Origin of the sequence: Alcaligenes sp. SJTW-7, from assembly GCF_047716895.1 — a bacterium.
GTDB classification, from domain to species: Bacteria; Pseudomonadota; Gammaproteobacteria; order Burkholderiales; family Burkholderiaceae_B; genus Alcaligenes; species Alcaligenes ammonioxydans.
Map to the genome: position 1 here is coordinate 1,372,754 of NZ_CP136682.1, position 56,435 is coordinate 1,429,188.

A 56,435-nucleotide genomic window follows, 5' to 3' on the forward strand; every position below is an offset into this window, starting at 1 on the left:
GCCAACCGCGAAGTCTCGTCCCTGTGTGTTCAGGTTGAAGCGGCGTAGGCGTAATGTGTCGTGCATTGTTTGTCGTCGGTGGGAACGTAACAGGGCAACTTTCCTAGACGGTGTGTGCCGTGTCAAGGGCGGGCACGGAAGCCGCAGCCCGGCCTGCCGGGACCGGGTGAGTACCCGGCGTAGCGAATCCTTGACACATTGCTGACCACACACGCTATTGGTCGGGTTGCAGGGCGCTTTTAACCCTGCAACCCTGCCTAGCGGCGAGCGCGTAGTTTGAGGTAAGATGAAGCAAACACTAAATACAAAATGATTTAACAAGATACATTTAATCTATAAAAAATGTATCTATTTGACCGCACTAGGTTCTCAGAAACTGGAGGCTGCTTATGAGGTTTCGACTTTTACCTGCACTTCTTGTTTTTTTGGGATCCTATTTCCCATTGGCGTTAATTCTTGCCTTGCAAGATATAAGTCATGAGTCATGGACGGCAGGTATCTGCACTAACTGGGAAGACTGTACATTTCCGCGCTTCAATCACCCTTGGCTCTCACTGTTTGGAGTGCTTTTTTCAGGATTGTGCTTATTATTAACCTGCAAGGTGATTGCAAAGCTTAGGTATAAGTATCCGGTAAAAGTGATAGACTCAAAGCCAGTTCCAAGTGAACTCATTAGCTACAGTTTTCCGTATATAGTTTCCTTTATGGGGGTTGATTATTCGTCATTGGGGAAAGTTGCGGGATTAGTGGCTTTTTTGACCTGGCTTTTTTTGATTACATATAAAGCTGGTCAAGTAATTATGAATCCTATGCTTTTGATGTTTGGTTGGAATTTATACGAAGCAAGAGTTAGTATCAACAACCATAACAAATCAAATAAATCACATGAAAGAACTGTTAAGATTTTAAGCAAAAAATCACTGTTTCCAGGAAATTATTTATGCGAAACAGTCCACGAAAACTATATTACTGACGGAGACCCTAAAGATGACTGATTTTTCAAACTGGAGAAGGTTTGATTATGCTAACTCGTCGGTTCAGCTTTGGGTTTTCAAGAAAAGCACAACGGAGTCAAAATTCCGTGCATGGCATGTAAGAACTGATGAAGATATTGAGAGATTATTTCGCGACACTATAATAGAGCAAGTCCGCTCGATTACAGAGGAGCGTGACTACAGCCCGATATCACAAACAAATGAGAGTAGCTGTTTAAAGCATTCACTTGAGGATAGTGAGGGACTTATTGCATTACTCAATGTTGTCGATGCTCCAGAAGCCGAGAACACCGACGTCCTTCTTAAGCATTTAAAGGGAGCTGCTGGTTATTTGGTTAAGTTCCAGCATTCTAATCGAGTAGTCTATGCGGTAAGAAAAACAGCTCCCACATGGAAAGCAACCGTTAGAAATAGCATGATAAATGCAATTTTTAATAATGGAGAGCTTTCGGCTACGCCAAACGAAACCTTCTCTTTTGATTCGTTTTTTGATTTCTACTGTTTTAATGATACAGTTTTTGTTAAAACAAAAAGAGCCTATGAAAGCATTTTGTCGGAAAAGAAAATATATCAAAAAAACTTTGACGACTTGTTGGTGGACCAAAATTTCACAACGATCTTTACCAACATGCAGCCACTTAGGGATTATGTCGGAAGCAATGCAATGCAGCTAAGAAGAATCTCTGTAATTCAACAAAGAGCACTATATCTTAGGCCTGGGTTTTCCCAACGGGTCCAACAAGTTAATAGCAGAAGAAATTTCGGATTGAATTTTGATCAAAATGGGAAAATAATCCCTTGCGATATTACCGCAAAAACAATAATGCAGATACTTTTGGATCACCGTCTGTTTAGCGAGATAACTGATACGACATATGATGTTCCAGATGCTGAAGCAGTTTAATTGGGGACAATTATTACTCAGCAGCCTCACATTATGAGAATATGATTTATTGCTCACAAGTTTGATGATACGGTGTCAACGAAGCGTCAACCCCGTAGCAAAACATAGCGTATCCATAGCAACTGATGGCTGCCCTAACCAATTGATTGCAAAGACAAAGCACCATCATTGCTTTGCTGTCAAACTGAATCATAATCCGCAGGTCCCCTGTTCGAATCAGGGATGCGCCACCAAAATTTAAGCGGCTCACAGCAATGTGAGCCGCTTTTTCTTTGTTCCGCCGTTTTGGTCGTGCTGCGCGCAATCTATTTGGTAGGGCTTATCTTGCCGCCGCCACGGTTTTGGGCCTAGTGCGCCATTCTGCTTGCCGACTAGTGCCCAGGCTGATGCTGTGTCTGGTGGATGTGGCCGATACTCTTTGCCTGGACTGTGTCCGCTTTGGCGGGTAGCTCACGGTGTTGCAATTTGCTGTTCGGGGCGCTGGCAGCGTCGCATGCTCTGACAAATCTAACGCTTAAGCTCCCGTCCCTAATGGATGACCATTCGCGTCAGCGATGAGCGGGAGACTCGTGGCCCTGGGGTTGTCCGTATTGCTCATTCGATTACATGTGCAGATGCGATGCGGCTGGGCTGCACTGCGTATTTCATCGCTGTAGTTATGTCTCTTTCTGGGTCAAAGAATGAGCAGGGAAGGCTGCCCCCTTTGAGAAACGGCTCTCGCCGTGTGGGACGTATGGTTTTAGTGGCCCGCCCAGCAGTGGCCTTGTTGTGGGGTAGGCATGGGTGCTTGCCTGGGTGTCTGCTCGGGGCCTATTCGAGCCGGTTTGCTCAATCCCTGCTATGCTCAACTTGGCTGAGGGCTTGTTCGTGATGATTTGACCCATCAGTTGTGCCTTTATACCTTAAGGCACTGCCGAATATCCTCTTGTCTGTTTCCTGTTGCCACGCATAAACCGGGCACATGGGAAACAAGTGCGAATTTAATCAAACTGGAGAGAGAGACATGGGTACTAAAATTGTGACTGAAGCTGATCGTAAGCGTACTCCGGCCCCCGCCGCTCCCAAGGGTGTCACCCTTAGCACAAAGTGCCGGGGTCAACGTGTTAGTCAGGAGCGTGGTGCGCATACTCGCAACAAGAAAAATCCTGGCAAGCGCGCACATTCGGGGTAATGTCCTGGGGGGCGTCACTGGTGTTCTTATGCCTTCTTGGTGATGCCATTGGCCCCTGTTTTTTACGCTTGTCCGCCCGCCGTTCCAGACGACGCTATAGTGCGGCAAGGTGAATCAGTAATGCGGCATTCAGATAAAGAAAACGGCCACCCAGCAAGGGTGGCCGTTTTTTTTTTGGTGTTCAAACCGTCGGTGATGGACTCTGGGCTCATAGAGTTTGGGTGGTGCGGAGAGAGGGCGATTAGCTCTGTTTTTTGCCGCACAGTGTCTGGCCCCTAATCCCTCAATGCCAATGCGCATGGCCTTTCCTGCTGCGCATGAGCGCCTTTCTTGTCAGGATAAGCCCTCTATAAGACGGGTCCAGTGGGCTGCACGGCTTGCGGTTTACACCGAACGTGTCAGCCCTCCATCCACTTTGATGTTCTGACCCGTAATGTAAGCGGCGCCGTCTGACAGCAGGAACGAAATGGTCGCCGCAATTTCCTCGGCCTTGCCATAGCGCCCCATCGGTACGCTGTCGCGCCGCTCGTCGGTCGCTGGCAGGCTGTCAATCCAGCCAGGCAGCACGTTGTTCATGCGCACATTTTGGGCTGCATAGCTATCCGCAAAAATCTTGGTGAAGCTTGCCAATCCGGCGCGGAATACCGCCGAAGTGGGGAACATTTCCGCAGGCTCAAACGCCCAGGCGGTCGAGATGTTCACGATAGCGCCGCCGCCTTGCGCTGCCATGATGGGGGCCACCAGTCGGGCGGGGCGCACAGCATTCAAGAAGTAGATGTCCATGCCTGTGTGCCAGTCTTCGTCGCTGATGTCCAGGATGGGGCCGCGTGGGCCGTGCCCGGCCGAGCTGACCAGTGCGTCAATGCGTCCCCATCGGTGCATGGCCATGTCGACCAGTCGTTTCAAGTCCTCGTTGCACTGGTTGGATCCCGTCAGTCCGATGCCGCCTAGTTCCTTGGCCAGTGCCTCCCCTTTGCCGGATGAGGACAGGATGGCGACCTGATAGCCATCTTGAGCCAGTCGACGTGCGGCCGCGGCCCCCATGCCGGATCCCCCAGCGCTGATAAGAGCAACTTTTTCTATAGTCATATAAGGCTCCTTGTTAAGTGATTAACGTTATTATTTCAGTCTGATGGGAAAAAATCAGGCGTTAAATAAACGTCTTAGACTGTAGAAAAACTATTGCCTATACCATGAGCTCCTCACGTCGTTCCCTGCCTTCCTTAAATGCCTTGCGCGCCTTCGAAGTGTCGGGGCGCAGGCTCAGTTTCCGAGCAGCGGCTCAGGAGCTGGGGGTGACGCAGGGGGCGGTGGCGCAGCAAGTCAGGGCCTTGGAAGAGCATTTAGGTGTGGTGTTGTTTCAACGTCGGCCGCGTGGACTGCACTTGACGGGGCGGGGGGCGGCGTATCTGGCCGATGTCACCCGTGCTTTTGATACGCTAAGCGAGGCGACAGGGCGTTTACTAACGCGCCCGGATACCGTCACCATCAGTGTCACGCCCACCGTTGCGGCCAAGCTATTGATTCCACGGCTGGGAGATTTGCAAACTCTGCTGCCGGATGTGGAGTTGCGCACCGTGGCAACGGAAGCCTTGTCGGATTTTGAACGCGACCAGGTCGATATTGCGGTGCGTCTGACTCGTCCTCCCTTTGCGGCGGATCTAGAGGCACAGTTGTTGTTTCGTCAAGATGTGGTCGCGGTAGCCAGCCCTGGACTGGTAGGGAATGCCGCACTGCCTTTGTCCATGGAGCAGTTGCATGCCTTGCCGCTGTTGCATGATGCGCAGAATCATTGGGCTGCTTTCTTGAAAACCCCTAGAAAACTGCCCGGTGCGGTGTTCAATCAGACCACTCTGGCACTGGATGCCGCATTAGCCGGCCAAGGGGTGGCATTGGCTTGCAAGGCGTTTGTAGCCAGGGATCTGGCGGCCGGCCGTTTGGTGCAGGTGGCGCATGCGGGGACCGTGGGCGCGGACTTTTATTTGCTGCGCAAGCGTTCGACCCCCGCCCGAAAGTCGGTCGAGGCGGTATGGGACTGGTGTTTGCATAGGCTATTAATTGACTTGCCTGACGCGCCGCTCATTTGACCGGTTCTTGGCCGGACTGTGCCTTGGCGACGAGGCTGGCGCAGTATCGCGCTGGTCTTGCGTGGGGTGTTTTTGGTGTTCCTGATGCGAGGGGCTACACTGGCCGCACTTCTGGTGCGGTAGCACCCAGCTTTTTACAGGAAAAAAATATGAGCACACCGCTTCCCTGTCCTCAGTGCACCTTGGAAAATACTTACCATGACACCGAGCAATGGGTCTGTGCCGATTGTGGCTATGAATGGCAAGATAATCATCAAACGACGGATGTCGAAATGGACGAGGACGAGCTGATTGTCAAAGACAGCAACGGCAATGTGCTGCTTGCGGGCGACGATGTGATTCTGATCCGGGATTTGAAGGTCAAAGGTTCCAATACCCTGAAAAAGGGTGCCAAGGCCAAAGGCATTCGTCTGGTTCGAGGTGACCATGAGGTCGATTGCAAAATTGATGGCATCAGCTACTTGCTGAAAGCCATGTATTTGAAGAAAGCCTGAGCATTCAGGCTGGGTTTCGCCAGGCGCCGCATTGTAATGCGGCGCTTTTTTTTATGCCTGATCGCCAAGGGAGTGACAGCGATCAGCACATTCAAGGAGTTCTGACAGCGGTAAATCAGATGCCTGGCGCGTATATAATAATGAGAATGATTATTGATTATATAAATTGATCGCCTTTTCATGTCCAAGCTGACGGCGGCCTTTCTGGCCCATTATCCGGATCTGATCCGCTATTTGCGCAGGCGCACGCATTGTCCTGAACTGGCACAGGACTGCGCGCATGACACCTGGTTGCGCTTGCTGGAAAAGGGCAAGCAGGTGCAGGCCGATAACCATCGCGCGTATGTATTCAAAGTGGCGGCCAATATCGCTGCAGACTGGTATCGACGCCATACGCGTGAGCAGCGTGCTGTCGACGGGTACGCTTTGAGCATCGCCCATCACCATGCCCCTGATACCTATGAGGAAGTGCTGGCCAAAGAGATCTTGCAGCGTTTAGAGCACGCTTTGATGGCCCAATCCCCCCGCAGCGTGCGTATCTTCATGATGCATCGTTGCGAGGAGCTGAGTTATGCCCAGATTGCCCAAAAGCTGGGTGTCTCCGAAAGTACGATTGAGAAGCATATGATGCGCATCTTGCTGGTGGCCCATCATGTTCTGATGACGACGGCATGAGCGCGCTGCCTGATCCGACCTGGAGCCCAGTCGATGAGGACGCGGCCCGTTGGGTATTGCGCAACGCCCAGGGCAGGCTGCCGCCAGGGGGCAGGGCCGAGTTTGAGGCCTGGTACGCGGCCGATCCCTTGCACGCGCGAACCTACGATGCCCTGGCGGCAAGTTGGCGACGACTGGGGCAGTTGAGGGTGTTGCCGGTCGCGCGCAAGAGAGGCAAGCCTGGTTTCAAGGCCTTGTTGGGGGCCTGTGCAATGGTGGCTGCGTCTTTGCTTGCCTGGCAAACCTGGCAGCAACACGGAACGATCAGCAGCGGGATAGCGTTGACCCGGCTGACTTTGCCAGATGGTTCCTTAGCGATTCTGGACGCGCACACGCGTGTACGTTTGCACTTTGAAAAGGGGCAGCGACACGTTCAGCTGGAGGCGGGCCGGGCCTTTTTCCAGGTAGTGCCGAGCAATGACAAGACAGGTCCCTTTACGGTGGTGGCGGGCCCGGCGCAGGCGACGGCCTTGGGTACACAGTATGAGGTCAGTCTGAACGGCCAGCTCAGCCGCGTTGCGGTTTACGAACACACGGTACGTGTGCAGTGCCACGTTTGCGACACCGCCCAAGCTGTGATCCTGCAGCCCGGTGAGCGTGCCACCGTGACCGGCAGACGGCTGCAGACGCTGAGTTCACCGCCGGGAGAGGCGGACACAGCCCCGGCCTGGACACGCGGCTTGCTCAGTGTTGATGATATGAGTGTGCATGAGTTGGCCCGTCAGTTGGGCCAGTACACGAAGCGCCTTATCTGGGTGGTGAATGAGCGGGCAGGTTCCACCCGTGTGTCCGGGGTGGTGCGAGCTGCTCAACCTGCCGCCGCCTTGAGTCTGTTGCTTGCCGGCAGTGACGTGAGTATCAGGGAATTGCCGGGAGTCATAGTTATTTACTAATGATAGTTATTATCAATTAAAAAATACGATGGCAACCCGGGGTGAGGGGAGACGGATAGCACAGCGTCCTGATAGTAGTTGTTTAAATAGGATGCTCAATCATGAAGTGCGCTTTGCAGTACACGCCGTCTGTTCTTGCCCTGCGCAGGCAAACGCTTGCTGAGATGGCGGCCGACCTCGGTCCCTCGCATCGGCCAGGACGTCTGAAACCGGGACCATTGGTGTTATGGATTGCCAGCATGCTGCTGGTTTTTCCACCTGCACAGGTGCGGGCTGACGACGCTTTGGTGTTGAACATGAGCCCTCAAGCGCTGGCAGACGCGCTTTTGCAGATAGGGCGTCAGGCTCAGGTGGAAATCGCATTCTCACCTGGGCAGGTTCGGGAGAAACAGGCCGTGGCCCTGCAGGGTGAGCTGACGGTCGAGCAGGCACTGGACAATTTGCTGGCCCCCTGGGGGCTGGCCGCGCGTCAGCAGGGGGCGCGTCGTTATACGGTAGTGACGGCGACGGTGCCCAAGGGCTTGTCGGTGCTGGAACCTGTGCGTGTTCAGGGCCAGCGCATCGGCGAACGTGTTTACTCCCGAGGGGATATGGATCAGCGGCCCGCCGGCAATCGGGACGTGTCCAGTTTGCTGGCCGATCACCCCGCGGTGCGTCAGGATGATGCCGCGCAAAGCGGTGTGAATCGAGGTTCCCTGGCGCTGCAAGATATCAGTTTCTACGGGGCCAGCCCTTTTCAGAACCAGTTCCAGATTGACGGCATTAGCGCCACCAACCAGATCGACCCTGCCAGCCGCAATTTGAATCTGCAGGTGGGCAATGTACCGGCCTATGCCCAGGCTTACAACCTGGATACGCACCTGCTGGAAAGCGTGACGGTACTCGATAGTAGTATCCCTGTGGACTATGGTCGTTTCACGGGGGGTGTGGTCGATGCCAGGGTACGTAATCCCCAAGGCGACAACAGTGTCCGGTTTGATTTCAGCTACAACTCCTCGGGGCTGACTGCGCAGAAGATTGCGCCCGAACAAAAGAAGAATTTTGAGGCGGGCAAACCCGGTTTTTCTCCGGTCTGGACCAAACGGTTCACCTCGGCAATGCTTGACGTGGGATGGACACAGGATACGGCAGCCCTGATCCACCTCTCCCGACGTCAGTCCACGATTGATCGGTCCATGCGTGTGCGCCACGATACGGTCTTCACGGATTTGAAGACGCGCTCCATAGACCGGGTCGATAATGGGTTTGTCAAAATTCATACTCGCTGGAGTGCCGACACCGACTCCGCCTTGACCCTCAAGTATGCGGATCGTCGTGAGGATCTGGTGGACTCGGGCAGTTTGGCCGACCAGATTCAGTGGCAGCACCAGCAACAATCCTACGGTCTGGGGTTTGATCTGAACCATGATCTGCGCTGGGGGCAGGCGCGTGTGCAACTGGGTTATGACCAGATGAACAGTTACCGCCATTCTGACGGTACCGACTATATGGTCCACATGATGTATCAGCCCACGGGTCGCCTGGATTACACCTATATCACCGGTGGCTTTGGACAGGAATCGACCGAACAGCGCAATCTGACCTTGAAGTCCCGACTGGAGTTCAAGCCGGTTCAGACCGGGGCAATTGAACATGCCACGTATGCCGGTGTTGAGCTGGCCCATACCCAGGGCGAATTCGTGCGTCAGAAGGATGCTTACGGCGGTAATACTCGCCATTTCAGCAATGGTCAGCCCGATAAGCTGTAGACCTTGAACTACTACCAGGCCGGCAATGTGGGGGTCAGCTATACCGCTGCGTCGGTTTACCTGTCTGATCGTTTGTCATGGCAGCGGCTGGCCCTGACCGGCGGTTTGCGTGTGGACAGGGACAATTATTTCGGCAACACCAATGTGGCGCCACGTACCTTGTTGGAGTGGGATGTGCTCGGGACAGGGGAAACGCGTTTGTCGGGCGGCTGGTCCCGTTATTACGGCATGGACATTCTTGGGACCGCCATGCGTGAGCGCAAGAGCCAATTGCACACCTTGTTAATCACCGGAGGTAATCGGGTAGATCGACCTTCCCATACCGCCTATACGCTTGACGGCTTGCGCACGCCCTATGACGACGAGTGGGCTCTGCGTGTGCAGCAACAGTTGTCAAGCACGGTGGTCGCCGAGTTGGGCTATGTGCGTCGTTATGGCCGCCAACAGGTCTCTATCGAAGGCACGAGCAAAACTGGCTACCTCTACACCAATAAGGGACACGCCAAAACCGATGCCTTCACCTTGAGTGTAAAGAGCATTGCACCCTGGGCGGTGGGGCCGAGTCGATGGACGGCGCATCTGGATATCACCCATCAGCGCAGCAAGCGCAATACCAAACTGGCCGATGGTTATGAGGGCGCCGCCGAGGAGATGGACGACGACATTTACTACAATGGCGACCTGATCCGTCGAGGTGACCGTCCCGTAGGAGATTACAACCTGCCGTGGCGTGTCAGTGCGGGTCTTACAGGAAGGTGGGCATCGTATGGTCTGCAACTTAGTAACCGCATTCATTGGAATGGCGCCCGTAAGGATGTGCATTATCTGGGCCTGAATCGGAGTGACGGGCGGGAAAAATACGAGTCTGGCCGGGTAGGTTCTTACTGGACCTGGGATATGCGTCTGGACTGGGAGCCGACGATGTTCAAAGGCTTGGGCGTGGGGCTGGATGTGCTGAATGTGCTGGACAAGCAAGCGCCTTTGGTGATCAGCACGCCGAACTCGGCAAGCAGCCAGAACCTTTATCGGACAGGAAGAGAGCTGTGGTTGCGCGCTTCGTACCGTTATTGAAGATCAAACGGCGCGGCGTCGTCTGGCTGAGGGTGGCGCTGGGAACCCTGTTGTCCGGTGCGGCCTGCGCGGCCTCTGTGACGACTACGTCCAATGCAGGGGGCGATGATCCCGAGGTGGAGCTTGCCCGCTGGTCGCCCGGTCTGGAAGCGACGTCCCCATCTTGCTGGCAGGAGGGCGAACTTGATGCCGCTTGCCTGCGCACACGCTATGAGCATGTTCCGCGTCAATGGCCGGCCCCTGATATGGATGAGGCAGAGCGGTGGCTGGAGTGGGGGCCGATACCAGGCCCAGGCTCGGACGCACAGCATGAGGCAGCCCAGGATGCCAGTAACAAGCAGATTGTGGCCTTGGGCGCGCGCCTGTTTTTTGATAAGCGGCTCTCGCGTCGGCAACAGATCTCCTGCGCATCCTGTCATCAGCCCGACAAATCATTTAGCGATGGCAAGGCATTGGCGATTGGGGAGGACGGTCTGATGGGCAAGCGTCGTACGCCACCCTTATTCGCTGCGCCATTTGCCAAAGACTTGTTCTGGGATGGTCGGGTGCAGACTTTGCAGGATCAGGTGCTCGGTCCGATTGAAAACCCGGTGGAAATGAATCATGCCTTGCGCGATCTGATTGTGCGCCTGCGCACCTTGGACGATTATCCCCAGGCGTTTCAACAGGCCTTTGGACCGGCCTGGAACGCTGGGGTGGATGCCCAAGGACTGGCACGGGCGCTGGCCGCCTATGTGGTCACCCTTCGACCGGCCGCAACGCGTTTTGACGATTTTCTCGCGGGTAATGTGGCTGCCTTGAATGATCAGGAGCTCACTGGCCTGCACTTGTTTCGCACCAAGGCGCGCTGCATGAACTGCCATAACGGCCCCTTGCTGACGGATAACCGCTTTCACAATATAGGCCTGTCTTTCTATGGACGTCGCTTGCAGGACCTGGGCCGGTTTGAGTGGTCTCGCGACCCGGCCGACCTGGGGCTGTTTCGTACCCCCAGCTTGCGCAACGTCGCGCGGGCGGGGCCCTGGATGCACAATGGCTTGTTCCCGAGTCTGGAGGGTGTCGTACGCATGTACGATGCGGGCATGATCCCTGACGCTGGGCAAGCCGGTCCGTTGATACCACGTAAGTCACCACGCATACGAAAGCTGAATTTGAGTGAGGCGGAAATCCAGGCTTTGTTGGCGTTTTTACAGGTGCTGTGACACGTGTGGCTCAAGAAGCGAGCCGTGGGCCCATAAAAAAACGATAGTGGCAGACCACTATCGTTTGGAGGTAGTTGCCGCGGCGAGGGGTTCCGATTGATCTCAGGACCGGGTTCCTCTGCCACGGCAAGGACGTCGGCTTTATTTCAGGCAGGCTTTGATTTTGTCCAGATCGGGCCCCTCGATGGGACGGCCAAGATTGAACGGCATAGAGGTTTCGCGCCAGTCTTTGTAGTCGTGCAGGTACTCCATCTGGCTGGCATACACCTTGGCGGCATCCGGGTTGCTGCAAGCCATGGCAATCATGACTTCATTGGTGACTTGCTGAATGGTTTTCAGGCTCTCATCGTCCATGCGGTGGATTTCCACCCCGGCTTTCTGAAAGGTGCGCAAGCCTTCGGTCGCTTTCTTTTCAGTAAAAGCGATGGACCACATCATGGTGGCATCGGCTGCGATTTTCAGTTTTTCCTTGGCCGAGTCGCTCAGGGCATCCCAGGCGGCTTTGTTGATCATGACGCCAAAGACGGATGCAGACTGGTGCCAGCCGGGCGTTGTCCAGTGCTTGGTGACTTGATGAAGGCCGGCAGACACATCCACGTTAGGAGTGGAGAATTCGGCGCCTTCGATCACCCCCCGCTCCAGTGACTGATACAGCTCTTGCCCAGCCATGGAAACCTGAGTGCCGCCAATTTTTTCCAGTACCTTGCCTTGCTCCAGTCCGGACAGACGCAGGCGCTTACCCTTGATTTCCTCCAGGTTGCGAATCGGAACGTTGGTATGGAAACCGGATTCATTATTGGTGATGGCGTAGGGGAGGTAGACCATGCCATATTTGCCATAAATCTCGTTATAAAGCTCGGCGCCTCCCCATTCCTTGATCCAGTTGGCGTAGTCCACCGCATTGAATAGACTGGAGTGAGTCCCCAAGGGGGAGAAGGCCGGGTTGCGGCCTGCCCAGTACCCTGGCCAATCAGCCCCTGCCTGAATGGTGCCGGACTCAACGGCACTAAAGACCTCGCCGGTAGGGACAAGGGCGCCGCCTTCGTAGAACTCGATTTTCAGTTCATCTCCAACCAGTTTATTGGCTAGATCGACCCATTTTTTGTCCAGTTCCACCAATTCGATCGAGGCTGGCCAGGTGCTGGTCATGGTCCATTTCTGGGCGGCCTGGCTCAGGCCCGTCATGCCTAGCAAAGCCAGACCGGTCAAGGCGCCAAGTGCCTTTTTTGTCAGTTTCATTATGTCTCCTTGTTGTATTAGGTTCCGTACAGCACGGTGGGTAACCAAGTGGCCAGACCAGGGAAAATGGCCAGCAAGATGCACATCAAAATAATCAGGCCGATAAAGGGGATGACGCCGGTAATGATCTCCATGGTCTTGACCGATTTGGGTGTGATGGCCCGCAAATAGAACAGGGCATAACCGAAAGGCGGGGTCAAAAAGGACGTTTGCAGGACAACCGAAACCAGAATCACAAACCAGAGCAGGCTGATGCCCATCTCCTGCACAATCGGCAGCAGGATGGGGAAAGACAGCAGGACGATGCCGGTCCAGTCCAGAAAGCAGCCCAGAATAAAGATGATCAGCAGCATGACGACGATCAGCAGCCAGGGTTCCATGTCTAAACCGCGCATGATGTCCTGGGCAGCGCCCAAACCGCCGGTGATGTTAAAGACCCCGGTAAAGGCCGTGGCACCGACCACAATGAACAGAATCATGGAGGAGGTGCGACCGGTTTCATACAGGGCATTGAGAAAAATGGACCATTTGAACTTGCCCCGGAAAATCACGATCAGCAAGGACAGCAGCACCCCGATAGCGGAGGCTTCGGTGGCCGTGGCAATGCCGGCCAGCATGGAACCTAAAATGCCCAGAATCAGAAAGATGGGTGGCACGGCTTCCACCAGCAGCATGCGGATCAAGGCGGGCCTGGAGATCTTTTCATCGGGCTCCACGGAAGGGGCGCGTTCAGGATGACGCCAGGCAACAAACACGACCCACAGGGCATAGAGCAGGCCCAGCAGCACGCCAGGAATCAGCGCGCCGGCAAACAGCTCGCCAATCGACAGTGGGGAGTAGCTGGCCATCAGGATCAGCATGATGGACGGCGGGATCAGGATGCCCAGGCAGCCCGAAGCGGCAATCACACCGGTGGTCAACTTGGGGCAATAGCCATAGCGCAGCATGGGGCGCAGTGCCATCATGCCGGTAACCGTAATCGAGGCGCCGATAATGCCGGTGGTGGCTGCCAGCAAGATGGAGATAAATACCACAGCCAGCGCCAGCCCACCCCGAACGCGAGACATCAGCAGGCGCAAGGCCTCAAACATCTTGTCGGTGACTTCTGAGTCGGACAGAAAACGTGCCATCAGAATAAACAGCGGGATGGCAATCAGCGTGTAGTTGTCCAGGACATCGCCGTAAATGCGGTTAACCACAATGCCCAGAACCATGGGTTTGCCCGCCACCAGCGCGCCGATGACAGCCGTGCTGCCCAGAACAAAGGCCAAGGGGTGTCCCATGAACAGCCCCAGCAACAGCAGGCCACCCATGACAAGTGCAATCAATTCAGGCGTCATGGCGGGGGGCGTCCTTCTGACTGAGCAAACGGATAACTTCAGCAATTCCCTGGAGCAGCAGCAAGGCGGCCGCCAGAACCATGGAGAGTTTGAGTGGATAAACAGGTAATTGGACCGCGCCGTAGGTGGTCTCGCCTTGAGCCCAGGAGCGCATGGCAAAGTCATAGCTGCGGGTCAGGAAAACCCAGGCGAAGGGGAAAAAGAAAATCAGGTAACCTGCAATTTCCGTCCATTTGCGGACGGCAGGAGAAAAGCGCTGGATGAGCAGATCGACGCGGACGTGGGCCTGGTGCTTGAGTGCGTAGGCGCCCAACATCAGAAAGTAAAACCCATATAGCTGCTTGGTGACGTCAAAAGTCCAGCGTGTGGGCTGGTTCATCACGTAGCGCATGAAGACTTCGTAAATAATGATGGTGGAAAAAATGATGGCGATAAAGGAAATAAGCTTCCCTATCCATTCATTGAGCGAGTCGATTAGACGTAAAACCATGCTTGTCCCTTTTGTACATTCTTATTGGCTACACATCGGGTTTAGTCTATGAGTAAGCTTTGCCGTGTCACAACTTGGGTTTACCCTTACGTCAACCTGAGAGAAGGCATTAAGGGTAATAAGGTGTAAATGAGGGCGTGTAAAAGGTTTTTCCGTCTGAATCTGTGTTATTGGCGTGAAATATCGGGGGCCTAAAGGGTTGGGGGCTCTCGGCTACCGCTTGTCTGCACATAGAAAAAGCCACCCCAAAGGGTGGCTTTCGAGTGCCGGGCTTCAGCCCTTGCTCCAGGTCTACTCTCCCACGATTGCAGGATGAGAGGTCGTCTGTGGGTGCGGACCTACGCCTGTGGAGCCAGCCCCTGGCTGCGGCAACACGGCCCCTGGCAGGGCCGTGTTGGGCGCAGGGGATCTTAACGGACGCTTTGCGCCGCCAGGCCCAGGGCCAGATGCTGTTTCATGCGTTTCTTGTAGAAAGGCAGGCAGATGAACAGCGCCAGGAACCAGAACGGCGTGGCAATCAGGCCGATCAGGGTTTCTTCTTCCTGGCTGAACAGATAGAGCGCGAAGGCAAAGAAAGCCAGGGTCAGGTAACACATGGGAATCGCAAAGGGCATTTTGTAGCTCGATGCGGCATGGGCTTCGGGGCGAACCCGGCGGTACTTCAGGTAGGTGATCAGGATCACGGCCCAGACAAAGATAAAGCAGATGCTGGCCACGGTGGTCACGATGGTGAACACACGCATGACATCGCCTTCTGCATACAGCAGGAACAGGCTGGACAGCAACAGGGCGCAAGAATAGATCAGGCCATTGCGGGGGGTACCATTGCGCGACAGCTGGCTGAATGCTTCAGGAGCCAGCTTGTTCTTGGACAGACCGTACAACATGCGGCCTGTCGAGAACATGCCGCTGTTGGCCGAGGACAGGGCCGAGGTCAACACCACGAAGTTGATGATGGCAGCGGCTGCACCTACGCCGATCAGCAAGAACATGTTCACAAAGGGGCTCTTGTTGGGGGCCACAATATCCCAGGGAGTGACGGTCATGATGGCGGTCAGGGCCAGCACGTAAAACACAATCACGCGAACGGGAATCTTGTTGATGGCTTTGGGCAGGTTCTTGGCAGGGTCCGCTGTTTCAGCCGAGGCCGTACCCACCAGCTCAATACCCACGAATGCGAAGATGGCGATCTGGAAGGCAGCAAAAAAGCCACCCAGGCCATTGGGGAACATCCCGCCCCGATCCCACAAGTGGGTCAGGCTGGCTTTTTCACCGGTTGGGCCCACAAAGCCGGTAAACAGCAGATACGCACCCACGCCAATCAGGGCCACAATGGCAATAATCTTGACCAGTGCAAACCAGAACTCCAGCTCACCAAATAATTTGGCCGACAGCAGATTAAAGACCAGCAAAAAAGCAATGCAGGCCAGTCCTGGTAACCACAATGGAATATCCGGCCACCAGAATTGGGTATAGCCGGTAATGGCCACAATATCTGCAATCCCAATGACTACCCAGCAAAACCAATAACTCCAGCCCAGAAAATAGCCCATGGTCGGGCCTAGAATATCGGCGGCGAAATCGACAAAAGATTTGTATTCCAGATTATGCAGAAGCAATTCTCCCATTGCCCGCATAACAAAAAACAAAAAGAACCCGATGATCATGTACGTAAACAAGACCGAGGGGCCGGCCAGGCTGATCGTGCGGCCTGATCCCATAAATAGCCCTGTGCCGATAGCGCCTCCAATTGCTATCAGTTGCAGGTGCCGGTTTTTCAACGAGCGCTGCAGTCCAGATGAATGTTGCTGAGACACACTGTTCTCCTGATTTTTATTCGTTCAAATGCGTAATTATGACTGTGCTGCGAGAAAACAAAGGGTACAACCCGTCCTCAAGGACGGTTTTCTTGATACCGATCTAAATATGATGGGGAGCGCACAACAGTCCTCCTTGTTCTGATGACATGAAATGTCAGAACAGACCTGTGTGCGATTAAAAATAGAAATAAAGTAGTGGTGGGTCAGGCGTCCAGAAAAGGCACCTGACTATCTGCTCATAGATAGACTCCGGACAAATAGGTGAACAAAGACCATATGGTCTCTGTACCCCCTCTGTCCGTTTACCTGAGAGCTTATCCATCGGTTCGCGATGGTCCCCTTCGGTGGGCACGGGTGTGCCTCTCTCCAGATGGTCAAAGGTTCAGGATTCTTTTGCCTGAGAGATTCCGGGGTCGTTGCTCCGTCGGCGCTTCATCAATGTGAAGACTCTCACCTGAACCGTTATTGACGCCGCTATTGTATAGACAGGCAAAAAGCGATGACTACTAGCGTTAACCTGTAGTGTTTTCAGACGGGTAATTCTTGTTTCTTGGCCGGTTTTGTGGCTATGTGCGACCGCAGACATGAGGCGCAGAACGCTTGGCAGCTGGGCACTGAAGCGGGCCGATGCGATGCATCAGAGGGTCGACAGGCTTAAGAGCGTTTAGCAAGCGGGTGTCAATGACAAGCAAGGCGTAACGCAAGGGGAGTGACTAAGGTTATGGCGGGTCCTGCTCAAGCCGCAGCTCGCGGCTATGAATCGTGCGACCGAAGTGATGTTTCCACAGCTTGATGCCCATCGCGCCGGATCGATCCAGCGATGAACCCACGGTTAGATCGGTAATCAGGGTGGGATGCAGCCCAGCATCAAACAAGGCAAAACCCGCAGCCAGCACGCAGGTATCTGTCTGAATACCGCAGACCAGGATGCGATCGGCCTGATACTGCCGCAGATACTCCATTGCAGCAGGGCTGGGTGTGTAACCATGCTTGATGAAGATGGCGTCGGCATCGATCAGGCAGCAATCATCGCGCGGCGGACACCAGCCGAGCTGACTGATGAAAGGGGTTTGGGACTCGTCATGCTGCTCGATCAGCGCCACACAGGGCAGGCGGCGGCTGAGCCTATTAATCCCTTCGATCAGCCACAAGGGAGGAGCAAAACAGCTTTGCACATCGACAACAAGCAGGATCTGTCGCATTGCACGAGCCTCAATAAGCGCCTGCAGCAATGCTAGCCTCAGGAGCGTCGGGCAGCCTGCAGGGTGGTCCATCAAACCCCTATTGAAACACGGACTCAGGAGTTGGGGCGTGCCCAGACCAGGCGCGAGCCAATCACGATCCCCAGCACCGCCAGCAAGGAGGTGGCGGACAAGGTAGACAGGCCACTCAAGCCCTGGCCGATGGTGCAGCCCAGGGCCAGCACACCGCCTACGCCCATCAGGGTGCCGCCGGTCATGGCACGCAGCATGTGGCGCGGTGATTCAAAGCCTTCCAGTTTCCAGCGTCGGCGCAGCAGAGCACTCAGGCAGGAACCGGCCAGCACACCCGCCACCATCAGGATGGTAAAGCGTGGACTCATGCCGGTGGAGATCATGGCGTATTGAATACTTTCCCCAATCGGGGCCACAAAGCTCAGCGAGCTGACGGGCACAGGCTCGAAGGGGTCATCGCCCAGCCAACCGGTGGTCAGCCAGCCTGCTACGATCAGCAGCCCGATAAAGGCGCCTGCCAGCAGATCATTCAGCCGCTGGCCGTCCAGACGGGGGCGCAGGGAAAAGGCGATTAAAGCGGCAACGAGCAGGGCAATGACGATGGATCGTACGGGGCCTGCGGGCAGGGTGACGGCAGGCAGGGTGATGCTGCTGACTTGGGCGAGGTTCATGCGTAGCGGGGCCAGCAGTCCGGTCAAGGTCATGTAAGCGGCGATACCCAGGCATAACAGCACTACAAAAGAGCGCAAATTACCTTGCCCCAACAGAATCAGAGCGCGGGCACCGCAGCCATTGGCCAAGGTCATTCCCATACCAAACAGCACGCCACCGACCGGCACCAGCAGCCAGGAAAAAGTCGGATTCAGGTACAAGACCTTGTCCAGGCTGATCAGCCCACTGCCTGCAGCCAGTTGTGTACCGGCCAGGGCCACGGCCAGCGCCAGGGCAAAGCCCTGGAGCTTGTAGCCGCTGCGCCCGGACCAGCGCTCGGTTAAACCACGATAAAAGCAAAAACCACTGAGCTGGCCACTCATGCCAAAGAGCAGACCAATGGCCAAGCTGACCCACAGTACAAGTTCTGTATTCATCATGTGCGCTGGAGAGGGAACGGGATTGAAACCACTTAGCCTTGGGTGCCCCAGATGTCGCGACTGATTGCGGCATACCAAGCCTCGCCATACTGGGCTTCCTGCTTGCGAAAGGCCGGGCTGGCTTCTTTGGGGCTGACCCCGCCGGAGGCTTCGGCCAGCTTGTCATCGGCAAAGGCGTACAAATGCCCCACGGAAATGCCATAGTCAGGAGCGATCAAACTGTAGCAGGTATTGCTCAGGGTCGCCTGTGGCACGGGCTTGCCGTTCAAGGCATTGATGATGGCAGCCGCTGCCAGCTTGGCTTGTGTGTTGGCCGAGAAGCCGGACTTGGGCATGGGCGAGGCAATGGTGGCATCGCCCACCACATAGATGTCTTTGACCTGCTCGGATTCGAAGGTATGCGGGTCAATGGGCACCCAGCCGCTGGCGTTGGTGACCCCGGCCTGTTCGGCAATGGCTCCCGCTTTTTGAGGCGGAATCACGTTGAGCACATCGGCCTTGTGGATTTCGCCAAACTCGGTTTCCACGCTGAGCTTGGCGGCATCCACGCGGGTGACTTTGCCGTCCTTGGAGAAGGGCACCCATTCGATCATGTCGCCATAGACGTGTTTCCAACCGTCCTGAAACAGGCCTTGTTTGGAGAAGCTGTCTTTGGCATCCAGAATCAGAATCTTGGACTTGGGTTTGTTCTGCTTGAAGTAGTGAGCCACCATGCTGGCGCGCTCGTAGGGGCCAGGCGGGCAGCGGAATGGGTTTTCGGGGGCCACCATAATAAAAGTGCCGCCGTTGGGCATGGCATCGAGCTGGCGTTTGAGCAGCCGGGTTTGCTCACCGGCTTTCCAGGCATGCGGCGCCAACAAGGCGGCGGCCTCGTCATACCCTTCCAGGGTGTTCCAGCGAAAATCAATGCCAGGCGAGAGCAGCAGCTTGTCGTAGGACAGCGTCTGGCCTTTGGACAGGCTCAGGGTTTTGGCCTGGGAGTCCACTGCCGTTGCCCGATCGTGGATCACCTCAATACCCGCTGCACGCAGGTCCTCAAAGCCGTGGCCCTGCTGTTCAAAGCGGCGCAGACCGGCCAGATACAGATTGCTGAATGGGCAGGTGTAGAAGGTGGTGGCCGGTTCGATCAAGGTTACTTTCAGGGATGGATCGCCGCGCTTGAGGTAGCGGGCCGCAGTGGCACCGCCAAAGCCGCCACCGACCACAATCACATGGGCGGAACGGCTGCGTGCATACACCGGCAAGGCACTCAGAGCCAGGCCAGCGGCACTGGTCTTGCCGACACGGCTCAGCCATTGGCGACGGGAGGAGTTTACGGGTGTGCTCATGCTTAACGTCCTTGCGCCATGCTGACAGGGGTGGAGGGAAGTGTCGAGAAGTACTGGGCCAGAGCTTGCAGATCCGCATCCTGGTAGCCTTTGACCAGACGGTTCATGATGGTGGTGCCAGCCGGGGGATTGTCAGAGGCAAAGGCACGCAACTGTTCCAGCAAGGCGGCCTGGGGACGGCCTGCCAGCGAGGGAATGATGGTGGTGGAACGTCCATCCGAGCCGTGACAGTTCGCACAGGAGCTGGCTACGGTCTTGATATCCAGCGTGGAACTGGCCCAGGCCGGTGCCGCGGCACTGCTGGCCGCCAGCAAGGCGGGGGCGAAAAGGAGACGACCTACCAGAGAGAGGGACATGGGCATTCTTCTTGTCAATGTGCTTCGTTGCAGGAAAAGACGCTCAGCGTAGCATTCTCCTTACGCCCACTTTGTATGACTATATAGAACGCTGTTATGAGTTCAGCGCCCAATAGGGGCGCTGAGATGGGGGTAGGGAGTCTGACGGGAACCGAGCAATAATCAGTCGCTGATGCTCAGCTCGGTCTGGCCGGTGATGACAGCGCCCTGGTCGTCCGTCCAGCTCATCTCCAGAACCCCCGAGCGTCGTGCGACAAAAGTAAATTCAAGGTAGGGGTTTTGGGAAATGGCGGTTTCCGGTTGCCAATTGAACAAGAGTTCACCGTTAAAGGTGGCCTTGAAGTCGTGGATGATGTTGCGTGGCACAACCTGACCTTCTTTGTTCAGGCGCAGGCCGCTTTCCATGCGGTGTTCTACCAGCGCACGCACGCGCACGATCTCGCCTGTCTTGGGCGTGGCGTTGCTGATCCAGATACGGGGTTTACTCATGAGGGGCTCTTGTTTACATGCCGCAGCCGCCAGCGGTCACGGTGATGTGATGCTGGGCGCTCAGAACGCGGCCATCGCTCAACCGTGCCAGGGCACGGATGGTTTGGGTTTCAATCAGACGCAGGCGCACGGCGACTTCCGTTGTACCTGCCAGGGCGGTAAAGCGAAAGCGGCAGGCCAGGGGGTGTGGGTTGCCCTGGGCCAGAATGATCAGTTCCTGGCAATACAGCTCGTCATTGACGGGTAGGTCCAGCACGACCTTGACGGGCACTGCGGCGGGGTTGTCTCCCAGGGCGGGCATGTCCAGTTTCAAGCCTTTTTCCTCAGGGGTCGCGCCGTCCAGGAACTCGTTCACCACCGCCTGGACCTGGGCGGCGGTGGCCGGCTTGAGCAATTGATCAAAAGCGACTTGTGCATGCAGATTGACGGGCAGCCAGGCGGCGCCTAGTCCGGCCGCACTGCCCAGCAACAGCTGGCGACGACGCACGAAACGGGAGGGAAGTTTAGAGGAAGTCATTGAAACGGCTCTGGATCCACTGAAAATCTTCTTGAACAAGGTCGGGGGTGCGAACATCCATATCAATCTGTGTTTGCAGCACCTTGCCGCTGGCATCCAGCTCGTACTCAAACTTGACCGAAATTTCTTCTTGCGGGTCCCCATTCACCATCATGTAGCACAGGTTGTCGGGGAGTACCGGCACGACTTCCTTGCCTGCAATCCGTTCGGCCAGGTTCTGGGAAACGATTTTCGCCACGGCATGCGCAACGTGCGCGCTCTTGGGATAGTGGCCGAACTGATCGGAAATAAAGCCCATCGAGTCACCCACCACATAGACATTGTCGTCGTCGCGTGCGGTGAACAGGCGCGGATCAATATTGGCCCAGCCGGTGGGTTTGCCGTCAGGGCCTGTGCCCACCAGACCCGCGTTCCAGACCATGTCGGCCGCCTGATGCGGAGGCATGAGCACGGCATCGTCGAAATCAAAGTCGCCTGCAGTGGTCTTGATGTGTTTTTTGAAGGGGTCGACTTCACGCACCCGTGCATTGGGGACATGGGTGATGATGTCCGGGTACAGCTCCTGGAACGCGGCGCGGTAGCCCTCGCCAATCGGGGCGATATTGGGCTTGGGGTCCAGAATGATGATCTTGCCTGGAATCTTGTTGGTCTTGATGTGCCAGGCCATCAAACAGGCGCGTTCGTAGGGCGAGGGCGGACAGCGGTGGGGCGGCGGGGGCAGCGTCATGACAATGGTGCCGCCCTTGAAGGCCTTGAGCTTGTTCTTCAAAGCAAACATCTCGGCGTTCGGGATGTAGGCATTGGGAAAGTGCTGGCGTGTGTATTCCGCGGCGTAGGTGTCATTGCCAAACCAGGCGTCATAGGCATTGCGTATGCCGCCCGACAGGATCAGGTAGTCGTATTCCAGCGCGCCCTGGGTGGTACGTACGGTTTTCTTGTCGCGTTCGATGGCTGTGACTTCGGCATGCACCAAGCTGTACCCATACTTGATCGAAGGAGCCAGCATGTCATGGTTCAGGAAATCAGTGTTGACGATATCAATCAGCCACTTGTTGCTCATGGGCCCCGACCAGAAGGTGGGGTTGCGCTCGATCAGCACAACCTGAGCTTGGGGAACCAGCTTGGACAGATACTTGGCAGCGGTCATCCCGCCCCAACCGCCGCCACAAATCACAATGCGCGGGCCTTTGGTGTGGCGCGGCAGGATCTGACTGGTGTTGGTGATGATGGCGGGGGCTGAAAGGCTGGTGGAAGGAAGAACAATTGTTCCGAGTGCGGCGGCTGGGGTGGCCAGCAGAAAATTTCTACGATTCATTGTTATGTTCCTCGTGATCATGACATGACACACGTCAATCCTGGTAAGTAGACCGCTTGGTGCGAGCCAGTATAGCCAAGACTGTCGGGGCTGCGTGGGGTTTTTTGCCGGGCCAAGGCGTTGAAACCAAGGTTAGAGGCCGCTCAGGCACGGTGCAGCAGCGCAGTTCAGTGCGGGTGGGGGAAGAACGAAGTGGGGGGGAGGGCTGGTCGTGCGGTGGAAACGTCGGACTGCGGGTAAGGGTTAACACTCGGAAATGCTCAGGAAACAACAGAAAAACCGGATTTTTTGGATTAAAACGTAACGGCGCTATCTTTGTGCACAAAATCGGAGGATAGTGCAGGGAGAGAAATTTTTTCTCTGTTCGTTTTTACATTTAGGACTTATTTTGAAGACAGAAATTGGTATTGTGAAGTGGTTCAACAGCGAAAAAGGCTTCGGATTCATCGTGCCGGAGAACGGCGGCAAGGATCTCTTCGCACACCACAGTGAAATTCAGGGAACCGGGTTCAAAACATTGGAAGAGAACCAACGCGTTTCCTTCATCGAAGGTGCAGGCCAAAAAGGCCCATGCGCAACTAAAATCCAAATTCTTTGATGATGGGCTTGCCTGAACCGGCAAGCACCGCGTCAAACTGAAAAGGCCGGAACCCGCCAAGGTTCCGGCCTTTTTTAATGCTTGGCAAGCTGCCACCTGCAATCCAGAGATGGGCGCTGCGTGCTCTACCAGCAGTAGGTCCGATGTCGGGCAGCTGGAGCGACACGTCGCTTTAGAGCGGCGTTGACGCGCTTAGCGGTACGGTCAGCCGAGCCTCCAGACCGCCACCTTGCCGGTTCAGCAGCTCCAGCGTTCCTCCATGCTGGGTGGCGATGGCGTTCACGATGGACAAGCCCAGCCCGTAACCGGCCTGTTGCTGTGAGCCACGCCAGAAGCGGTTCATAGCCAGATCGCGTTCGCTCTCGCTCAAGCCAGGGCCATTATCCAATACGCTGATACGCAGGTAACCCGGTTCTCCCGCCTCAATTCGCAGGCTGATGGCTGCCAAGGCCTTGGCATAGCGCAGGGCATTATCGATCAGGTTCTGTATGGCCACTGTCAGCAAGGACTTTTCAATTTGCACCGGTCCGGGTTGAGTGTGTGTGTCCAGCGTGATGGCGTCGATGGTGTCACCATGGATGGCCTTGAGCGCATGTAAAGCTGCATAGACGGCTTCATCGGCCTGACTGCTTTCCTGACTCGCGCCCTGGCCGTCCAGCCGAGCCAGCTCCAGCAGCCTTTGCAGGATATTTTGCAGTTGCTGCACACCCTGATCGGCCTGACTTAAGGCGGCATCCAGCGTGTCACGCTCGCCAGGACGTTGGGCCGCCAGATGAGCCACTTGAAGGTGGGTTTTGATGCCTGTCAGCGGGGTGCGCAATTCGTGGGCTGCGCTATCGGTAAAGCGGCGTTCACGCATGATGGCGGCCTGTTGCCGCTCCAGCAGCGCCTCAATCGTACGCAGCAGCGGCTGCAGCTCCACCGGGGCTTTGACCTGGGGAAGCGGGCTGTCGTCACCGGGACGGCGGCGGGCCAGCAAATCCCGAATCCGCTCCAGAGGGGCCAGCCCGTGACCAATCCCTATCCACAACAGGAGCAGACTGCCAAACAGGGCCACCACGAAAGGCAGCCCTGCCGAGAGCATGATTTCCCGTACCAGGGATTCGCGTATCTCGATGCTGTCAGCGGCGGCAATCTGGATATGCCCCTCGCGCAGGACAAAGGTACGCCAGCGCTTGCCGCCATGGATATGGGTGCCAAAGCCCAAGGCCACTTGCGACATGTCCGGACTGCCGGCGGTACGGCTGACTGCCTGAATCTCCACTTCACTGCGCACCACGCTGATCTCGCAGGCAACCCCGTCGCGGGCAATGATGTCCAAGGGGCGTTCGGCTGACTGGGCCAACTCCTGTAGATTCGGAAATTGGGCCACCAGCCCGGCCACCATTCGCGCCGAGGCCGCCAGACGGCTGTCCAGCGCCTCACGCAGGGAATGGCGCGCATCCATCAGCATCCAGGCCGCCACGGCACTCCATAGCACGGTCAGGGAAATGCCGATCACCAGCAGCAACCTCAGGCGCAAACTCATGTTGTTTCTTTCCTAGCCCGCCGGCCCCAGTCGGTAGCCCAGACCGCGAACGGTCTCAACGATATGGCTGCCCAGCTTGCGCCGCAAATGGTAGATATGGACATTGATGGCATTGCTTTCCAGATCCTGGTCGTACCCGTAGACGCTGTCACACAGCTGTTCGGCACTCAGAATGGCATGGGGTTTGTTGAGCAGGGCGCGCAACAGGGACAGTTCGCGCCGGGCCAGGCTGACTGGCTTGCCATCCAGAGTGACATGGCCGGTCGACGCACAGAAGCTTAATCGTCCATATTCAATGCAGTCGGTTTCGTGACCGGCCAAGCGTCGTGTCAGCACATGCAGACGCGCCAGCAGCTCGTCCAGGTCAAAAGGCTTGATGACGTAGTCATCGCCTCCGCCCAACAAGCCCTCGACCCGGTGATGCAGCGCATCGCGGGCGGTCAGGATCAGAATGGGCAGTTTGCGGCCCTGATCGCGCCAGCGGCGCAGCAGCGTCAGTCCGTCCTGATCGGGCAAGCCCAGATCCAGAATACAGACATCAAAGTGCGAGGACAGCAAGGCCGTATCGGCCAGACTGGCGGTGCCTACGTGGTCCACCGTCAAGCCGTGCAATCGCAGGCCGGCCACAATTCCGCTGGCGACCAGCGCGTCATCTTCAACCAGTAAGACGTGCATTCTCCCCCCTTGTCGCGAATGCGGCGTGTTCAGGCAAAGCCTGATGTTCATTACGTTTCGGCGTTCATGTTAGCAGTCTTGAGGCGGGCGGCAAAAGGCGCCTCTCTCTTAATTTGGCCTTAATCCTGATCCTCTACTGTGAGCTAGATTGCATTGCATTTGCATCTCGGTACTTACTTTTTTAATAAAACCGGCTGGGGCAATGACGTTTCTCCAGGCTTAGCCGCATGATCGATCTCGGGCATTTATTCACATGACTCCTATATTGGGAATATTACTGGCGACCAGTTTTGTCGCCTCTTTGGTGGCACTGGGCATTCTTGTCTGGGCCGTTGCAAACAAACTGATTTTCGTCGGCAAGAACGAGGCTGAAACCATCTTCATGAAAGGGGAGTTGGGCCAGCCTGACGATAGCGCTTCCTTTGGGGAGAAGAGCGAGGCGCAGGCGCATCGTTTTGACGTGTTGCGTGCCGGCATTGATCGCAGTGGCCGAGGGCCGGTTTTGCTGTTGGTGACGGTCGGAATTACCTGGCTGCTGATAGGCTCGGTGTTTGGCGTGATGGCATCGCTCAAACTGCACTGGCCCGACTGGCTGGCCGATGTGGCCCAGGTGACGTTTGGACGGGCGCGCACCTTGCACCTGAATATTGTGGCCTATGGCTGGTTGTCGGTGACCGGAATCGGTGTGGCCTTGTGGCTGTTGCCACGCATTTTTCATACGCCCTTGCGACGGCCCAATATGGTGTACTTCGGTGCGGCCTTGTGGACCCTGGGGGTCTTGGGCGGCACGCTGGCCGTTGCCAATGGCTGGTCCGATGGCATTGAGTGGCTGGAGTTCCCCTGGCAGATCGATATTTTGCTGGCGGTAGGCGGTTTTTTCCTGGCCTGGCCGGCTATTGAAACTGCGGCCAAGCGCAAGTCGCGCCATATCTATGTGTCAGGCTGGTACTTTCTGGCTGGCATGGTGTGGTTTCCCTTCCTTTTCCTGGTATCGAATATCCCGGGCCTGCACATCGGTGCTCAGCAAGCTACCGTGAACTGGTGGTTTGCTCACAATGTGCTGGGTCTGTGGTTGACGCCGATGGGCGTGGGGGCGGCGTACTACATCATCCCTAAAATCATTGGCAAGCCCGTGTATTCCTACAACGTGTCTTTGCTGGGTTTCTGGAGCCTGGCGCTGTTCTACAGTCAGGTGGGCATGCATCACTTGATGGGGGGGCCGGTGCCGACCTGGGCCGTCACCCTTTCCGTGGTGCATAGCATCATGATGTTTGTGCCTGTGATTGCGGTAGCCATCAACCAGCACGTCACGGTGGCGCAGAACTTGTGGGCCTTCAAGCAATCCATGGCCTTGCGTTTTGTCTGGATTGGCGCACTGATGTACACCCTGTCCTCTTTCCAGGGGTCGCTGGAGGCCATCCGTTCGGTGAACTCGGTGACGCACTTTACGCATTACACCGTCGGTCACGCCCATCTGGGCGCCTACGGCTTTGTGTCCATGGTGATGTTTGGCACCCTGTATTACATGATGCCCCACATTCTGGGACGTCGCTGGCCCTTTTCGGCGCTGATCAAGACCCATTTCTGGCTGGTGACGGCAGGCTTCACGATTTATGTGCTGGCCTTGAGCATTGCCGGGGTCGTGCAGGGCATGGGTCTGATGGACCCGGGCGCCAGTTTCGGCGAGATCACTCGCAAGATGGTTCCGTATCTGGAGGCCCGCTCGATCGGCGGCACCATGATGACCTTGGGTCATTTCATTTTTGCGGCTCACTTTGCCTTGCTGTTGTTGCGCAAAGACACCGCTGTTAATGCGACTCCTCCACTTGCTCGGGCAGATGCATCATGAACCGACTCTTACCGTTACTCATCGGAGCCATTGGCGTTTTGCTGCTGGCCACTCTCATGCTGGTGATTCTGCCGGCTTGGCAATTGCGCACCTCGGAGCCTCCTGCACCATTGAAGCCCTATACCGTCCAGCAGTTGCAGGGCCGTGATCAGTACGTGGCGAACGGCTGCTTGTACTGTCACAGCCAGCAGCCCCGCTCGAGCGGTCAGACTCTGTTTGACACCGCCCGTGGCTGGGGGCGTGCTTCTACGCCCGGTGACTATTTTTACGACTCGCCCCACTTGCTGGGAACGATGCGTACCGGTCCGGACCTGTTCAACGTCGCAGCGCGCATGAAAAGTCGGGATTGGCACTTGACTCACCTGTACCAGCCGCGTGCGATTTTCGACTGGAGCCTAATGCCATCCTACCCTTATATGTTCGAACTGAAAGCTCAGCTCGAACCGGGCGATGTGCTTGTGCGTCTTCCCGAATCCTTGCAGCCAGAGGGCAAGCATGTGGTTGCCCGCCAGGAAGCCCTGGATCTGGTCGAGTATTTGCTGGCCTTGGATCGCACCTACGCGACTACAAGCCAGGAGTTGGATAAACGCGACCGCGGCTACGACCGCCGCCCTGGCGAGACCTTGATGGACTTGGGCGCTCAATAGGACATGTCATGACAAAGAAAAAAGATTCGAGTTCGCCTCTGGTCGAGAATATTGACCCTAGTTTTGAGCCATGGGAGCCACCGCGTCCCATTCCGATTTTTCTGCTGGCCGTGCTGGTGGCGCTGGCCTTGGCGGGCGTGGGCCTTTATCTGCATGATCTGGCCCCGCATGCCGCGCCAGATGAGTCCACTGTCATCGGCTCTCACGGCGGTGGTACGCCAGTCGTGCCGGCAATGGCTGCTTCAAGGGATGCACCGGTGCTGGTGCATTCGGGGCAGGGCAGTGTGTGGAGCTGCGCCTCCTGTCACGGTGAGGCGGGTGAAGGCGCGGGTATCACCCCTCGTCTGGCCGGTATTTCAGAGGCATATCTGCTCAAGCAGCTCGAGGATTTTGCCAGTGGCGCACGTTTGAATGAGTCCATGCAGTATGTGGCTCGTGGCTTGCAGCCGGCGGATATGAAAGAGCTGGCCAGCTACTACGCCAAGCTGCCCGTCCCCGCTATTGCAGTACCCAGTTCGGACGCGGATCTGGCGCGTGGGCAGGCCTTGTTCCAGAAAGGGGACTGGAAGCAGAACGTGCCTGCCTGCATCAGCTGTCACGGCAGCCAAGGTGAAGGGGTAGGGGCTGCGTTCCCGCCGCTGGCGGCTCAACAGGCGGACTACCTGTTCAGTCAGCTGTCGGCCTGGAAAGGCGGTCATCGTCACAATTCGCCGCAAACGCTGATGGATGATATTGCCTCGCGCCTGTCCTACGAGGACCTGTATGCGGTTTCCTACTACGCCGCCTCCTTGCCAGCCCCTGGCACGCAGGCGAAATAAGATCAGAACAGAGAGTTTTTTATGAAAGATACGCAAGAGCAGGGTCGTGGCAAACCCGTCATGTCGGGCGGACGCAGACTGGCCTGGGGGGCCGGTATAGGGGTATTGCTGTTTGCCATCGGATATGGTCTGAACGCCAGGGGCTGGTTGTCTTTTTCCCTGGGCTCGCCCGATTCGGCGACGATTAAGGTGGGCGATGTCGGTTACAGCCGTGAGGCCATGCAAGCCGATCGAGAGGCGCAAAGCAAGGACAAGCTCGCGGTCACGGCGGGAATGCCGGTGGGCCCGGACGGCTACTTTGTGCCGCCTGCCGAGAGCAGCATTCCCGACACACCATACGGGGAAGCCGTTCGGCGTGGACAACAGATTTTTATGGAAACCTCCACGACAGTGTCGGATCACGTGGGCAACACACTGGCCTGTGTGAACTGCCACCTGGATGCCGGGCGCCGTGAGCATTCAGCGCCCATGTGGGGGGCTTATGTCAGCTACCCGGCGTACCGTTCCAAGACCAAGGCCATCAGTACCCTGGAAGATCGCATTATTGGTTGTTTTACCTATTCGATGAATGCCCAGGCTTCTTCTACGGGCGTGGCGCCACCGGCAGGCAGCGACGTCTACCGTGATTTGATGACCTATATGTACTGGATGTCTGACGGGGCGCCGACCGGTCAGAAGTTGCCTGGCGCCGGCTTTCCCAAGGTGAAAAAGACGGAGCTGGGCTATGACGTCGCGCGGGGTAAAGAGGTTTACACCAATAACTGTGTGCTGTGTCACGCGGTGGATGGTCAGGGACAGAAGGATGCTGAAAGTGGCGTGGTCTTCCCGCCTTTATGGGGGAATAACTCCTACAACTGGGGAGCGGGGATGGCACGTATTGATACGGCAGCGGGTTTCATCAAGGCCAATATGCCTTTGGGTAAACCATTTTCCCTGACCGATCAAGAAGCCTGGGATGTTGCCGCTTACATCAACAGTCATGAGCGTCCCAAAGATCCTCGTCAGACAGGGACGCTGGAGCAGGCTCGCGTGGAATTTCACGATGGAGAGGAAAGCTACTACGGCAAGAAAGTGAACGGCCTTGTGTTGGGTGGGGGCGTGGACAAGTAAATGTTGGGCTGTTGGAAAGCGAGGTCGTAGGACGCCGGTACTGGGGATTTGCCGATTGATTGCTTCCTTGGACCCATAAGCAAAGTAATTGGGCAGCGGTTTGTGCCGTAAACACCCAATGAAATCAGGTCGATGGATGTTATGCACAAGCAGTTATCGGCAGTTGCAGCATCCGGCTGTCCAGTGACCTTGATGGACTGGGCTGAAAAGCACCCCATTAAACGGCGGATTATCCAGCATATGGTTGTTATTAATATCATAAAGAGATAAAAACCATACCTTATCTGCTTGGCACTCGCCGACCTGTTCCAACTTTTTTGACCTCTTTTTTCGAATGATTCCCTTTAAACAACTTGGCATCTGCTCCCTTGCTCTCGTGCTGGCAGGCTGTGCCGCACATCGGGCTCCTTCCCGCTTTGAGGGCAAACCTGTATCGGAAGCCGTGAACGCCATGCCCAAACGTTTGCAACAGTCTGGAATAACCAACGATGGCAAACCCTACTATTACTGGATATTTGACGAAGTTGAAACGGTGACATTCACAGATAGCTACGCCTATCACAACACCGATCGGCCTGGTATGACCACAGGCCTGTATTTTTATGAACGCGAACTGCCTCGCAAGTGCTCTGTGGTAGTGGTGTATGACGAAGCCACGCAAATCGTGACCGACTTCCAGGTCAATAAAACCCGCAACGCCAAATGCCGGAAAATGGAATCGTATCTGGACGGCAGCGCCTACAAACCCGGCTTTCTGCTGCAGTTCAAAGATCCTCTGCGTTAGAGACATCATTACAGACAGCAGAGTTAGGGCGATGTCTTGATGGGGTGGTCATCCGCCTGTTCTTTTCTGGGGGATGACCGATGTTCAAGCCGGTGCAGAGACAGCGTGAGGGAAGAAGCCCGCACCAGCATTGACGAAAAACGCCTACAAAGCCACCAAGCGCTTCAAGTCCAGCAAGGTGAAATGCCCATGATCCAGCCACCCGCCGGTATCAATGAAAAACACATTGCCCAATTGCCGCATTTTGTGCGTTGTCTGGTGCCCATGCACCAAGGCTCGCACGCCACTGACCAGACCGTCGTAGCCCGTCACATAGCGGTCTCTGGACCACATGCAAACATAGCGGTCATTGGCATCGAAAGCCTGGGTATGGATGTGTTGCCAGTCTTCGTAGGGGAAGTCGGCATGCACCATACCCACTAAACCCAGGGGCGTTTCAATTTCCATTGCCAAAGGCAGGGCTTGCAGGCGTTGCGCGATAAGGGATTGTTCGTCCGGTGTGCAGTCGTCCAGCCATAGCCCGCCATGCACACGATGGTCTACTTCTTGAATCGCTTGTCCAATCGCCCGCCGCCAGGTCAGTTGTTCGTGATTGCCACAAATTGCGTGAAACCAGGGCAGGTCAAGCCAGTCTAGAACCTGGTGCGACTCCGGGCCGCGATCTACCAAGTCCCCCACTGAAAAAAGCCGGTCCTTGGAGGGATTAAACCGAATCCGTTCTAAAGACTTCTTCAGCTTGGTGAAGCAACCGTGAATATCTCCCACGGCAATATCGCGTCCCAAGGTATTTGGCTTAAAGCGGGCTACATGCATTGTCATGTTCGGGCTGGGTGATACGTGCCCATCACGGTACTCATAGCCGGGACTGGAGTCAAGAAAGGCACGGCCTGCTTCCGATAAACCTTAGTCTGAGCAGACTACGCGATGGGACAAGCAGACCGTGTTGGATGGCTTGGTCTAAAATCCCTGGAGCTTACTATTTTTTCTCTCTGAATTCCGAGGTTTTCATGTCTCACACCAATACGCCTGTTGATCCGGACGGCCTGCTTGAGTATTCGGTGGTCTACACCGATCGCGCGCTAAACCACATGTCGAAAACCTTCCAGGAAGTGATGCGCGAAATCTCTCGCACGCTCAAGCTGGTCTATCAGGCTCACTCGGCGATTGTGGTGCCGGGCAGCGGGTCGTTCGGCATGGAGGCGGTCGCCCGTCAGTTTGCGACTAATCGCAAGTGCATGGTGATTCGTAACGGCTGGTTCAGCTACCGATGGACGCAGATTTTCGATATGGGCTCCATCCCTGCCAGCACGACGGTTCTGAAAGCTCGTCCGATCGAGCCAGGGACGCAGGCGGCCTACGCGCCTGCGCCTGTCGAGGAAGTGATCGCCGCGATTCAGGCTGAAAAGCCGGCCCTGGTGTTTGCCCCGCATGTGGAGACGGCCTCGGGCATTATGCTGCCAGATGACTATATGCGTCAGGTAGCAGATGCGGTGCATGCGGTCGGCGGACTGTTTGTGCTGGATTGCATTGCCTCTGGCACCGTCTGGGTGGATATGAAGCATGTGGGCGTGGATGTCTTGATTAGCGCGCCACAAAAAGGTTGGACCGGTTCAGCGTGTTGCGGCCTGGTGATGTTGAGCGAGCGGGCTCGTCAGCACATTGACAGTACAACCAGCACCAGTTTTGTCTGCGATCTGCGCAAGTGGCTGCAGATTATGGAAACCTATGAAAATGGGGCTCACGCCTACCACGCGACTTTGCCTACGGATTCGTTGAAGGTTCTGCAAGAGGCGATGGCCGAGACCGAAGCGCTGGGTTTTGACTGGGTCCGCAATCGTCAGCTTGAGCTGGGTCGCAAAGTGCGCGCTCTGTTGAGTGAGCACGGTTTTCGCAGCGTGGCCGCGCCGGGTTTTGAGGCCCCGGGCGTTGTCGTGTGCTACACCGCGGACGACGGGATTCATTCGGCGGCGAAGTTTGCCAAGGCTGGCTTGCAAGCGGCGTCGGGCGTGCCTTTGCAGTGTGATGAACCTGCCGATTTCAAGACTTTCCGCATTGGTTTGTTTGGCCTGGACAAGCTGACTCATATCGAGCGTTCTGTAGAACGCTTGGCCCAAGCCCTGGATGCCATTGAGGCGCAGTAAGGCGTGGGTGCACACCTTTTTTGCCCCCATGAAAAGGGAGCCGCGAGAGGCTCCCTTCGTGGATGACTGGGCTCGGCCGGAGCCCCTGCCCCGATTGACTGGGCCGGCATTCGAGGCAGGCCCAGCCGGATGGCAGGGTTGGCCAGGCGCCGCTGCTTAAGATTGAGGGTTTAGGGCTCTTTGGGCGCCTGGTTGAGTTCACCCATGGCAAAAGCGAGATTGACGGAGCCCACCAGCCCTGCCGTATGGGCCAGAGTCTGGGCCTCCTGGGCGCCCAGCAGCCCCGTGTGGGCTTCGGTCAGCAAGGTCATGCCGGTCAGACCTTCCTGATAAGACTCCAGCGCGCCCTGGTAGGTGATCTGGGCGGCCTCGACCAGACTGCTGGCGGCCTGGTGGGATTCCAGAGCTGCGCGCAAGGCATCGGCGGCGATGATCAGTTGCTTGTAGGCATCCTGCTCGGTCTTGACGACACGTTCGCGCGCAGTGTCAGCGCGTAACTGGGCTTCGCGCACTTGCTTGTTGCGCAATCCTGCATCGTAAAGCGGGATGCTTAAGGCCAGCACGGCCCCCCGGGAGGAGGCTTGGGGGCTGATCTCTGGCAGGCTGCCGACGCTCAGTGAGCCCATGCGCTTGGACATGAAGCCCATGAGTGCCAATTTGGGCATGAAGCTCGCTTCGGCAGATTCGATGCCCGCCAGACTGGCTTGATGCGCGGCTTGCAATGCCTGAACATCAGGGCGCTGCGCAATGGCTTTTTTCAGGATTGCGTTGCCGGGAATGTCCAGGTCTTCCGGCAAGGGCCGCGAGGCGCTGTCCGCGACCGAAAGCTCCGCCTCGGGTGACAGGCCAATGGCCCCCAACAACGTCTGATAGGACTGCCGTGCCAGTGTGCTGGCATTGACGTGATGCAAACGGGCCTGTGCCTTGAGTTGCCGCGCCTGGGCCACTTCGATCTGGGTGCCCAGGCCATTGCGTTGCCGCTCCAGAGCAATGTCTTCGATCAAGGTGGCATTTTTCAGACCTTGAGCAGAGATGCGCGCGCGCTGACGGGCCGAGTTGTAGTTGAAATAGCTGATGGACACCTCGGCAATAACGGCCTGGTGGACACCGCTGAAGGTGATCCGGCTGGCCATGGCCAGTTTGTCCGCCGCCTTTTGCAAGGCTGCCCGCTTGCCAAAATCGAACAGCAGCCATTTCAAGGTAAGCGAAGGGACGGCACCACTTAAATGGGTGTCGTAGTCCACATCGATTTCTCTGCCCAGAATGTGAACACTGTCATCCCGATCACTGCGTATATAGCCGCCCACCACACTGGCAGAAATAAGCGGCAGGTAGGCGCTTTGCACCATGCCGGCGGCTTCCGCAGCTTGCTGGGCCTCGCCCCAGGCGATACGGGTGCTGGGATTGAGGCGTTGCGCCAGATCGATCAGTTCAGGCAGGCTGTATTCGTGACCCGCCCGGATCGTAGGGATGGGCTGGCTGGACTCGGGGCCCGGCTCGTTGGCCAGTGTCAGTCGGGGCGGCTCAGGGGCATCCTGGCCGGAGGCGGGTGAAGCGACGGACCGATGATCCGGAGCCGCACAGGCCGTCAGGATCAGGACGGCGGTCACGCTCAGGCTAAGACGCAGAGCAGGCAAACAAGACATAAACATACACTCAGGAGGCGGCAGAATGGGTTAGCAGCGTGGCAGCATACTGCTGACCGCCTTCCAGGACCAGCTGCACGGCCATGCAAACCAATAAAAACCCCATGATGCGTGAGATGGCATCGACGCCGCCATGACCAATGACACGCACGATGCTCAAGGAGGAGCGCAGGCAGATGAAAAAAATCAGGCCGATCAGAACCGCCAGAATCACAGGGGCCACCATTAGGACCCATTGGGCATACTGTCCGCGCATGCCATGCATTTGGGACGAGGCACTGAGGACCAGAGCCATGGTGCCGGGCCCCACAGTGGATGGCAGCGTCAAGGGCACAAACGCGATATTGTTGTGCGAGGCCGTATGTTGATCGTTGGCCTGGGACACCATGTCACTGACAGCGGGAGGAAACAGCATGCGGAAACCGATGTAGGCCACGATCAGGCCGCCCGCGATACGTATGTCCACCATGGAAATGCCCAGGGCCGATGTAATCCACAACCCGGCGTAATAGGTCACCAGCAGGGCCAGGATCACGCATAGCGTTGCCTGGCGCAGCTGCTGTTTTTTTTCCTCTGCACTCAGGCTCTCGCCTAAAGACAAGTACATCACCATGGCGGTTAAGGGGTTGGCCATGGGCAGCAAAAATGCCAGCCCCAGGCCGATCAGTTTGAATAGCTGCATGATGTCGTCTGGCATGGGATCTCCTGGGGGTGAGGGTCAGGCGGGCAGGGCGTTCTTGTAGATTTTGCCATCCTTGATGATCAGCAGCAGGTTCTGGTCGGGCTGTTCCAGAAAGTCCAGACTGTGTTCGGGCTCGCCATCGATCAGCAGCAGATCGGCCAGAGCGCCAGGGCGAATGACGCCGAGCTCGCCTTCATATGGCTGGCGCAGGCCGGACAGTTGCAGCAGGCGGCCATTGTCTCCTGTCGCCATTTTCAGCACCTTGAGCGGTTCATAAAAACGGGTCAGTTTGGACAGCATCCGGCCGTGATGGGGAAGATGAGCGGGGGTAAACAAAATATCCGTGCCCCAGGCGGTCTGGATCTGGTATTTGTCGGCCAGTTCGTAGGCACGTACAGTGCCCACGGCAACCTGCTGCTGCTTGGCTTTGCTGTGTGGGTCGCGCTGGACGTTGGCATCCTCGTCGGCCAGGAATGGTTGCAAACTCCACCACACGCCTTCGCCGGCCATCATGCGGGCCGTTTCGTCGTCTGCCAGTTGGCCATGCTCGATGGATTTGACTCCCGCCTTGATGGCACGCTGGATGCCGCGCGCACAGTAAACGTGCACCATTACGTAGGTGCCCCAGTCGCTGGCGGCGCCGACGGCGGCGCGCAGCTCTGCATCGCTAAACTGCAATCCCTCCAGGGGGTCGTACAAGGACGTCACTCCGCCCCCAGCCATCAGCTTGATCTGACTGGCCCCCAACATCAGTTGCTCACGCACGCGACGCAGAACCTGGTCGGGCCCATCGGCAATACAGGTGACCCCGGCCCGTTCGGTGTGGCTCAGATCGCCCTGCGCCCGGGGGACTTCGTAACGCATCCGGAAGTCGGCGTGCCCCCCGGTTTGCGCAATCATCGCCCCGCTGGGGTAGATGCGGGGACCGTGCAGCAAGCCCATATCAATACCGCGTTTTAGCGAGAAGCTGGGGCCACCGGCATCGCGCACGGTGGTAAAGCCGCGCAGCAAGGTACGCTCGGCTTCTTTGCTGGCAATCAAATGCAGATCAGCCGGGTCGGCCATCATGGCGGTCATCTGGTCTACTGCACACAGCAGACTATGCCAGTGTGCGTCAATCAGCCCGGGCATCAGCACTTTATTCTGACAATCCATGACGGTGGCATCGGCGGGAATCTCGGCTACCGGCATGACCGCTGTGATGCGACCCTGATCAATCTGAACGGCCAGACCGTTTTTCAGCTCGGTGCTCTGGCCATCGAACAGGCGCAGATTGCTCAGAATAAGTTTTGGGGACAGGGCGAGCGGCTTTTGCTCCAAGGCATTGTTGGACTGGAAGGCCGGACCTGTTGGGGTGGCGTTGGGAGCAAAGCTGGCCGCTGCGCTCAGACGCTTGTGAATGAAAGGGATGGAGGGGTGCGCGCAAACACAGGCCGGCACACCGTGGCGATAAGCCAGACGTTGTTGGCGCAGAGCAGGGGAATGGCCCAGGTAAGAATAGGTCTGCATGGCATCCTGAAAAATCAAAGGTAGGGGAAAGAGAAAGAGCGGACTCAAGACATGCGCAATTCGATCAGGTCCAGTAATCGGACCCGTTCGCGAGCGATTTCATCGGATATCTGACGGGTACGCGCCAGGGTGTAAACGGCGTTGCGAGCCGCGCGGATGGCTTGGATTTGCATGTTTTTCTCCAACTCCTGTTCGGCCAGATCCTGGTCAACCCCTTCGGCGGGCGGGCTATGGGCAATGGCGCTCAGGACCCGGTCGGCCATGGCGGTGTAGCGCGTTCCGGAGGACTCGGGATTGTGGGCAATCAGTTCATTCAGTGTTTGCGCGACCGATTGCGCACTGGCGTGTCGCACGGCCTGCTCGGCCAGTTCTTCCTGCTCCTGGCGGCGTCGCAAAGTCGGAAAGGAGACGCGTTTCATCAGGGGAGGTAAAACCAGGCTGGCGGTCAGCAGCGAGACGATAATGACGACCGAGGCCAGAAAGATCGCCAGGTCGCGGGCCGGGAAGGGACTGCCGTCCGTTAAGGTCAGCGGCAAGGTCATGACACCGGCCAGGGTGACGGCGCCCCGCACCCCCGCAACCGACAGGACCAGCACCAGCAGCGGATTGGCCTGAGCGGTTTCGTCGTGATGACGCAGCCCCAGTAGTGAAAGGCCTCGTCGCAGCCATAAATAGCCGTACACGCATAAAAACCGCAGTGCAATCAAGGTGGTACACATGGCCACCGCATACACCAGCAGCCAGGCAGGATTGTGGTGGCCGGTTTCTTGGACCACCTGTACCGCGCCCCGAAAAATGGCTGGCAACTGTTCGCCCAGCAGGACAAACATCATGCCGTTCAAGCTCAGTTGCACGGTGTCCCACACGGTCTTGCGCTGCATGCGGGTGGCGGCCAGCGCATTGCCCGAGAGTTCGGCATAGCTCATGGTAACGCCCGCCGCTACAGCAGCCAGAATGCCGGACGCTTCCCATTGCTCGGCCAGGTAGTAGGACGCAAAGGGCAGCAGCAGGCTGAACAGGACTTCGGCCCCGGGCTCCTCGCCCCAGCGGCGCACAAAGAGATTGCGCACCAGCAGCAGGGCGCGCGTGGTTGCCACACCCACGGCCAGGCCGACAAGCGTTAGCCACAGGAAGTTCTGGCTGGCTGCCGTGACTGAAAAAGAGCCGCCCAGAGCCAGGGCGACAGCAAGCCGAAACGCCACCAGTCCGCTGGCGTCATTGAACAGGGATTCACCTTCGAGCAGGGCTTGCAGTCGTGGCGGCAAGGGCACGCGCCGGGTAATGGCGGAAACGGCGACCGGGTCGGTTGGCGAAACAATGGCGGCCAATGCAAAAGCGACTGGCAAGGGCATGGCGGGAATAAGCCAGTGCAAAACATGCCCCAAGCCGAACACGGTCAAAAATACCAGAATGAAAGCCAGAACCAGAATGCCGATCCGATCTCGAATTAAACCTTCTTTGGAAATGCGCCAGCCGTCCAGAAAGAGCAGGGGCGGCAGAAACAGATAAAAGAACAGGTCCGGATTCAGGGTGATGCCGTGATTGAACCAACCTGCGATCAAAAAGCCGATCAGGATCTGCACCAAAGGGGCAGGGATGGCAACGGGAATCATCTTTACCATGCTGTTGCTGATTAAAACGGCAGCCAGCATGCTCAAGGTCAGGTTTACGTCGTCCATGGCGATTCTGTATAAATGACGGTGGTCATTGAGGCCCTATCAGAAAGTTGCTTGTCACTATACGCGTAAAAATGCGAGAGACACAGATGTACGATCCGGCAGGAATAAAAGGTCTATGCCTGAAAGGGCTCAGGTACAATTCCTCGCAGTTATCTGAGCAAGATACGGGGATCGTATTAAAAATAATCGGGGGGGTGCCACGCATGCGTGCGCTTACAGCCAGTCTGACAGTGCTGCCTTTGTTGGGCGGATGTTCTCTTGCGCCTTCGGTCTATATGGCAGGCTCGTATTTCCCCGCCTGGCTGGTGTGCGTGTTGCTTGCCGTGCTGTTGACCGTGTTGATTCGTTGGGGGTTGATCCGTGTGGGTGTGGACGATGCCCTGCCCATGCGCCTGCCCGTCTACGCCTGTCTGACGCTGGCATTGACGTTTGCCGCACTTCTTCTTTTCTTCGAGTAACTGAGCCATGACCCAGGCACAGACATCTTCTTCTCGTAAAGGCCTTGCCCGTGTATTGAGCGCGCTGATTGTTGTTGCCGCGCTTATCCTGGCCTGGTGGTATTTGCAGCGTTTGGCCAATAATCCCCTGTCTGAAGATGCGGTGATTGGCGCTGACGTTGTTCACATTTCCAGCTCCCTGCCCGGGCGCATTGAGCGCATGGCGGTGCAGGATGGGCAGTATGTCAGCCGCGATGACTTGCTCTTTACCGTAGACCCGGTGTTTTATCAGCTGCGTCTGGAGCAGGCCCAGGCAGAGCTGGCGCTGGCTCAGGCCACGCTGGACATGAAGCAGCGGGCCGTGCGGGCAGAAGGACATAATGCGGTCATTGCCGACGACCAGATCACCCGCGCCAAGACCAATCTGGCCATGGCTGCGCAAAGCCAGCGCCGCCTGGCGAACCTGGCGGCCAAAGGCTACGTTTCTCAGCAGCAGCTGGATGAGGCCAATACCTTGCTGCGCGATGCCCAAGTCACCTTGAAACAGGCCACAGAGCAGTCGGGTGCTGCCCAGGCGCTGGTGGGCAATACCCAGGCCGAGGAAGCGATGGTGCAAGCGCGCCAGGCCGGCTTGGCGATGGCCCAGCGCGATCTGGAACATACCCAGGTCAAGGCTCCGCACAATGGCCGTATCGTCGGTCTGCGTGTCGGGTCGGGAGAGCATTTGATGCCGGGCATTTCTGTGTTCACCTTGCTTGATACCGACTCCTGGTATGTCACTGGCATGTACCGTGAAACCGACCTGAAAGAGATCAAGCCTGGCCATTGCGCGACGGTCTACGTGCTGTCGGACCCTTCGCGCAAGCTCTCGGGCAAAGTCGAGGAAATCGGCTGGGGCGTGAGTAGTCAGGAGCAGATCAACCTGCCGCGCAGCCTGCCTTACATACAAAAATCCCTGAACTGGGTACGGGTGGCGCAACGCTTCCCGGTGCGCATTCGTCTGGATGCCCCCCCTGCGGATCTGATGCGCATGGGCGCCTCGGCCACCACCATCATTCATCGCGATGGCAACTGCTGAAACCGGCTCGCTGGGTCTGGCCCGGCTGGTGTGGCAGGATCTGCAGCCCACTCCCGGCCGTTTGGCGCTGAGCTGGCGCGTAGCAGTTTTGTGCGCCCTGATGGTGTTGTTGGCCATGAACTACGGCATTCCCGAGTCGGCCGTCAGCTGCTTCGTCATCTTTTTTGTGATGAAGTCCGATGCGGGTGAAAGTTCGGTGCTGGCCCTGGCGCTGGTCGTGCTGGTGTCGGTGGTGGTGCTGTTGATGGTGCCGTTGATTCAGGTCACGATCCAGTTCCCGGCCTGGCGTCTGCTGGCCATGGTGCTCACTTCCTTTGTGCTGCTGTTTCTGGGCGTGGCCAGCAAGCTGGGGCCGCTGGGGGGCATTATTGCCTTGGTCATCGCTTTTGTACTGACCTTGCTCGGTTATGTGCCTTTTGGCGAAATTGCTACCCGTGCGGTGCTCTATGCCTGGTTGATGACCGCCTCGCCCATGGCCTTGGTACTGATCTTCAATCTGTGTTTGGGTTTGTACCCGCACAAGGTGTTGCGTCGCGAACTGGCTGCTCGTTTGCGACTGGCCGCGCAGGGCTTGCAGGGGCAGGCCGATACACAGGATTTGTGGGATGAACTGGCATTGGGCGTCAGCGCTCAACAGAAGCGATTGGGATGGATCAGATTGTTTCACTTGCGGCCTGCTCATGAGCAGGCAGAGCTGGAGCAAGCTATTCTCAATGTGTACCGAGCCTTGCTGGCGGTGGCTGTCTTGCGGGATCAAGGTCTGGATACGGAGCAGTCGGCCGTCTTTGCTCCGTATTGTGAACGCAGTGCTCAAGCCATCGAGCAGGGGCGCCTGCCGTCAGGTCAGGACTTGCCCGAGCTGTCTGCTTCCAGTGCCTTGGCCGTGCAGGACTTGCGCGATGCCTTGTTGGCCTTGTCGGGAGCCGTGTCCATTGGCAAGGCGGACCCCGAGAAGGAGTCGTTCATGGTCCCTGATGCGTTCCGCAACCCGGTTTATCAGCATCATGCCCTGAAGGCGACAGCAGCCGCTGTATTGTGTTATTTGATCTACAGCGCGGCGGACTGGCAGGGCATTCATACCGCCATGATTACCTGTTATGTGGCTGCCTTGGGTTCGACCGGGGAAACCGTTCACAAGCTGGCCTTGCGGATTGTGGGATGCCTGCTTGGGGCGGCGCTCGGCTTTGTGACGATCTTGTTCATCATGCCGTATTTGCAGGATATTGGCGCCTTGATGGCTTTGGTGTTTCTGGTGTCCTTGCTGGGTGCCTGGGTGTTTTACGGGCCCGAACGTATTTCTTATGCCGGTATTCAAATTGCTTTTGCCTTTTATCTGGTGGTTTTGCAGGGCTTTGGCCCCAGCTTCGATCTGGACTCGGCCCGTGACCGGGTGATTGGTATTTTGCTGGGCAATGCGGTGATGTATCTGATGTTTACCCAGGTCTGGCCTGTCAGTATCGCGGGGTCGGTGCGTCAGCGCCTGGGCAAGGCAGCGGAAGGTCTGGTGGGTTTGGGAGCCATGTGGCAAACGCGCCCGGCCCAGGCCGTGCAGCAGTCGGCCAGCGTGGCCCAGGAGTTGTCGGCAGCCAAATATGGGCTGGCCCTCATGCAGCTTGAACCGGGACGCCTGCGCCCCGAGCCCGCGCAGATTCAGGCGATGCAGGCCCAGTGGCAGGAGCTGCGACAGCAGTTCATCGGCCAGGCCTATGTGCCGGTATCGGACCGGCAAAGCGATTGATAACCCTCATTACCCAGAGGTGATTTTCCTGTCCCGGACGGCTCGTAGAATGAGCCTCACTTCCCATTATCGGGATCAAAAGAAGCGCCGCAAAGGCCTCGGTTCGGTCGGAGACACCCCCGTATACCTCTTCTTTCTGCCCATGTCTGCATTCTGTTGCGGGCAGGGGCAGGACTTGTCTTTGCTCAACGCCCGCTTTTGATTCAGGTCGTGAGAGGCGCCTTGCCCCTGGGGGGGCGGGACCTGTCCATTACTGATTCCTGATGACGGCAACGCACCGTTTCAGACATCACAATACTGATAAAGGAGCATGGAGTATGGCTGAGCAAGAATCCGCATTGCGGCCAGGGCAGGAGGCCTTGGCTCCGCCGCTTACGGGTGGTTGGTTGCAACAACATTTTGCCTATACAGAGCGCGGCAGTTCCCTGCGTCAGGAGGTATTGGCAGGGCTGACCACCTTTCTGGCAATGGTGTATTCCGTATTTGTCGTGCCTTCCATGCTGGGTAAGGCGGGTTTTGATACTTCCGCTGTTTTCGTGGCGGTCTGTCTGACCAGCGCCCTGGGCTCTTTGCTGATGGGGTTCTGGGCGAATCTGCCTATTGCCGTGGGCTGCGCCCTGTCTCTGACGGCATTTATGGCTTTCGATCTGGTTCTGGGGCAGCAGCTCAGTCCAGCCGTGGCGCTGGGCGCGGTCTTTCTGATGGGTTTGATCTTCACCCTGATTTCGGCCACTGGCATTCGTACCTGGATCTTGCGCAATCTGCCGTTGGGAATCGCGCACGGCACGGGCATAGGCATTGGTCTGTTCCTATTGATGATTGCCTCCAATGAAGTGGGCCTGGTCACTCGCAATACGGGCGCCGGTTTGCCAGTTGCTTTGGGGGATGTAACTTCCATGCCAGTCTGGCTGAGCGTCGTGGGTCTGGCAGCGATTTTTGGACTGGAGCGACGCCGCGTAACCGGGGGCATTTTGCTGGTGATACTGGGCTTGTCTGCCATCGGCCTGGTGTTCGATCCCAATGTGCGTTTTACAGGCCTGTTCGCCATGCCCAGTTTGTTGGGGGAGCACTCTCTGATTGGGACCATGGATATTGGCGGCGCTTTGAACGCGGTTGTGTTGCCCAGTGTGCTGGCCTTGGTGATGACAGCGGTGTTTGATGCGACAGGGACGATTCGCGCGGTGGCAGGCAATGCCGGACAGTTGGACAAGGACGGCCAGATCATCAATGGCAGTCGTGCCTTGACAACGGACTCCCTCAGCTCCCTGGTGTCGGCCAGTCTGGGGGCATCGCCCGCTGCTGCCTACATTGAGTCTGCTGCCGGTACCGCGGCAGGGGGGCGGACTGGTTTGACCGCGGTGGTGGTCGGGCTGGGCTTTTTGATGCTGATTTTCCTCTCGCCTCTGGCTGCATTGGTACCCTCCTATGCAACGGCACCGGCCCTCATGTATGTGGGCTTGCTGATGTTGGGTGGCGTGCGTCATCTGAATACCGACGATACGGTCGATACGATGGCAGGCCTGGTGTGCGCGGTGTTTATCGTGCTGACTGTCAATATTGTCACGGGCATCATGCTGGGTTTTTGTACGTTGGTGCTGGGGCGCCTGTTTTCAGGTGAGCTGCGCCGCCTCAATGTAGGTACCGTGCTGATTGCCCTTGCCTTGGCCGTCTTCTATCTGGGTGGTTGGGCCTTGTAAAGCTTGACTTGGGAAGCATGGCTTTCCCCCGTACACTAGCTCTTTTTTTCCACAATGAAAGGGGCGCGTGTGCTGGTCGCATTTGATTTTGATGGCACCATTACAGACCGGGACAGCTTGCAGGACTTCATCCGTCGCATGCGAGGCTGGCCGGTCTGTATTCGGGCCTACCTGGCTTGTGTGCCGCGCTTTCTCGTTTGGGATCGGGGGCCGCTGCGTCGTCAGGCGATCAAGCATTGTTTTCTGCGCAGTGCCCTGGGTGGATTGAGCTGTGCGCAGGTTCAGGCCTTGGCAGACGTTTATGTACGGGATTATCTGCCACGGATTCTACGCCCGGAGATGATGGAACGGGTTCGTGCGCATCGTGAGCGAGGGGACACGGTGTTGCTGGTCAGTGCCTCGCCGTCCATATATTTACAGCTCTGGGCGCACGAGCAGGGGATGGCTCAGGTGCTGGCGACCGATTTGGCATTTGATGAGCACAAAGGTTGTAGGGGCCTGGCCAGCGCCAATTGCTGGGGAGAGGAAAAAGTGCGTCGCCTTCAGGCATGGCTGGGTGACAAGCCCGTGGAGCTGGACATGGCTTATGGTGACAGCCCAGGTGACGGACCGATGCTGGCGCATACACGCCAGCCCTGGTTACGGGGGCGTGATGCGGCACTGCCGAGACTGGAGGGCTGAACAGAGGCGGCTGATTTCGGGGCTGACAATCTGGGTGCCCACGGCGAGATCGTAAAATGCCCGACCCACATGTGTTGCGGGACGGGCATGGTGTGATGAGCCAGTCAGGTCAAAGACGCTCGTCGTGTTCAGGGCGGCGAGCACTCAGGGTCGGCTCAGGTGACATCAGGCTTCGTTGCGTTTGATGGCCATGCCCAGCAACAGGCTGGCCCAACCTTGAGTCAGCAGGTCGATCCCCAGGATCAGGCCTAAAATCCAGACACTATTGCCTGGCCAGCCAGCAGCAATGATCAGCCCCGCCGCCAGCGTGATCAGTCCGGAAAAGGCCATCCAGCCGCCGCCAGCCTGGGCGCGATTCTGAAACCAGATCCACAGCCGGAATGCTCCGGATGCGATCAGGAAAGCGCCAAAAACCAGGGTCAGCAATGTCGCGCCCATCAGAGGATTGCTGATGGCAATCAGACCGGCGAACAAGTACAAAATGCCACTCAAACTCCAGAATAGAAAGCCACGCCAGCCTTTGGAGCTCCAGGCATGGATAAGATGCAGCACCCCGCCTATGCTCATCAGGATACCGATGTAAACGACGCTGGCAACCGTGGCACCTACGACATAGATCAAGGCGATCAGACCCAGAATAATCAGGGCGATGCCCAGACCAATAAACCATCCTGGCTTCAAAGGTAGTTGACGTAGCAATTCAGAGCGATTGGTGTCATGAGGACGTGAGGCCATCTGCATACTCCTTGCAAGGTTAAACCGGCGCTACGGTTTTAACTGTACTCCAGACCCGGGCAGGGGCCTAGTGTTACGCAAAGGCAGGGGCATTGTGTCTGAAGGGCGACGGCCAAAAGACGAAGGCCCTACCGTTGCGGTAGGGCCTGTGGCCGCTCTGGCGGCGGTGAACTACCATGATGGCAGTTTTGGAAAGCTGCGTTTCAGGCAGCTTACTGACACTTTGTCAGTGATTTCACTGTACGTCAGCTAATCAAAACCTGCCAATTATGGAAAACCCGCAAATGTGAAACCCGGCCTTTTCTTCCATGAACGGAGCGGCTATCGGGCCGGATGACACGGGTTCAATGGCCGCCGTGCGCGCCGTGGTGGCCTTGGCCCGCCTTGCTGTTCAAGGCGCGTACGGGGGCATGAACCTTCAGCTCCTCTTTCTGGCCGGCGGCATTCAGGATCTCCAAAGTGAGATCCACGGAGCTGCCCACTTCAAGCTGCTTGTCCAAACCCAGCAGCATGATGTGGTAGCCGCCCGGTTTCAAGTCCACTGCTGTATCCGCGGGCAGGTCGATTTTCTCAACCTGGCGCATACGCATGACCTCGTTGTCCATAGCCATTTCGTGCACTTCAACCTGTTTGCTCAGGCTGCTGCTGGCACCCAGCAATTGGGCGTTGTCAGTGGACTTGAGCACCATGAAGGCGCCGGTCGCCTGTTGGCCAGGAACGGTGGCGCGTACCCAGGGATCAGTCACAGTGACTTCGGCCTGCGCCAGAGTGGGCAGGCTCAACAAAGCGGCCAGGGAGAATAGAGAGCTCGCAATCGTACGTTTCATATTGGTTATCCTGTTGGGGTTCACTTGCTCAAAGCCAGCACCTGGCGGATATCAGCCGCGGCTTCGTCAGCCGTTTGCGTATGGCGCAGGGCAATTTGCAGCTTGCCTTGGGTGTCATACACATAGGTCAAGGCACTGTGGTCCATGGTGTAGCTGGAGCCGGTCGGAACCTTTTGGTAAAAGACTTTGAAGTCGCTGGCGGTTTTGGCCAGCTCTTCTTCGGTGGGGCGCAGAGCCACGAAACCGGGGTCAAAAGCCTGCATGTAGGCACGCAGCAGTTCGGGCGTGTCGCGCTCTGGGTCAATGGAGATAAACAAGACCTGCAGCTTGTCGCCATCCTCACCGAGCTGCTCCTTGATGTCGACGGCACGAGTCAGTGCAGTCGGGCAGACGTCAGGGCATTGGGTAAACCCAAAAAAGATCAGCACGATCTTGCCACGGTAGTCCGCCATCGTACGACGTTGGCCTTCGGTATCCAGCAAGCTGAAATCCTTGGCAAAGTCGGCGCTGCTCATGTCCACCCCTTCCAGGTTACGGAAGGCTGGTTGCTTGGGGGCCTTGTCGCCGCAGGCGCTCAGGACCAAAGGAGTCGCCAGCATGGCAAGCAAAAGCTGGCGGCGAGAGAAGGAGGCGTTCATAGAAATATCCCGCTAATTGACAACATAAGGTGGCCGCGTCGGGCAGCCGGGGCAGGTCAGCAAGCGAGCGAGGAAGGCGGGCCGCGCGCACTCAGGGGCGGGCCCGTTAGGGGAAGAACGGGAGCCGCCGCCTGTTGGGCAGTGTCCCAGATATGAGGGAGTGTGGGTGCCAGATCCCAGGCGGGACTGGGCCCATCGTTAAGAGCTTTTTGCGCCTGGGCCTGCGCGAACAGACAGGCGGCATGCAGGCTGTGCTGCTCATCGTGTTTTGGGTCGGGGAGCTGAGCGCTCCATTGCGCCAGGAAGGAGTCGCCTTGAACGCACAGGCTCAGGGCGGCGGCGTTGTCCGGATTGGCACTCGGCATGTAGCCGTTGGGGATCAGTCCGCGCAGCAGCAGGGCGCACAGTGCCAGCACCAGTAAAAACCGGCTGCGAGTACCCGAGAAGGAAAGTGCGCAGTGCCTGATCATGATCTCAGCATTCTAGTACAGATGGAAATCTGTTTGCCCAGATTCTGTGGCACAGTATTTGCCTATCATCAAGGAGCTTGATATGCGACAGATTTATGGAGTGCTGGGCGCTTTGCTCATGGTCGGCGGACTGATGGCGTGCTCAACTGCGGATCGTTCCTCTGACACAGGCTGGAGTCGGTCATCCGGCGTGCAGGTGTATGGAGAAGTGGATGCCGGAATAGGGACAGTGCAGCAGTCTCGTTAGGGAAACTGCCGCCATCGCTGCTCAGGCCAGCGCCTGGCCCGCGCTGTCAGCCATATCCTGTTTTTTGATGATGTCGTCCGGCTCGGCCTCATCGTTCAGGTACGACAAGGCTTTGCTCAGGCTGTAGGCGGGCTCGAAAGAGTCGGGGTTGGCCATGGGCCAGCCCACCCGGAAAATGGTTTGGCGGTAGTGGCCGCGCAACAGCTCACCTTTCTTCAAATCGGGGAACAGGGCCGACAGAACCCGGACTTCGCCGTTGCTGATGCGGCGGGCAATATGGTGGGGGCGCAGCTGGTCAGGGTGCTCCAGCCCGGCAGCACCCAGCAGCTCGGCCAGCGCTTTGAGCGTATTGCCGTGGAAACTGGCCACGCGCAAGGATTTGTCGTCAACCACCAGCGCTTTTTGACGCTGCGGGTCTTGGGTAGCCACGCCTGTCGGGCATTTGTCGGTATGACAAGCCTGGGCCTGGATGCAGCCCACCGCAAACATGAAGCCGCGGGCGCTATTGCACCAGTCCGCGCCCAGGGCCATGATGCGTGCCATGTCAAAAGCACTGATGATCTTGCCCGAGGCGCCCAGACGAATCTGCTCACGCAGGCCGATGCCGACCAAGGTGTTATGAACCAGGCGCAGGGCTTCGCGCAAGGGCGTGCCCACATGGTCAATGAACTCGACGGGAGAAGCTCCGGTTCCGCCTTCGGCCCCATCGACGACGATAAAGTCGGGAGTAATGCCGGTTTTGAGCATGGCTTTGGCAATTGCAAACCACTCCCAGGGGTGTCCGATGCACAGTTTAAAGCCCACCGGTTTGCCGCCGGACAAGGTACGTAGTTGAGCGACGAACTCCAATAGCTCCACGGGTGTGCGGAACGCGCTGTGACTGGCCGGGGAGTTGCAATCCACGCCCTCCGGGACGCCCCGCGCCAGCGCGATTTCGGCCGTCACTTTGGTGCCGGGCAAGATGCCGCCGTGGCCAGGCTTGGCCCCTTGCGACAGCTTGATTTCAATCATCTTGATGTGATCCTGGGTCGCACGCTCGGCGAAACGCTCGGGTGAGAAGTTGCCGTGCTCATCGCGGCAACCAAAATAGCCCGACCCGATGTTCCAGATCAGATCTCCGCCATGGCGCAGATGATACGTGCTGATGCCGCCTTCGCCTGTATCGTGGGCAAAGTTGCCCATTTTGGCGCCCTTGTTCAGCGCCAGAATGGCATTGGCCGACAGCGCCCCAAAACTCATGGCCGAGATGTTCAGCACAGACAGCGAGTAGGGCTGCGTACAGTCTGGCCCGCCCACCTGCACTCGGAACTGCGAGTCCTTGATGTGTTTGGGCGTCATGGAGTGATTGATCCACTCGTAGCCGTTGTTATAGACCTCTTGATGGGTGCCAAAGGGCTGCTTGTCGATCTGCTGTTTGGCACGCTGGTACACCAAGGAGCGATCGGCACGCGAGAAGGGCAGTTGCTGCTCATCGCCTTCCAGGAAGTACTGGCGAATTTCAGGTCGAATGGCTTCAAAAATAAAGCGCAGATTGCCAATAACCGGGTAATTGCGACGAATGGCATGACGAGTCTGAGTGATATCGACCAAACCTTGCACGCATAGGGCCAGCCCGGGAATGGCCAGCCATAACCAGCTCGCGCTCTTGAACAGGGACAACAGCAAGAAAAAGGCGGTAAGACCAATGATGATGTAGAAGGCGGTGTAGCGTGTCAGCCACTTTTGCATAAAGACTCCTGCCATAAAAACGGGGTGAGGGAACAGGATTTCGGGTACCTGCCCATCAGGATGCCCACATCATAGAACGGCCCCGTACGGTTTGACTATGCCTGGGCTGCGATAGTTAATGAAAACTGACAATGAAAGGCGACCTTGCAGAAAAAGTCCCGATTTGCTGCAAAGGGTTGACGTAGAAAAAGCCTTGGAAACGGGGCAGACAGGCTTGTGCCGCCACGGCGAGCAGCGGTTTGCATTCGAGCGCCAGGTCCTTGAGACAAGCCGTAGCGCAAGTGGCACTCTGCGCCACGACTCGACAATTGAATAGATAGGTGAGCTATCTATATAATTGAAGTTTCGCTCGTTTAGACGTCCCTTTCTTTTATGTCTGTTTCTTTTCCCTGGCTCCAGCTGGACAGGCCTGCGCTGCTGCATGGTTTAAACATGGCGTTGGCTGCCGGCTTGTCGTTTGCGATTGCGGTTTTGCTGTCTGTCGACAACCCGTTCTGGGCCGCCATGCCAGTGTGGGTTCTGTCCCAGCCCTATCGGGGACTGGTGTATGAGCGCGCCTTGTGGCGAATAGTGGGAACCCTGGCAGGGGCAGGGCTGGGGCTGGCCTTTCTGCATTTGCCCCACCCTTATTGGCAATTGCTGGGCATGGCCCTGGTAGTCGGGGTGGCCTCCGCCTTGACCCATGTGTTGCGGGGTGCCTTGTCATATTTGCCCATGTTGGCGGGCATCACGATTGGCGTGGTGGTCCTGCCCTCGGTGCTCTCGCCAGACAGCTCCTTGGATCTGGCGTTGTCGCGCGTGCAGTGCACCCTGATCGGGGTAGTGGTCACTACCGTCCTGTGCTCCCGCACGACGCCGCATAGCCAGCGCCAAACGTATTACCAACGGGTGCGTGTTCTGGCGGCGGACGCTTTGCGTCTGGCGGCGCATGCGCTGGGCCCTGCTTATAAAGAGTCGGACCCGGCCCTGTCCGCACGGATAAGGCAGGTAATAGTGGACTTGGATGCTCAGGCCCGTATTACGGCTGCCGGTTCCTGGGATGCTTATCGTCGCCTGCCCTATGTGGACGCGTTTTTATATGCCGTGATCGAGCTGTTGGCCGCCAGTGAGCTGATTGTGCGCCAAAGAGAGCGGGGTCGTTTGCCCGCCGCCGATGAGGCGCAGTTCTTGCTGGAGCAGGCGCAGCGTCTGGAGCAGGGGCATTCTTTGACGGTGTTGGAAAAAACCGGCGTCAGGCCGCCCGAGCAAATCAGTTTGGCGCGGTTGCGTCGAGCCATGGGGCAGATTCGGCGGGCTGAAACGGGTCTGTTTGCCGCTCGGACACCAGCCCGTCGGGGCCCTCACCGGTTCTTGGCCACCCCGGCACGGTCGGTGGACTGGCCTCTGGCAACACGTACCGGCTTGATTAGCGCCTTGGCTACCTTCAGTGCAGGGGCGCTTGCCTTTGCCTTGTCCAGTCCGGCACTGGAGCTGATGGCGATGGGGGTATGTACTTTCTCCATTATTTTGGGCTCCATGCCACGTCCGCAGCTGATGAGTCGCACCATGTTCACCGGAATTACGGTGGGCGTGCTGGTGGCCAGCCTCTATCGCTATCTGGTTCAGGGCTATTTGGTGACGGACTGGCAGGTCATCGTTTCAGTGCTGCCTTTTGTGGTGGTGGGTGGTTTGTTGCGGGCCAATCGCCCCACATCTGCTTGGGCGCTGGATGCCAATATGTGTTTCCAACTGGCCAGTCAGGCGGGTATGGCAGCCGTTAGCTGGCCGCTCATCATCAAGGAGTCCGTGCCTTTGCTGGCGGGTTCTGCGGTGGTATGCAGCGCCTTTTTTCTGTTGCCGCGTCGTACCCACCCGCGTGGGCAGGCTTTGGTGCGGCGGGTGGTGCGCGAGCTGTATCCCTTGATCCGTCGTTCCCGGCCACGCCTGTTTCGCGTCTGGCGGGCACGGGTGGCCCGGCAGTGGGTGCGCCTGCTGCACTGGATGGGGGAGCAAGCGCCGCAGGGTCTGGTGTCGCTGATCAATCTGGGGCATGGGATTGTGGCATTGAAGCGTCTGGGCAGGCGGGGCGCGCCGCAGCAGACTTGCGTCAGTCTGGTATGTGAACTGCTGGAGGGGTTTGAGAGCCAGCCGCAGGAGCTGGCTCAACAGTTGCTGCGTATCAGTCAATCTTGTGCCGATCCTGTGCTGGCAGAGGCGATCCGGGATGTTGCTCAGTCCTTGCTGGGGGCTACTCCCGTTCTGGTTTATGCTTACCCCCCTAATACGGTGCCTCGTGCTGTGGAGTCGACCTGATGAATCACCAACTGTATGAACGGTTTGGCTTGTCCATGATTGTGCTGGCGCGTCTTTACCGTCGTGAGCTGGACCAGACGCTGGGGCGTTACGGTGTGTCCGAGGCCACCATCCTGCCTATTCGTTATCTGGCTCAGCTGGGCGAACCCATACGTCAAGGCCAGTTGGCGCGCATGATGCGTCTGGAGGGCCCGACACTGGTTCGTCTGATTGATCAATTGGAATCGACGGGTTTGCTCGAACGTGTGCCCGACGAGCAGGACAAACGGGCGCGGCTATTGTGTCTGACGGACAAAGGACGTGACTTTCATGCGCATTTGCTGGAACTGTTGCGCCAGTCGCGCGCCCCCTTGTTTGCCGGCATTCCCGAACAGGATATTAAGACGGCCTTGCGCTGTTTTGACATGTTGGCCAGCAATCTGGGCCTGAAAGCCAGCGATATGAGCAGCCTGTTTGGACAGCATTCAGGGCAGGTTGCTGACACGTAAGCGCATGTTCCAGATGGTGAGAGAACGCGGAACTTTATTTCCTGCCGTATTTCTTTATGTTTGAATAAACCGTCCTTGTGTCCTGATAAGGAGGGTTTGTCATGAAAGATCTGGATCTGGCTAGCCTGGTCAATATCCTGAGCGATGCCAAGCTGACGCTGGCAACGGCGGAATCATGCACGGCGGGTTTGATTGCATCCACCCTGGCCGACCAGAAGGGGGCGGCAGCCGTACTCGACTGCGCGTTTGTGACCTATTCGCCACAAGCCAAGTATCGTTGTCTGGGCGTGGACCAAAGCGTGCTGTCGGAAAACAATCTGTGCAGTGAAGCGGTAGCCAGAGCCATGGCCAAAGGCGCAGCGCAACTGACTCCGGCCAATCTGATCATTGCCAATACCGGCGTGGCCGATGATATTGCCGAGCCACAGATTCCCGCCGGAACGCAGTGCTTTGCGTGGCTGTTCAAGCCGCAGGACAAGTTTGATCCTTTGGTCGTGTATACCGAGACGATTGTGTTTGACGGCACACGGGATGAAATCCGTCAGCAAAGCGCGCGCTATGCCCTGGGCCGTATAGAACACTGGCTGCGGCTGGCCAAACAGGAACGCCAGGGCGTGGGCCCTGGCGTTTGAGAGAAGCGACAGCCTGTTGGCCTAAGCCAGGGTAGGCTTAGGCCTCCAGGTACTTGCGCCAGACGCGGGGCAGGATGCCGCCGTGACGCCAATACTCCATGTCCTCGACAGTATCCAGTCGTACAGTGACCGGTACGGACTGGGTGCTGCCATCCAGACGGTGGATAATCAGCTGGGCTTGCGAACGTACGCCCAGGTTTTCTTCCAGACCCTTGACGTCAAAGGTTTCGGTTCCATCCAGGCCCAATGTGTCGGCATTGGTGCCTTCCTGAAACTGCAGGGGCAGCACACCCATACCGACCAGGTTGGTGCGGTGGATACGCTCGAAGCCTTCGGCAACCACCGCTTTCACCCCCAGCAGTGCCGGACCTTTGGCCGCCGAGTCACGGGACGAGCCGCAACCGTAGTTCTTGCCGGCGATGACCAGCAGCGGAACCTGGCGTTCCTGATAAGTTTGAGCAGCTTCAAAAATGCGCATCACTTCACCCTCGGGCATCACCTTGGTGACCCCGCCTTCCACGCCGGGAACAATCTTGTTGCGCAGACGGATGTTGGCGAAAGTCGCACGCTTGACCACTTCATGGTTGGCACGGCGCGTGGTGTAGTTGTTGAAGTCTTTTTGCTCCACCCCCTTGGACAGCAGGAAGTCAGCGGCAGGCGTGCCCAGGCTGATCGAACCGGAGGGCGAGATATGGTCCGTGGTGATGGAATCACCCAAAATGGCCAGTGGGCGCATACCGTGCAAGTTGGCCACGGGGGCAGGCTCGCGCTGCAGGCCGTCAAAGTAAGGCGGTTTGCGGATGTAGGTACTGTCAGCTTCCCAGGGGTAGTGACCGCCATTGCTTTCGCGGGCCAGGGCGTCCCAAGGCTCGCCACCGTCGTACAGCTCGGCGTAGCGTTCGATGAACAGATCGCGGTCGTAAGCGCCGTGGATGGCTTCTTGCACTTCGGCGGATTTGGGCCAGATGTCGCTCAGGTAGACGTCTTTACCGTCCTGATCTTTGCCCAGCGGGTCGCGGGTCAGGTCCACATTCAGATTGCCGGCCAGGGCGTAGGCCACGACCAGAGCGGGTGATGCCAGGTAAGCGGCACGCACGTTGGCGTGAATGCGGCCTTCAAAGTTGCGGTTGCCCGACAGCACGGCGGTGGCGATCAGCTTTTCCGATTCAATCGCGTTGACGATATTGGCAGGTAGCGGTCCCGAACCACCGTTACACGTGGTGCAGCCAAAACCGGCAATGTTGAAACCCAGCACGTCCAGATCATCCTGCAACTGGGCGCGTTCCAGCACGTCGGCGGTCACCTGGCTACCTGGCACCAGCGAGGTCTTGACCCAAGGTTTGCTGCGCAGGCCACGAGCGACAGCGTTACGCGCAAGCAGGCCGGCGGCCATCATATTGGCGGGGTTGGCCGTATTGGTACAGGAGGTAATGGCGGCAATGACCACATCGCCATCATTTAACACGAAGTCCTCGCCTTCCACGGGCACTGCGCGTTGCGGATCGTAAGGACGGCCGGCAATTTTCTGGTGATGGGCGGGGAAGGACTGGGCCGCGGTATCCAGATCCAGGTGATCTTCAGGATTGCTGGGGCCGGCCAAGCTGGGTTTGATGCTGCTCAGATCCAGCTTCAGCACGGTGTCGTACACGGGAGCGGGAGCGGCCGGATCACGCCACAGCTTTTGTACCTTGCTGTACTGCTCGACCAGATCAATCTGCTCTTGTGGGCGGCCTGTCATGTGCATGTAATGCAGTGCCGCGTCATCGATCGGGAAGAACACCGCAGTGGCGCCGTATTCTGGTGCCATATTGGCGATCATGCCGCGGTCGCCCAGGGACAGCTCGTCCACGCTGGGGCCAAAGAACTCGACAAACTTGCCCACTACCCCCAGCTCGCGCAGTTTCTGGGTAATGACCAGCACCAGATCGGTAGGCAATACGCCGTCGTTTAGCTTGCCGCTCAGTTCAATGCCGACCACCGCTGGCAAGGCAATCGCCACGGGCAGGCCCACCATCACCGCTTCAGCTTCAATGCCACCCACGCCCCAGCCTAGAATGCCCAGGCCGTTGACCATGGGCGTGTGGCTGTCGGTGCCCACGCAGCTATCGGGGTAGACCAGATCCACATCCTTGCCTTCTTCGGTCCAGACGACCTGACCAATATGCTCAATGTGCAACTGGTGCATGATGCCTTTGCCGGGCGGAACCACTTTGACGCCGTCAAAGTTGCTCGAACACCAGCGCAAAAAGGCAAAGCGTTCGCCATTACGCTCGTACTCGCGGGCCAGATTGATGTCGGCTGCCTTGGGGTTGGCCCAGCTGTCCACTTGCAGGGAGTGGTCGATAATGACGTCGATAGGGACTTGGGGACGCACGCGGCTGGCGTCGCCTCCGGCCGCTTGTACGCCTTCGCGCAAGGCCGCCATGTCCAGCAACATTACCAAACCCAGAATGTCCTGACCAAATACGCGGGCAGGGTAGAAGGTGATGCCATCGCCCACCTTGCGCTGGAGCAGGGAATCGATTTCCTGATCCACGTCGGCGTGACGCACGGCCTTTTGACGACAGAGGTTTTCCAGCAAGACACGCAGCGAATAGGGCAGCTTTTCAATACCGGGTATGTCGGCAATGGGAACGTAACGCACGGAACGTCCGTTCAGGGACAGCGTTTGTAGGGCAAGAGACTGGGACATGGCAAACGATTCATCCGTAGTAAGTAGCCAGACAGACAGGGCCCGCCTGGGCAAGAGTAATCAATAAAGTTATGCGTCTGGAGCCTTGAAAAAACAATTGAATTGTATTTTGTTTGTATATAGTACAATAAAATGATTGAGAATCGCGTTGATTTTTAGGAAAACCGGCATGAAAGGCCAATCCAATTCTTTGCATGTCACCTTGGCGCATCGCCTGCTGGACTACGTGCGGGCAGGGCATTTGCAGGCCGGGCATCACTTGACGGAACAATCGCTGGCCCACGCGCTGGGTGCATCGCGCTCGCCCATACGGGGAGCGCTGGCCTATCTGGCGGAAAAAGGCATTGTGGGCGCCCAGCCGCCCCGGCGGGGTTTGTACCTGTTGAAAGGGGCCGATCAGCTCGGTGTGATCGAAGAAGAGCTGGGCACCAGCCAGGATGACCAGATCTATTTGCAGCTGGCTCGAGACAAGCTCTCCGGAATTTGGGGCGACACCTTGTCGGAAAACGATGCCATGCGTCGTTATGGTCTGACGCGTGAGCGTGTGCGTCGTGTTCTGGCCCGCGCCGCCAATGAAGGCTGGATGGAACAGCGTGCCAGCAAGGGCTGGTCGTTTCTACCCATGATTGACGGCCCCCAGGCTTGTGAGGAGAGCTATACCTTGCGGCAGATGCTGGAGCCGGCGGCCATGCTGCTGCCCAGCTTTGCAATTGACTCGGCCGTCTTGCGCCGGGTGCGTCGGCAACAGCAAGCCTTGGCCGATGGGGGGTGGCGATATGCGGGACATGCTGAAATGTATCAGGCCAATGCGACGTTCCATGAGGCTTTGGCCTCCTTGTCGGGCAATCGTTTTATCGCTCAGACCGTCACCCGTCAGAACCAGTTGCGGCGCCTGCTGGAATACCAGGAAACGCTGGATCGGGAACGTATTCGTCGTCAGTGTCTGGAGCATCTGGCGATTCTGGATTTGCTGGAAAAGGGCGAACGCGCCCAGGCCTCAGCTTTGCTAGCCCGCCATCTGGGCAATGCCAGTGAGGAAAAAGTGCAGCAGTTGGAACGACAACAGCGCACGATCCGATCAGACTTTGTTAGTGAACCGATAGTCTCTCACGCCGAACCCATGCAGGAGACGGCGCAGTTTTCTTTAATGGCGCAAGCCAAGAACCAGGAATGACGTGATGAAACAAAAATCCCTTCCCGCCGTGTTCATGCGTGGTGGCACCAGCAAAGCCTTGATGCTCAATATCGCAGATCTGCCTGCCAAGCGCGAGGACTGGACACCGTTGTTTGCGGCGGCCATGGGCACGCCCGACCCGTACGGTCGTCAACTGGACGGTATGGGTGGCGGGGTCTCCTCACTGTCCAAGGTGTGTATTATTGGCCCGTCCAGCCATCCGGACGCCGATGTGGACTACACCTTTGCACAAGTGGCGATCAAGGAAGAGAAGGTGGATTACCGCGGCAACTGCGGCAATATGAGCTCGGCAGTCGGCCCCTATGCCGTTGAACAAGGCATGGTCAAGGTGGAGGATGGCGAAGCGTGTGTGCGCATCCTGAACACCAATACCAACAAGATCATCCATGCGCATTTCACCGTCGAAGATGGCCAGCCCCGGTATGACGGTGATCTGTCCATTCCCGGCGTAGGTGGTACCGGTTCGCCTATCCGTCTGGACTTTGTGGAACCGGGCGGTGCCTCGACCGGCTCCCTATTGCCTAGCGGTGAATTGACCGAATGGCTGGATGTGCCGGGCGTGGGCCGTATTGAAGTCTCGCTGGTGGATGCTGCCAATGCCGCTGTTTTTGTACGCGCTGCCGATGTGGGTCTGACTGGTCTGGAACTGCCTGATTGGCTGGAGGCGCATCCTGACGTGCTGGAGCGTCTGGACGCCATCCGCGTGCAGGCTTCGG

52 protein-coding genes, 1 pseudogene and 1 riboswitch (2 of these 54 running past the window's edge) are annotated in these 56,435 nt (G+C 57.3%); of the genes and pseudogenes, 27 read left to right on the forward strand and 26 right to left on the reverse strand.

The window, feature by feature from the left end; all coding sequences use genetic code 11:
• Positions 1-66 (reverse strand): annotated as a pseudogene (locus RSQ48_RS06070) (metallophosphoesterase); its annotated part reaches 498 nt to the left of the window's first position; the annotation flags it as partial.
• A gap of 323 nt (positions 67-389) precedes the next feature.
• On the opposite strand from RSQ48_RS06070, the gene RSQ48_RS06075 reads away from it, so the two are divergent.
• Together RSQ48_RS06075 and RSQ48_RS06080 are read left to right on the forward strand one after the other, a co-directional pair.
• Positions 390-995, forward strand: a complete 606-nt coding sequence (locus RSQ48_RS06075) for a hypothetical protein (RefSeq protein ID WP_415302233.1) — start codon at positions 390-392, stop codon at positions 993-995.
• Positions 988-1,899 carry a Kiwa anti-phage protein KwaB-like domain-containing protein gene (locus tag RSQ48_RS06080; RefSeq protein ID WP_415302234.1) on the forward strand — a complete coding sequence of 304 codons (912 nt, stop codon included), beginning with the start codon at positions 988-990 and terminating at the stop codon, positions 1,897-1,899. Before RSQ48_RS06075 ends, RSQ48_RS06080 begins: the two co-directional genes overlap by 8 nt.
• Before the next feature lie 1,555 nt (positions 1,900-3,454).
• Here the strand turns inward: RSQ48_RS06080 and RSQ48_RS06085 are convergent.
• Positions 3,455-4,159 (reverse strand): SDR family oxidoreductase, encoded by a 705-nt coding sequence (locus RSQ48_RS06085; protein ID WP_131071457.1) that lies wholly within the window; start codon positions 4,157-4,159, stop codon positions 3,455-3,457.
• A 104-nt stretch (positions 4,160-4,263) separates the two neighbouring features.
• Here RSQ48_RS06085 and RSQ48_RS06090 point away from each other — a divergent pair, with 104 nt between their 5' ends.
• The 7 genes from RSQ48_RS06090 (at position 4,264) to RSQ48_RS06120 (ending at position 11,279) form a co-directional block, all read left to right on the forward strand.
• Complete coding sequence (locus RSQ48_RS06090) at positions 4,264-5,157, forward strand: LysR substrate-binding domain-containing protein (protein WP_131071458.1); 894 nt, start codon at positions 4,264-4,266, stop codon at positions 5,155-5,157.
• Between the two features lie 149 nt (positions 5,158-5,306).
• Positions 5,307-5,651 (forward strand): zinc ribbon domain-containing protein YjdM, encoded by a 345-nt coding sequence (locus RSQ48_RS06095; RefSeq protein WP_131071459.1) that lies wholly within the window; start codon positions 5,307-5,309, stop codon positions 5,649-5,651.
• Between the two features lie 180 nt (positions 5,652-5,831).
• On the forward strand, positions 5,832-6,326 hold the full coding sequence (locus RSQ48_RS06100; RefSeq protein WP_131071460.1) for an RNA polymerase sigma factor: 495 nt from the start codon (positions 5,832-5,834) through the stop codon (positions 6,324-6,326).
• A complete protein-coding gene (locus tag RSQ48_RS06105) occupies positions 6,323-7,258 on the forward strand; it encodes a FecR family protein (protein ID WP_131071461.1) in 936 nt (311 codons plus the stop codon). Before RSQ48_RS06100 ends, RSQ48_RS06105 begins: the two co-directional genes overlap by 4 nt.
• A gap of 101 nt (positions 7,259-7,359) precedes the next feature.
• Positions 7,360-9,006 carry a secretin and TonB N-terminal domain-containing protein gene (locus RSQ48_RS06110; protein WP_415302235.1) on the forward strand — a complete coding sequence of 549 codons (1,647 nt, stop codon included), beginning with the start codon at positions 7,360-7,362 and terminating at the stop codon, positions 9,004-9,006.
• A gap of 3 nt (positions 9,007-9,009) precedes the next feature.
• Positions 9,010-10,077, forward strand: a complete 1,068-nt coding sequence (locus RSQ48_RS06115; protein WP_415302236.1) for a hypothetical protein — start codon at positions 9,010-9,012, stop codon at positions 10,075-10,077.
• Positions 10,050-11,279 carry a cytochrome-c peroxidase gene (locus tag RSQ48_RS06120; RefSeq protein WP_131071462.1) on the forward strand — a complete coding sequence of 410 codons (1,230 nt, stop codon included), beginning with the start codon at positions 10,050-10,052 and terminating at the stop codon, positions 11,277-11,279. The genes RSQ48_RS06115 and RSQ48_RS06120 overlap by 28 nt, the downstream gene beginning before the upstream one ends.
• Before the next feature lie 141 nt (positions 11,280-11,420).
• Here the strand turns inward: RSQ48_RS06120 and dctP are convergent, their stop codons facing one another.
• The 11 genes from dctP to RSQ48_RS06175 form a co-directional block, all read right to left on the reverse strand.
• A complete protein-coding gene (gene dctP, locus RSQ48_RS06125) occupies positions 11,421-12,518 on the reverse strand; it encodes a TRAP transporter substrate-binding protein DctP (protein WP_003804550.1) in 1,098 nt (365 codons plus the stop codon).
• 17 nt (positions 12,519-12,535) lie between these two features.
• Positions 12,536-13,858 carry a TRAP transporter large permease gene (locus RSQ48_RS06130; protein WP_003804548.1) on the reverse strand — a complete coding sequence of 441 codons (1,323 nt, stop codon included), beginning with the start codon at positions 13,856-13,858 and terminating at the stop codon, positions 12,536-12,538.
• Positions 13,848-14,348 (reverse strand): TRAP transporter small permease subunit, encoded by a 501-nt coding sequence (locus tag RSQ48_RS06135; RefSeq protein WP_003804547.1) that lies wholly within the window; start codon positions 14,346-14,348, stop codon positions 13,848-13,850. Before RSQ48_RS06135 ends, RSQ48_RS06130 begins: the two co-directional genes overlap by 11 nt.
• Before the next feature lie 410 nt (positions 14,349-14,758).
• Positions 14,759-16,129: an amino acid permease gene (locus RSQ48_RS06140; protein WP_275694131.1), complete on the reverse strand. Its 1,371-nt coding sequence runs from the start codon at positions 16,127-16,129 to the stop codon at positions 14,759-14,761.
• 414 nt (positions 16,130-16,543) lie between these two features.
• A riboswitch (glycine riboswitch) is annotated at positions 16,544-16,633 on the reverse strand.
• 254 nt (positions 16,634-16,887) lie between these two features.
• Positions 16,888-17,370, reverse strand: coding sequence for a cysteine hydrolase family protein (locus RSQ48_RS06145; RefSeq protein ID WP_415302237.1), 483 nt, complete (start codon positions 17,368-17,370; stop codon positions 16,888-16,890).
• Between the two features lie 95 nt (positions 17,371-17,465).
• A complete protein-coding gene (locus tag RSQ48_RS06150; RefSeq protein ID WP_301607092.1) occupies positions 17,466-18,473 on the reverse strand; it encodes a YeeE/YedE family protein in 1,008 nt (335 codons plus the stop codon).
• A 32-nt stretch (positions 18,474-18,505) separates the two neighbouring features.
• Entirely contained in the window at positions 18,506-19,801 is a 1,296-nt protein-coding gene (locus tag RSQ48_RS06155; protein WP_059317875.1) for an NAD(P)/FAD-dependent oxidoreductase, read from the reverse strand.
• Positions 19,802-19,803: 2 nt separating this feature from the next.
• Positions 19,804-20,157, reverse strand: coding sequence for a c-type cytochrome (locus tag RSQ48_RS06160; protein ID WP_336579654.1), 354 nt, complete (start codon positions 20,155-20,157; stop codon positions 19,804-19,806).
• A gap of 162 nt (positions 20,158-20,319) precedes the next feature.
• Positions 20,320-20,646, reverse strand: coding sequence for a thiosulfate oxidation carrier complex protein SoxZ (gene soxZ, locus RSQ48_RS06165; RefSeq protein WP_240209320.1), 327 nt, complete (start codon positions 20,644-20,646; stop codon positions 20,320-20,322).
• 13 nt (positions 20,647-20,659) lie between these two features.
• On the reverse strand, positions 20,660-21,163 hold the full coding sequence (locus RSQ48_RS06170) for a thiosulfate oxidation carrier protein SoxY (RefSeq protein WP_336579653.1): 504 nt from the start codon (positions 21,161-21,163) through the stop codon (positions 20,660-20,662).
• A complete protein-coding gene (locus tag RSQ48_RS06175; RefSeq protein ID WP_003801725.1) occupies positions 21,150-22,478 on the reverse strand; it encodes an FAD-dependent oxidoreductase in 1,329 nt (442 codons plus the stop codon). The genes RSQ48_RS06170 and RSQ48_RS06175 overlap by 14 nt, the downstream gene beginning before the upstream one ends.
• 388 nt (positions 22,479-22,866) lie before the next feature.
• On the opposite strand from RSQ48_RS06175, the gene RSQ48_RS06180 reads away from it, so the two are divergent.
• On the forward strand, positions 22,867-23,076 hold the full coding sequence (locus RSQ48_RS06180; protein WP_009461028.1) for a cold-shock protein: 210 nt from the start codon (positions 22,867-22,869) through the stop codon (positions 23,074-23,076).
• Positions 23,077-23,248: 172 nt separating this feature from the next.
• Here RSQ48_RS06180 and RSQ48_RS06185 read toward each other — a convergent pair whose 3' ends face one another.
• Positions 23,249-24,604: an ATP-binding protein gene (locus RSQ48_RS06185; protein ID WP_131071464.1), complete on the reverse strand. Its 1,356-nt coding sequence runs from the start codon at positions 24,602-24,604 to the stop codon at positions 23,249-23,251.
• A gap of 12 nt (positions 24,605-24,616) precedes the next feature.
• Positions 24,617-25,279 (reverse strand): response regulator, encoded by a 663-nt coding sequence (locus RSQ48_RS06190; RefSeq protein WP_003801720.1) that lies wholly within the window; start codon positions 25,277-25,279, stop codon positions 24,617-24,619.
• 253 nt (positions 25,280-25,532) lie between these two features.
• On the opposite strand from RSQ48_RS06190, the gene RSQ48_RS06195 reads away from it, so the two are divergent.
• From RSQ48_RS06195 to RSQ48_RS06215, 5 genes are all read left to right on the forward strand, one after another.
• Complete coding sequence (locus RSQ48_RS06195; RefSeq protein WP_415302238.1) at positions 25,533-27,128, forward strand: cbb3-type cytochrome c oxidase subunit I; 1,596 nt, start codon at positions 25,533-25,535, stop codon at positions 27,126-27,128.
• Positions 27,125-27,775 (forward strand): cbb3-type cytochrome c oxidase subunit II, encoded by a 651-nt coding sequence (locus RSQ48_RS06200; protein ID WP_415302239.1) that lies wholly within the window; start codon positions 27,125-27,127, stop codon positions 27,773-27,775. Before RSQ48_RS06195 ends, RSQ48_RS06200 begins: the two co-directional genes overlap by 4 nt.
• A gap of 8 nt (positions 27,776-27,783) precedes the next feature.
• Positions 27,784-28,593 carry a c-type cytochrome gene (locus tag RSQ48_RS06205; RefSeq protein WP_131071465.1) on the forward strand — a complete coding sequence of 270 codons (810 nt, stop codon included), beginning with the start codon at positions 27,784-27,786 and terminating at the stop codon, positions 28,591-28,593.
• A 21-nt stretch (positions 28,594-28,614) separates the two neighbouring features.
• Positions 28,615-29,703, forward strand: a complete 1,089-nt coding sequence (locus RSQ48_RS06210; protein ID WP_003801712.1) for a c-type cytochrome — start codon at positions 28,615-28,617, stop codon at positions 29,701-29,703.
• A 334-nt stretch (positions 29,704-30,037) separates the two neighbouring features.
• Positions 30,038-30,487, forward strand: coding sequence for a hypothetical protein (locus RSQ48_RS06215; RefSeq protein WP_415302240.1), 450 nt, complete (start codon positions 30,038-30,040; stop codon positions 30,485-30,487).
• A 144-nt stretch (positions 30,488-30,631) separates the two neighbouring features.
• On the opposite strand, the gene RSQ48_RS06220 is transcribed toward RSQ48_RS06215, so the two are convergent.
• Positions 30,632-31,306, reverse strand: coding sequence for a metallophosphoesterase (locus RSQ48_RS06220; RefSeq protein ID WP_230406281.1), 675 nt, complete (start codon positions 31,304-31,306; stop codon positions 30,632-30,634).
• 188 nt (positions 31,307-31,494) lie between these two features.
• Here RSQ48_RS06220 and RSQ48_RS06225 point away from each other — a divergent pair, with 188 nt between their 5' ends.
• Positions 31,495-32,628 carry an aminotransferase class V-fold PLP-dependent enzyme gene (locus tag RSQ48_RS06225; RefSeq protein WP_415302241.1) on the forward strand — a complete coding sequence of 378 codons (1,134 nt, stop codon included), beginning with the start codon at positions 31,495-31,497 and terminating at the stop codon, positions 32,626-32,628.
• 170 nt (positions 32,629-32,798) lie between these two features.
• On the opposite strand, the gene RSQ48_RS06230 is transcribed toward RSQ48_RS06225, so the two are convergent.
• From RSQ48_RS06230 to RSQ48_RS06245, 4 genes are read right to left on the reverse strand one after another with little or no spacing between them, the layout of a single operon-like run.
• Positions 32,799-34,274 carry a TolC family protein gene (locus RSQ48_RS06230; RefSeq protein ID WP_230406282.1) on the reverse strand — a complete coding sequence of 492 codons (1,476 nt, stop codon included), beginning with the start codon at positions 34,272-34,274 and terminating at the stop codon, positions 32,799-32,801.
• 10 nt (positions 34,275-34,284) lie between these two features.
• Positions 34,285-34,971 carry a MarC family NAAT transporter gene (locus RSQ48_RS06235; RefSeq protein ID WP_003801704.1) on the reverse strand — a complete coding sequence of 229 codons (687 nt, stop codon included), beginning with the start codon at positions 34,969-34,971 and terminating at the stop codon, positions 34,285-34,287.
• A gap of 21 nt (positions 34,972-34,992) precedes the next feature.
• Positions 34,993-36,465: a metal-dependent hydrolase family protein gene (locus tag RSQ48_RS06240; RefSeq protein ID WP_003801702.1), complete on the reverse strand. Its 1,473-nt coding sequence runs from the start codon at positions 36,463-36,465 to the stop codon at positions 34,993-34,995.
• A gap of 44 nt (positions 36,466-36,509) precedes the next feature.
• Positions 36,510-38,144, reverse strand: coding sequence for a Na+/H+ antiporter (locus RSQ48_RS06245; protein WP_003801700.1), 1,635 nt, complete (start codon positions 38,142-38,144; stop codon positions 36,510-36,512).
• A 203-nt stretch (positions 38,145-38,347) separates the two neighbouring features.
• Between RSQ48_RS06245 and RSQ48_RS06250 the strand changes: the two genes are divergently transcribed.
• The 5 genes from RSQ48_RS06250 (at position 38,348) to RSQ48_RS06270 (ending at position 43,775) form a co-directional block, all read left to right on the forward strand.
• Complete coding sequence (locus tag RSQ48_RS06250) at positions 38,348-38,602, forward strand: YtcA family lipoprotein (RefSeq protein ID WP_003801698.1); 255 nt, start codon at positions 38,348-38,350, stop codon at positions 38,600-38,602.
• Positions 38,603-38,609: 7 nt separating this feature from the next.
• Positions 38,610-39,659, forward strand: coding sequence for a multidrug transporter subunit MdtN (gene mdtN, locus RSQ48_RS06255; protein WP_415302242.1), 1,050 nt, complete (start codon positions 38,610-38,612; stop codon positions 39,657-39,659).
• Complete coding sequence (locus RSQ48_RS06260; protein ID WP_415302243.1) at positions 39,646-41,397, forward strand: FUSC family protein; 1,752 nt, start codon at positions 39,646-39,648, stop codon at positions 41,395-41,397. Before mdtN ends, RSQ48_RS06260 begins: the two co-directional genes overlap by 14 nt.
• Before the next feature lie 317 nt (positions 41,398-41,714).
• A complete protein-coding gene (locus tag RSQ48_RS06265; protein WP_003801691.1) occupies positions 41,715-43,094 on the forward strand; it encodes an NCS2 family permease in 1,380 nt (459 codons plus the stop codon).
• Between the two features lie 69 nt (positions 43,095-43,163).
• A complete protein-coding gene (locus RSQ48_RS06270; RefSeq protein WP_240209317.1) occupies positions 43,164-43,775 on the forward strand; it encodes an HAD-IB family hydrolase in 612 nt (203 codons plus the stop codon).
• A gap of 165 nt (positions 43,776-43,940) precedes the next feature.
• Here RSQ48_RS06270 and RSQ48_RS06275 read toward each other — a convergent pair whose 3' ends face one another.
• The 4 genes from RSQ48_RS06275 to RSQ48_RS06290 form a co-directional block, all read right to left on the reverse strand.
• Complete coding sequence (locus RSQ48_RS06275) at positions 43,941-44,510, reverse strand: HdeD family acid-resistance protein (RefSeq protein ID WP_415302244.1); 570 nt, start codon at positions 44,508-44,510, stop codon at positions 43,941-43,943.
• A 344-nt stretch (positions 44,511-44,854) separates the two neighbouring features.
• On the reverse strand, positions 44,855-45,337 hold the full coding sequence (locus RSQ48_RS06280) for a copper chaperone PCu(A)C (RefSeq protein ID WP_131071469.1): 483 nt from the start codon (positions 45,335-45,337) through the stop codon (positions 44,855-44,857).
• Positions 45,338-45,357: 20 nt separating this feature from the next.
• Positions 45,358-45,975, reverse strand: coding sequence for an SCO family protein (locus tag RSQ48_RS06285; RefSeq protein WP_131071470.1), 618 nt, complete (start codon positions 45,973-45,975; stop codon positions 45,358-45,360).
• Positions 45,976-46,031: 56 nt separating this feature from the next.
• Complete coding sequence (locus tag RSQ48_RS06290; protein WP_415302245.1) at positions 46,032-46,445, reverse strand: hypothetical protein; 414 nt, start codon at positions 46,443-46,445, stop codon at positions 46,032-46,034.
• Positions 46,446-46,527: 82 nt separating this feature from the next.
• Between RSQ48_RS06290 and RSQ48_RS06295 the strand changes: the two genes are divergently transcribed.
• On the forward strand, positions 46,528-46,692 hold the full coding sequence (locus tag RSQ48_RS06295; protein ID WP_157784347.1) for a hypothetical protein: 165 nt from the start codon (positions 46,528-46,530) through the stop codon (positions 46,690-46,692).
• A 21-nt stretch (positions 46,693-46,713) separates the two neighbouring features.
• Here the strand turns inward: RSQ48_RS06295 and RSQ48_RS06300 are convergent, their stop codons facing one another.
• Positions 46,714-48,420 carry an FMN-binding glutamate synthase family protein gene (locus RSQ48_RS06300; RefSeq protein WP_003801681.1) on the reverse strand — a complete coding sequence of 569 codons (1,707 nt, stop codon included), beginning with the start codon at positions 48,418-48,420 and terminating at the stop codon, positions 46,714-46,716.
• A 372-nt stretch (positions 48,421-48,792) separates the two neighbouring features.
• On the opposite strand from RSQ48_RS06300, the gene RSQ48_RS06305 reads away from it, so the two are divergent.
• From RSQ48_RS06305 to RSQ48_RS06315, 3 genes are all read left to right on the forward strand, one after another.
• Positions 48,793-50,712, forward strand: a complete 1,920-nt coding sequence (locus RSQ48_RS06305) for an FUSC family protein (RefSeq protein ID WP_415302246.1) — start codon at positions 48,793-48,795, stop codon at positions 50,710-50,712.
• The gene (locus RSQ48_RS06310) at positions 50,712-51,200 is read left to right on the forward strand and encodes a MarR family winged helix-turn-helix transcriptional regulator (RefSeq protein WP_415302247.1); all 489 of its coding nucleotides are present in this window, start codon (positions 50,712-50,714) and stop codon (positions 51,198-51,200) included. The genes RSQ48_RS06305 and RSQ48_RS06310 overlap by 1 nt, the downstream gene beginning before the upstream one ends.
• A 101-nt stretch (positions 51,201-51,301) precedes the next feature.
• Positions 51,302-51,832: a CinA family protein gene (locus RSQ48_RS06315; protein ID WP_131071474.1), complete on the forward strand. Its 531-nt coding sequence runs from the start codon at positions 51,302-51,304 to the stop codon at positions 51,830-51,832.
• A gap of 37 nt (positions 51,833-51,869) precedes the next feature.
• Here RSQ48_RS06315 and acnA read toward each other — a convergent pair whose 3' ends face one another.
• The gene (acnA, locus tag RSQ48_RS06320; protein ID WP_415302248.1) at positions 51,870-54,524 is read right to left on the reverse strand and encodes an aconitate hydratase AcnA; all 2,655 of its coding nucleotides are present in this window, start codon (positions 54,522-54,524) and stop codon (positions 51,870-51,872) included.
• 169 nt (positions 54,525-54,693) lie between these two features.
• Between acnA and RSQ48_RS06325 the strand changes: the two genes are divergently transcribed.
• Together RSQ48_RS06325 and RSQ48_RS06330 are read left to right on the forward strand one after the other, a co-directional pair.
• Positions 54,694-55,698 carry a GntR family transcriptional regulator gene (locus RSQ48_RS06325; RefSeq protein WP_415302249.1) on the forward strand — a complete coding sequence of 335 codons (1,005 nt, stop codon included), beginning with the start codon at positions 54,694-54,696 and terminating at the stop codon, positions 55,696-55,698.
• A gap of 4 nt (positions 55,699-55,702) precedes the next feature.
• Positions 55,703-56,435, forward strand: the 5' portion of a protein-coding gene (locus RSQ48_RS06330) for a 2-methylaconitate cis-trans isomerase PrpF family protein (protein WP_003801669.1). Its footprint extends 428 nt past the window's final position; 733 of the gene's 1,161 nt are visible here — the first part of the coding sequence; its start codon is at positions 55,703-55,705; its stop codon lies beyond the right edge, outside the window.

What these genes read in the sequence shown, in the direction of transcription:
- RSQ48_RS06235 (WP_003801704.1), bottom strand. Translation starts at nt 34,971, where the DNA reads ATGCCAGACGACATCATGCAGCTATTCAAACTGATCGGCCTGGGGCTG.
- RSQ48_RS06080 (WP_415302234.1), top strand. Translation starts at nt 988, where the DNA reads ATGACTGATTTTTCAAACTGGAGAAGGTTTGATTATGCTAACTCGTCG.
- RSQ48_RS06185 (WP_131071464.1), bottom strand. Translation starts at nt 24,604, where the DNA reads ATGAGTTTGCGCCTGAGGTTGCTGCTGGTGATCGGCATTTCCCTGACC.
- RSQ48_RS06145 (WP_415302237.1), bottom strand. Translation starts at nt 17,370, where the DNA reads ATGCGACAGATCCTGCTTGTTGTCGATGTGCAAAGCTGTTTTGCTCCT.
- RSQ48_RS06205 (WP_131071465.1), top strand. Translation starts at nt 27,784, where the DNA reads ATGACAAAGAAAAAAGATTCGAGTTCGCCTCTGGTCGAGAATATTGAC.
- RSQ48_RS06300 (WP_003801681.1), bottom strand. Translation starts at nt 48,420, where the DNA reads ATGCAAAAGTGGCTGACACGCTACACCGCCTTCTACATCATCATTGGT.
- RSQ48_RS06135 (WP_003804547.1), bottom strand. Translation starts at nt 14,348, where the DNA reads ATGGTTTTACGTCTAATCGACTCGCTCAATGAATGGATAGGGAAGCTT.
- RSQ48_RS06240 (WP_003801702.1), bottom strand. Translation starts at nt 36,465, where the DNA reads ATGCAGACCTATTCTTACCTGGGCCATTCCCCTGCTCTGCGCCAACAA.
- RSQ48_RS06170 (WP_336579653.1), bottom strand. Translation starts at nt 21,163, where the DNA reads ATGACTTCCTCTAAACTTCCCTCCCGTTTCGTGCGTCGTCGCCAGCTG.
- soxZ (WP_240209320.1), bottom strand. Translation starts at nt 20,646, where the DNA reads ATGAGTAAACCCCGTATCTGGATCAGCAACGCCACGCCCAAGACAGGC.
- RSQ48_RS06100 (WP_131071460.1), top strand. Translation starts at nt 5,832, where the DNA reads ATGTCCAAGCTGACGGCGGCCTTTCTGGCCCATTATCCGGATCTGATC.
- mdtN (WP_415302242.1), top strand. Translation starts at nt 38,610, where the DNA reads ATGACCCAGGCACAGACATCTTCTTCTCGTAAAGGCCTTGCCCGTGTA.
- dctP (WP_003804550.1), bottom strand. Translation starts at nt 12,518, where the DNA reads ATGAAACTGACAAAAAAGGCACTTGGCGCCTTGACCGGTCTGGCTTTG.
- RSQ48_RS06245 (WP_003801700.1), bottom strand. Translation starts at nt 38,144, where the DNA reads ATGGACGACGTAAACCTGACCTTGAGCATGCTGGCTGCCGTTTTAATC.
- RSQ48_RS06250 (WP_003801698.1), top strand. Translation starts at nt 38,348, where the DNA reads ATGCGTGCGCTTACAGCCAGTCTGACAGTGCTGCCTTTGTTGGGCGGA.
- RSQ48_RS06200 (WP_415302239.1), top strand. Translation starts at nt 27,125, where the DNA reads ATGAACCGACTCTTACCGTTACTCATCGGAGCCATTGGCGTTTTGCTG.
- RSQ48_RS06085 (WP_131071457.1), bottom strand. Translation starts at nt 4,159, where the DNA reads ATGACTATAGAAAAAGTTGCTCTTATCAGCGCTGGGGGATCCGGCATG.
- RSQ48_RS06075 (WP_415302233.1), top strand. Translation starts at nt 390, where the DNA reads ATGAGGTTTCGACTTTTACCTGCACTTCTTGTTTTTTTGGGATCCTAT.
- RSQ48_RS06150 (WP_301607092.1), bottom strand. Translation starts at nt 18,473, where the DNA reads ATGATGAATACAGAACTTGTACTGTGGGTCAGCTTGGCCATTGGTCTG.
- RSQ48_RS06130 (WP_003804548.1), bottom strand. Translation starts at nt 13,858, where the DNA reads ATGACGCCTGAATTGATTGCACTTGTCATGGGTGGCCTGCTGTTGCTG.
- RSQ48_RS06325 (WP_415302249.1), top strand. Translation starts at nt 54,694, where the DNA reads ATGAAAGGCCAATCCAATTCTTTGCATGTCACCTTGGCGCATCGCCTG.
- RSQ48_RS06225 (WP_415302241.1), top strand. Translation starts at nt 31,495, where the DNA reads ATGTCTCACACCAATACGCCTGTTGATCCGGACGGCCTGCTTGAGTAT.
- RSQ48_RS06305 (WP_415302246.1), top strand. Translation starts at nt 48,793, where the DNA reads ATGTCTGTTTCTTTTCCCTGGCTCCAGCTGGACAGGCCTGCGCTGCTG.
- RSQ48_RS06230 (WP_230406282.1), bottom strand. Translation starts at nt 34,274, where the DNA reads ATGTCTTGTTTGCCTGCTCTGCGTCTTAGCCTGAGCGTGACCGCCGTC.
- RSQ48_RS06315 (WP_131071474.1), top strand. Translation starts at nt 51,302, where the DNA reads ATGAAAGATCTGGATCTGGCTAGCCTGGTCAATATCCTGAGCGATGCC.
- RSQ48_RS06105 (WP_131071461.1), top strand. Translation starts at nt 6,323, where the DNA reads ATGAGCGCGCTGCCTGATCCGACCTGGAGCCCAGTCGATGAGGACGCG.
- RSQ48_RS06220 (WP_230406281.1), bottom strand. Translation starts at nt 31,306, where the DNA reads ATGACAATGCATGTAGCCCGCTTTAAGCCAAATACCTTGGGACGCGAT.
- RSQ48_RS06175 (WP_003801725.1), bottom strand. Translation starts at nt 22,478, where the DNA reads ATGAATCGTAGAAATTTTCTGCTGGCCACCCCAGCCGCCGCACTCGGA.
- RSQ48_RS06275 (WP_415302244.1), bottom strand. Translation starts at nt 44,510, where the DNA reads ATGGCCTCACGTCCTCATGACACCAATCGCTCTGAATTGCTACGTCAA.
- RSQ48_RS06215 (WP_415302240.1), top strand. Translation starts at nt 30,038, where the DNA reads ATGATTCCCTTTAAACAACTTGGCATCTGCTCCCTTGCTCTCGTGCTG.
- RSQ48_RS06310 (WP_415302247.1), top strand. Translation starts at nt 50,712, where the DNA reads ATGAATCACCAACTGTATGAACGGTTTGGCTTGTCCATGATTGTGCTG.
- RSQ48_RS06280 (WP_131071469.1), bottom strand. Translation starts at nt 45,337, where the DNA reads ATGAAACGTACGATTGCGAGCTCTCTATTCTCCCTGGCCGCTTTGTTG.
- RSQ48_RS06210 (WP_003801712.1), top strand. Translation starts at nt 28,615, where the DNA reads ATGAAAGATACGCAAGAGCAGGGTCGTGGCAAACCCGTCATGTCGGGC.
- RSQ48_RS06110 (WP_415302235.1), top strand. Translation starts at nt 7,360, where the DNA reads ATGAAGTGCGCTTTGCAGTACACGCCGTCTGTTCTTGCCCTGCGCAGG.
- RSQ48_RS06265 (WP_003801691.1), top strand. Translation starts at nt 41,715, where the DNA reads ATGGCTGAGCAAGAATCCGCATTGCGGCCAGGGCAGGAGGCCTTGGCT.
- RSQ48_RS06190 (WP_003801720.1), bottom strand. Translation starts at nt 25,279, where the DNA reads ATGCACGTCTTACTGGTTGAAGATGACGCGCTGGTCGCCAGCGGAATT.
- RSQ48_RS06160 (WP_336579654.1), bottom strand. Translation starts at nt 20,157, where the DNA reads ATGTCCCTCTCTCTGGTAGGTCGTCTCCTTTTCGCCCCCGCCTTGCTG.
- RSQ48_RS06290 (WP_415302245.1), bottom strand. Translation starts at nt 46,445, where the DNA reads ATGATCAGGCACTGCGCACTTTCCTTCTCGGGTACTCGCAGCCGGTTT.
- RSQ48_RS06285 (WP_131071470.1), bottom strand. Translation starts at nt 45,975, where the DNA reads ATGAACGCCTCCTTCTCTCGCCGCCAGCTTTTGCTTGCCATGCTGGCG.
- RSQ48_RS06295 (WP_157784347.1), top strand. Translation starts at nt 46,528, where the DNA reads ATGCGACAGATTTATGGAGTGCTGGGCGCTTTGCTCATGGTCGGCGGA.
- acnA (WP_415302248.1), bottom strand. Translation starts at nt 54,524, where the DNA reads ATGTCCCAGTCTCTTGCCCTACAAACGCTGTCCCTGAACGGACGTTCC.
- RSQ48_RS06155 (WP_059317875.1), bottom strand. Translation starts at nt 19,801, where the DNA reads ATGAGCACACCCGTAAACTCCTCCCGTCGCCAATGGCTGAGCCGTGTC.
- RSQ48_RS06095 (WP_131071459.1), top strand. Translation starts at nt 5,307, where the DNA reads ATGAGCACACCGCTTCCCTGTCCTCAGTGCACCTTGGAAAATACTTAC.
- RSQ48_RS06260 (WP_415302243.1), top strand. Translation starts at nt 39,646, where the DNA reads ATGGCAACTGCTGAAACCGGCTCGCTGGGTCTGGCCCGGCTGGTGTGG.
- RSQ48_RS06090 (WP_131071458.1), top strand. Translation starts at nt 4,264, where the DNA reads ATGAGCTCCTCACGTCGTTCCCTGCCTTCCTTAAATGCCTTGCGCGCC.
- RSQ48_RS06195 (WP_415302238.1), top strand. Translation starts at nt 25,533, where the DNA reads ATGACTCCTATATTGGGAATATTACTGGCGACCAGTTTTGTCGCCTCT.